This window comes from Bifidobacterium pseudolongum subsp. pseudolongum DSM 20099 (genome assembly GCF_000771225.1).
GTDB lineage: Bacteria > Actinomycetota > Actinomycetes > Actinomycetales > Bifidobacteriaceae > Bifidobacterium > Bifidobacterium pseudolongum.
Map to the genome: position 1 here is coordinate 115344 of NZ_JDTZ01000003.1, position 57526 is coordinate 172869.

Genomic DNA, 57526 nt, shown 5'->3' on the forward strand with positions numbered 1-57526 from the left:
CCGCGCTCAACAAGCTGCCCGAGGAACGCCGGCAGGTGTTCATCGACGCCGCGATCGACGGCAAATCGTACCAACAGGTGGCCGATGAGCAGGGCATCAAGATCGGCACGGTGATGAGCCGCCTCAACCGCGCGCGCAACCAGCTCAAGCAGGAGCTCGCGGAGTACGCCGCAGCCCGCGGGTATGGCAAAACGGCACGTGGAAATAAAACCACCGGCAAATCCGTTGAATCTCATAGTGACCGTGAATTGGTCGGTGCTTCGGGAAAGGCGGCGCAATGAGCACGCAACAGCATGGGTTCCCGGACGGCGACATGGATACCGAAAGCGAAGAGATGACCACTGCAAACCATGAGGCGGAAGACGCACAGGATCAGGAGTGTTTCGACCCGCGCACATGTTGCGATGAGCGTGAGAGGCTCATGATCGAGGCGATGCGCGCGTACCTGCGCCCGCAGCAGGCCCCTGAATGCCTGTATGAACGGCTGCGCGTGACGCTTGACGAATGCTGTGGGTCGGCGATCATCCACCATACGGTGATCCACCGCCACAGCGACGCGTGAGCACACCGCGCCGAAGCATGCGAGCAATGTGAAGGCCCCGCAATCATCCGATGATTGCGGGGCCTTCACATTGCTCGCGGCAAGGCGTTGCCGCCCACGGATCAGGCGTTTGGACGCTTGCCGTGATTCGCAGCCTTTTTACGACGAGCCTTACGCTTACGTCCGCGCATACCCATAATGGACTCCTTTTGTAGAACGGTTCTAGCCAATATGCCTACAGGATTATCGCATAGCGCCCAGACGTGCCGCCACGCGCGTTCAGCGCACGACCCCGATGAGCATGTTGGTCGTGGACGATTCGCCCGGCGCGATCGCGATCAGATCGATGCCCGTGTTGAAGGCGTTCGCATACGCCGTCTGCGGTTCAATCGCCACGCCGCACGGGTGGATCGGCTCGGGGAAGCCGCTCGCGTCGCACACTTGGTACGACGTGATCGATTCGTCACCGGTGATGCGCACGCGGATGCCGTCGATACGGGTGAACACGGCGGTGACCGTGCCGCCGGCGTCATGTTCCAGATCGGTCCACGCGTCGTCGATCGGCTGTGCGCTGAGGGCCTTGGGTTCGCGGTAGTCGTATGCGGTGCCGTCCACCGGTTCGGTGCCGGTGGGGATCAGGTTCTGGTTGATCGTCACATGCGTGCGTGCGGGCAGTTCGAGCGTGCACTGCGCGTTGAGCTCGTCGATCGCGTCTCCGTACGCGTCGCCTCCGTTGGCGACCCACGGGTGGATCGCCAACGCCCACGGCGCGTCCTCGCCGCCATGGTTCTGCGCATGCACCTGCACATGCAGGCCGTCCTCATCGAGTTCGTAGGTCACGTGCACAAGCACGTCGAACGGGTAGCCCGCGAGGTTCGGCGTGCGCCAGCAGAGCGTCACGGCCGACGTGGTGAGCCGCTCGAGGGTCCAGAAGTGGCGGTAGCCGTAGCCGTGGATCGCGTTGTTGCGTTCGTGCTCGTCGATCGGCAGCTCGTAGGTCTGCCCTTCGAAGGTGTATTCGCCGCCTTCGATGCGGTTGGGGAACGGCACGAGCAGCTGGCCGCGCATGCAGGTGGGCACGTCGTCGGCGTCGAAAGGCACCACCACGTCGTTGCCTTGCCACGTCAGGCGGCGCAATCCTGCGCCCTGCTGGGTGATGACGGCGGTGTAATCACCGAAAGCGATGGTATATTGTTGGCCCGTGCGGGGGGGAAGCTGGGTGACAGCCATAGATGCATACTCCATTGTCGGTAAGGTGTGTGTGCCGGTGCTGCGCGCCACAACAATGCGCACAGCGCACATCTCCCTATCTTAGCCGCTCATGTGACCGTTCACATGCGATGCGTGTAGGTGGACGGGTCTGTGCGCAACATCACAGGGCACCGCTGGCGCATGACGAGCGCCGTGGTCTACTATTGGGTGCGAACTGCGAAAGGACATCATGACGAAACGCATTGTGTTGGCGAATCCACGCGGATTCTGCGCCGGCGTGGACCGCGCCATCCAGACGGTCGACACGATTCTGCGCACTGCCGGGCCCCGTGCGGATGGCCTGCCGCCGGTGTATGTGCGCCGGCAGATCGTGCACAACAAGCATGTCGTCGAACAGCTCGCCGGCCGTGGCGCTGTGTTCGTCGAGGAGCTCGCCGAGATTCCGGACGCCGCCGCCGAAGCCGGCATTCCGGTCGTGTTCTCCGCGCACGGCGTGTCCCCCGCGGTGCAGCGTGAGGCCGACGCACGCGGATTGAGCATCGTGGACGCGACATGCCCGCTGGTGGGCAAAGTGCACCGCGAAGTATTGCGTTTTGTGCGCGAAGGGTACGAAATCGTCTACATCGGGCACAACGGCCACGACGAGGCCGTCGGCGTGGTGGGGGAGTCACCCGAGCATGTGCACCTGATCGAACACGCCGCCGACGTCGAGCGGCTCGATTTTTCCACAGATACCAAGCTCGTGCTGCTGTCGCAGACGACGCTCAGCGTCGATGAGACGGCGGATGTGATCGCCGCGCTGCAGCGGCGGTTCCCATGGATCGAACTGCCGCCGAGCTCGGACATCTGCTATGCCACGTCGAACCGGCAGGAAGCCGTCAAACTCGTCGCGCAGCAGGCGGATTGCATGGTCGTCGTCGGTTCGGCGAACTCGTCGAACTCGGTGCGCCTGATGGAAGTCGCGAACGAGGCGCTCGGCGCGCGCGGCGAGGCGCACCGCGTCGACGACGCAGCCGAAATGGACCCGGCATGGTTCGCCGGCGTGAGCACGGTGGGCGTGTCTTCGGGCGCCTCCGTGCCCGACGAACTCGTCGCCGGCGTCGTCGAACGGCTGCGGGGACTCGGATTCCACGACGTCAGCACAGTCGAGACGATTCAGGAGAACATGCACTTCGTACTGCCGAAGTCGTTGCGCTCAGTATGATTTCTTCGTCGTGCCGATTGGTGCGACGACTGCGTCGAGCACCTGCACCAGATCGCGCGGATTGACGCCGAGGCTCAGGCCGCGTTTGCCGCCCGACACGAGGATCTCGCTGAACTCCATCGCCGACTCGTCGAGCACGGTCTTATGCTTGGTGCGCTGCCCGAGCGGGGAGATGCCGCCGACGACATAGCCGCTTTCGCGCATCGCGACCTTCGGGTCGGCCATCTCCGCCTTCTTCGCGCCCGCGGCGTGCGCGAGCTCCTTGAGGCTCATATGCCCGTTGACCGGCACGACGCCGATGACGCGTTCGTCGCCGGTGTCCGCCATCAGGGTCTTGAACACCTGCCGCTCGTCATAGCCGAGCTTGCGCGCGGCTTCGAGGCCGTACCCTTCCGTGTCGTCGTTGCTGTGTTCGTATTCGTGGATGATGAACGTGACGCCCGCCTGCTCAAGCTGTGCGATGGCCGGTGTGGCGGCGGCCCTCTGTTTCTTTTTGCCCATGTGTACCAGTGTAGGGCTGCCGTATGGCAACAAAACAGGGCTTCCGCGTGAGCGAAAGCCCTGAAGGGTCAGTGATGGCGCGCGCTAGGCGCGGTCAATCACTCGGAGATCTCGGCGAAGTACTCGAGCGTGCGCACCATGTTCGAGGTGAAGCCGTACTCGTTGTCGTAGAAGGCAACGGTGCGGACCATGGTCACGCCGTCCACTTCGTTGACGTCGGTCTGCGTCGGATCGAAGACGCCACCGTGGGTGTCGCCGACGATGTCGCCGGAGACGATCTCGTCATCGTTGTAGCCGTAGTAGGCGCAATCCTCGAAGGCATCCTTGAACGCGGCGTTGATCTCGTCGACAGTCGCTTCCTTGTCGAGCACGGTGAAGAGCTCGGTGATCGATCCGTCCGGAACCTGCACGCGCTGGGCGTGGCCCTGCAGCTTGCCGTTGACTTCCGGCACGACCTTGCCGATGGCCTTGGCGGCACCGGTCGAATGTGGGATCGTGTTGACGGCAGCGGCGCGCAGTGCACGGCCGCTCTTGTTGCCACGCGGGCCGTCCAGGATCATCTGGGTGCCGGTGTAGGCGTGGATCGTGGTCATGAAGCCGGCCTTGATGCCCCACTTGTCGTTGAGCAGCTTGACCATGGCGGCCATCGAGTTGGTGGTGCAGGAGCCTGCGGAGACGATGTTGTCGGCCTTCTTCAGGATGTCGTGGTTCACGCCGAACACGACGGTCGGGGTGGTCTCGTCCTTGGCCGGGGCGGAGATGAGGACCTTCTTGGCGCCGGCGTCCAGATGGGCCTGGGACTTCTCGGCGGAGGTGTAGAAGCCGGTGCACTCGAGCACGAACTCAACGCCGTCGTTCGCAACCCACTTGAGGTCACGGGCGTCACGCTCGGCGTAGACCGGGTATTCCTTGCCGTCAACGACGATGGCGGAATCGGTGGCCTTGACATCGACCGGGGTGCCGTCGACGTGCTTGAAGACGCCGTGCGTGCTGTCGTACTTGAGCAGGTATGCAAGCGCCTGCGGGGAGGTCAGGTCGTTGATCGCGGTGACCTCGATGTCAGCAGCTTCGCCGCCCTTTTCCTGCAGCTCGAAAATACGACGGAATGCGAGACGACCGATACGACCGAAGCCGTTGATACCAATCTTCACTGTCATGTAATTACTCCCTTGGGGAACAGCCGACGGCCAATGAACGCCCGCCGGCATGGTTAACCAACGTGCCCCATTCTAGTGGCGTTGCTTGACCAAGGCAGCCTCCCTGCGCGTCGAAAAACCGTTGGAATTGGCTGCGAACGGTTGCATTGGATGGTCCGCGTCCCACGCCGTCGGCGGTCATGCGCTGTGAGCGCAACTATCCGCGGGCTGCGAGCGCCGCACTCACGTGGGTGGAGGGCGCGCCGAGCGTATCCGCGGCGGGGGGCGCGCCCACGAGTGTGGGCAGCGGTGCGGCCGCGTCGAACACGACGGTAAGGAGTCCCTCGCGCACACGTATTTCGGCGCTGAGCCCGTCCACGAATTCATTGCTCAGGCCATTGACCTGCAGGTTCGTCATCGTCGCGTCGCGCAGTTCATACGCGAGCCCGCGCTCATCCACGCCGCGCGCCTCGTCGCTGTGTGCGAACACGGAGATGTATTGCGTGCCGTGCACCGGGTGCGCGGGGAACGCGAGCGCGGCGTCGCATACGGCGGTCACGATCTGCTCCGCGCCATGCAGGAACGCGATGCCACCGTGCGCGGCGACGAACGCGAGCTGCTGGACGTTGGATATCGTGTGGTCGATACGGCCGCCCAATCCGCCGTAAATGTGGAACGTGCGTCCGCCGTGCGCCCACCCGATCTTCAGCGCGCTCAGCAGGTCGGGGTCGTCCTTCTGCGGCGGCAGCGCCACGGTCTCGGCGCCGATCGCGCTGCGCGCGCTGTGCACCGAGTCGAAGTCGCCGACCACGGCGTCCACCTGCACGTCGAGCTCGCGCGCGTGGTCGTAGCCGCCGTCCGCGGCGACGACGAATGCGCCGGGCGGCACGTCGATCGGCTCGTGGTAGTACTCGCCGGCCGCGAATACCACGCAGGTGGGCAGGGGTGTGCGCGCCGTCCGTATCGGTGCCATGGCCGCTCCTTAGGGTTGTGTGTTGGCTTGCGCGGTGCATGCTGTGTATTGCGTAAGCCACCGTACCGTATATCCATCTCCATATGGTGCGACGGCGCGCGGCATGTGTGATGACACGCGGCCGGCTGTTGTCGGGGGCTGTGCTATACTCAACAAGGCTTGAGCAATCAAGAAAGTGGGAAACCCACCTGGAAGCCCATTGTGGTTTCGGGTTCAAGGCAACGCCTCCAGCGTGCATGAGGCACGCACCGCATACGGTTCCAGCCGCTGTGCATACGGGCGTCATGCCGTCGCGTGTTGAGCATGCGCACGGTTGCTTGTTGAATCCGATCACGGTGTGCGCCAAGGGAACCGCGCATACAACCATATGAGGATTGGAGTCATCATTAGCGACGAACCACGCATTAACGACGAGATTCGCGTCTCACAGGTGCGTCTTATTGGACCGAACGGCGAACAGGTCGGCGTCATCGCCACCTCGGTGGCCTTGAACCTGGCGAAGGAAGCGAACCTCGATCTCGTCGAGGTGGCACCGAACGCAAAACCTCCGGTCGCCAAGCTCATCGATTACGGTAAGTTCAAGTACAACGAAAAGGTCAAGCAGCGTGAGGCGCGCCGCAACCAAAGCACGGCCGAGATCAAGGAGATCCGCTTCCGCCTGAAGATCGACGACCATGACTTCGAGGTCAAGAAGGGCCATGTGGAGCGCTTCCTCAACGGCGGAGACAAGGTCAAGGTCACGATCATGCTGCGCGGCCGCGAACAATCCCGCCCGATCGGCGGCGTGGAGCTCCTGCAGCGACTCGCCGACGAGGTCGCTCAGTCGGGTTCGATCGAATCCGCGCCGAAGCAAGAGGGGCGCAACATCATCATGACGTTGGCGCCGAAGGGAAAGAAGGTCCACACGCAGTCCGAGCAGCGCCGCCGCGGTGCGGAATCCCGCGCCGAACGCCAGGCGCGTCAGGCCGCCCGCCTCGCCGCGAAGCAAGAGGCCAAGGCACAGGAGGCCGAAGCGGCGAAGGCCGTGGTCGCCGAAGCCACCGAGACTTCCGAAACGAAGAAATAACAAGGAGGGCAGCAATGCCGAAGATGAAGACAAAGACCGCAGCAGCCAAGCGTGTGCGCATCACCGGTTCCGGCAAGGTGATGCATGCCGGCAGCGCCATGCGCCACAACCTCGAGCACAAGTCTGCTCGCAAGCGTCGTGCGCTCAAGCATGACGACGTCCTGTCGACGCCACAGGCAAAGAAGATGAAGGGCCTGCTGGGTCGCTGAACCGCACCGCAGACATTGGTAATACGTTAGAAAGCTGAGGAAATCAAATGGCACGTGTCAAGCGCGCAGTGAACGCACACAAGAAGCGTCGTACCGTACTCGAAAGGGCTTCGGGCTACCGCGGCCAGCGCTCCCGCCTGTACCGCAAGGCGAAGGAACAGCTGCTCCACTCGTTCAACTACAACTACCGCGACCGCAAGGCCCGCAAGGGTGACTTCCGCAAGCTGTGGATCCAGCGCATCAACATCGCCGTCCGCAACGAAGGCATCACCTACAACCGCTTCATCCAGGGCCTGCGCCTCGCCGGCATCGAACTGGACCGCCGCGCCCTCGCCGAGCTGGCCGTGTCCGATCCCGACACGTTCAAGGCCATCGTCGAGCAGGCCAAGGCCGCGCTGCCTGAGGACGTCAACGCTCCGGTTGCCGCCTGAGTCGACTGCACAACACTGATCGCAACGAGCCGAACCCAGCCATGCGCGGGTTCGGCTCTTGCTATTGACGGCCGCACATTGAACACAGCAAAAGGAGCGCGGATGGCACACGGACTGCAGGCGGTGGAATCGCGGTTCCTCACCTACGTCGACGTGGAACGGGGGCTCGCCCATGCGACGGTCGACGCCTATCGGCGCGACCTCGACCGCTACATCAGGTGGCTCGGTGACCATGGCATCGACGACGCGCAACAGATCACCACGCTCCATGTGGAAGCGTTCATGCAGGCTCTGGCCCTCGCGGGGCAAAGCGGTACAAGCCGCGCCCGGCATCTCGCGAGCGTGCACATGTTCCACCGCTTCATGCTGGGCGAGCGCGTGGTGCCGGACGATGTCTCGCAACAGGTGCGCGCCCCGAAGACCGGGTCCAAGTTGCCCGATGTGCTCGACGTGGACGAGGTGACCGCCCTGCTGCAGGCCGCGCAGACCTCCGATCCGCAGGATGCCGCGGGATTGCGCGACAGCGCGCTGTTGGAGTTCATGTACGCCACGGGGTGCCGTGTGAGCGAGGCTGTGGCGGTGAATCTCGACGACGTCGATTTTGACGAATGCGTGGTGCGCCTCATGGGCAAGGGCGGCAAACAGCGGCTTGTGCCGTTTGGTGATTACGCGCGCCGTGCACTGGGGGAGTATCTGCACCACGGCCGGCCGGCCCTTGCGGCCAAGGCGAAAGACGAGCGGGAGATGCGCGCCATGTTCCTCAATTTGCGTGGCAAGCGCCTGTCGCGCCAATCGGTGTGGGAGGTGATCCGTCGCGCCGGCGAACGCGCGCACATCGACCGCCCGCTCCACCCGCACACCTTGCGCCATTCGTTCGCCACGCACCTGATCCAGGGGGGCGCCGATGTGCGCACGGTGCAGGAGCTGTTGGGGCATGCCTCGGTCAAGACGACGCAGATCTACACGCATATCAGCCCCGACAAGCTCATCGAGACCTATATCACCGCTCACCCACGCGCCAAATAGGCGACGCGCTGTGCGGATGAAGCGGTACACTGGAGAACCAATAAGGAAACGGCGCCCCCTCGGTCATCCCGCGGTGCGCATCCGGCGCGCGGCGCGGGTGGGGGCGCCTCAAGGATGTGCACGGACTGATCAAAGAGAGCTGTATGCCTACGGATTTGCTTGGACGAGAATACGAGACCTTTCCGGTGCCTGAGCCTTTGCGGCAGCATGGGCCGGCGCGGGTCATCGCCATGTGCAACCAAAAGGGCGGCGTAGGCAAGACGACGAGCTCGATCAACATAGCAGGCGCGTTGGCCCAATATGGCCGCCGTGTGCTCATCGTGGACTTCGACCCGCAGGGCGCCGCGACCGTGGGGCTCGGCATCAACGCGAACGCGCTCGAGAACACGATCTACACCGCGCTGTTCAACCCCCGCATCGACGTGCATGAGATCATCCAGCACACCAAATTCGACGGGCTCGACATCATCCCCGCGAACATCGACCTGTCCGCGGCGGAAGTGCAGCTCGTCACGGAAGTGGGGCGCGAACAGATCCTCGCAAGCGTGCTGCGGCCGATCATCAACGAATACGACGCGATTTTCATCGACTGCCAGCCGTCCCTTGGCCTGCTCACAGTGAACGCGCTCGCCGCGGCCGATGGCGTGGTCATTCCCGTGGCCGCGGAGTTCTTCGCGTTGCGTGGCGTGGCATTGCTCATGCAGTCCATCGAAAAGGTGCAGTCGCGCATCAACCCCAGCCTTGAGGTGTACGGCGTGCTCGTGACGATGTACACGCACACGCTGCACTGTGACGAAGTGATGCAGCGCATCTACGAGGCGTTCGGAGATAAGGTGTTCCACTCGGTGATCTCGCGTTCGATCAAACTGCCCGACGCCAATGTGGCGGCCGCGCCGATCACGTACTATGCGCACAACCACAAGACCGCGCGCGAATACCGCGAGGTCGCGCGCGAACTCATCGCGAAGGGCATCGTCGCCTGAGCCATCGCGAGCCTGCGCCACCGCATTTCACTATGCGTCCACAATGCGGCCATGACTTATAGTCATATTGACTATAATTGATAGGCTCGCTGTGGAAGCAAGAGTTCAGCATATGTCAAGGAGCCATCATGAACCGGGGCAACGTCAGCGAACGGCGGTGCGATCCGCCGCAAGTAGGCGTGACCTCGGTCATCCTGGCGTTGGAACCGGCGCGCGGGCATGGGCGGCGGCGCCTATGGCTGCCGCTCGTGCGCCGCGTGCGCGAGCCGTTCCTCGGGCAGTGGGCGCTTCCGGGTGGTCCGTTGCGCGCCGACCGGTCGCTCGAACAGTCGGCATACGAGACGCTCGCCTCGACGACCGACCTGCGCCCGCGCTATCTGGAACAGCTGTACACTTTCGGCGACCCCGTGCGCTCGCGTGGGGGAGTGCCGATGGTCTCGGTGTGCTACTGGGCGCTCGTGGGCCAGGCGGATGTGGCGCAGCTTGAACCGCGGCACAACGTGCAGTGGTTCGCCGACGACGACCTGCCGCCGCTCGCGTTCGACCACCGCACGATTGTGGACTATGCGCTGTGGCGCCTGCGCCACCGCATGGACAGCCCACGCGTGGTGCGACAGCTCGTCGGTGAACCGTTCACACTGCGCCAGTTGCACGCGCTGACCGAGGCGATCCGCGGCGAGCGCATCGACGTGGCGAACTACCGGCGCCGCATGCTCGCGTCCGGTTTGCTCGAAGAGACCGGGGGAGTGTCGCGTGAAGGGCGGCAGCGCCCGGCCGCGCTCTACCGGTTCCGGCAGGGCACGCTGGACGATGACGGCACGTCGTGGGTCCCCGCAGGCTGTGAGGGCGAGCGGCTCGAGCGCATAAGCGCCGCGCCCGCAAACGCTCCTGCCGATGATGCGCTCAGCTCACTGACCACCGCTCTGCTTCACGACTGACATTCACCCGCCGTTTCCCCTTGGAGGTTATGATGACGACTGCCGAAATCCCCGCCGGAACCGTTGCCGGCGCACCGTCCCCACGTGTAGAACCGGAAACCTGTGACCGGGAGGGAGCCCCGCTCACACGCAACGAGCGTCTGGACCGCCTGCCCTTCAACAAAGCGCACCGCCGCCTGCTTGTCGCCTCCGGTGTGGGCTGGGCGTTCGACGCGATGGATGTGGGCCTTGTCTCGTTTGTGGTGACGGCGATCGCCGCCGACCCGCATTTCAATCTGAACGCCACGCAGAAGTCGTGGGTGCTGTCGATCGGCTTCATCGGCATGGCGGTCGGCGCCGCGCTTGGCGGCTGGTTCGCCGACCGTTGGGGACGCAAGACCGTGTTCACCGCGACGATGATCATCTTCGGCATCGCCAATGGCGCGATGGCGTTCTCGTGGACCCTAGGCATGCTGCTCGCCGCGCGCTTCGTCATCGGCCTGGGCCTCGGCGCCGAACTGCCGGTGGCTTCCACGCTCGTCTCGGAGTTCTCTCCGACCAAACAGCGCGGCCGCATGACGGTCCTGCTCGAATCCTTCTGGGCCATCGGCTGGATCCTGGCCGCCATGATCGGCTATTTCGTGATTCCCACGACCGGTGATTGGGGTTGGCGTTGGGCGCTGCTGATCGGCGCGCTGCCGTTGCTCTACGCGATCGTCGTGCGCCGTGAACTGCCCGAATCGGTGCGGTTCCTCGAATCGCGCGGTGATGACGAAGGCGCCGAACGGTCGGTGCGCTACTTCGAATCGGCCAGCGGCGTGCGCCCGGTGGCGAGCGCCAAGGCGGTCAAGCTCCCCAAAATCCGTACGCGCGAGCTCTTTGGCCGCAGGTACCTGCCGGTCACGTTGGCGATCTGGGCCACATGGTTCTTTGTGAACTTCTCCTACTATGGTGCCTTCACATGGATGCCGAGCCTGCTCGCCGACCAGTTCGGCTCGCTCACCAAATCCTTCGGCTACACGCTGGCCATCTCGCTCGCGCAGCTGCCCGGCTACTTCCTGGCGGCGTGGCTCGTGGAGCGTTGGGGCAGGCGCATCACATTGAGTGTATTCCTTGCGGTGTCCGCCGTGGCGGCGTTCCTGTTCTCGCAATCCTCCACGGTCACCGCCGTGCTGTGCTTCGGCATGCTGCTGTCGGCGTCGAACCTGGGCGCATGGGGTGTGCTGTACGCGGTCACGCCGGAGATCTACCCCACGCGTCTGCGCGGTGCGGCCGCCGGCGCCGCAGCCGCATGCGGGCGTGTCGCGGCGATTGTGGCGCCGTTGCTTGTGCCGTGGTTCCTCACGCTTTCGGGCGGCAACAAGTCGATTGCGTTCATCGTGTTCGCGGCCTCTTTCGTGTTCGCCTGCGTCGCGGCGCTGTTCCTGCCCGAGTGCACAGGAGCGTCGCTCGACGACTGAATGACATCCTCTGTTCTTTTCTGGGCGTTCGGCCTCTTGCATTGGTCGAAGGGCCGAACGCCCAAGACGATGATTGCGTGTGGTGTTGCCGCGCTTTGCGGGAAGGCCACACGCGATCGTCGTGTCAGCATGTGCGCGTAGTATTGTGCCGGTTTGTGTACGAATGGTGAATGCCTAGGTCATGCCACCGGTTACACGAGAACATCAATACTTTTTAGGAGAAAACAGCAATGGCGGTTCGCGGCGATATTCGTAATGTGGCAATTGTGGCTCACGTTGACCACGGCAAGACCACATTGGTCAACGCAATGCTTCAGCAGTCCCACGTGTTCAACGAGCGTGAGGAAGTGCCAGACCGCGTCATGGACTCGAACGATCTCGAGCGCGAGAAGGGCATCACGATCCTCGCGAAGAACACGGCCGTGGAATACACCGGTCCACTCGCTGAGAAATATGGGCATCCCGAAGGCATCACGATCAACGTGATTGACACCCCGGGCCACGCCGATTTCGGTGGTGAAGTGGAGCGCGGCATCTCGATGGTCGACGGCGTGGTGCTGCTCGTCGACGCTTCCGAAGGCCCGCTGCCGCAGACCCGTTTCGTGCTGCGCAAGGCGCTGGAAGCCAAGCTCCCGGTCATCCTGTGCGTGAACAAGGTGGACCGCCCCGACGCGCGTATCGAGGAAGTGGTCGGCGAAGCCTCCGACCTGCTGCTCGGTCTGGCCCAAGACGTGATCGAGGAAGGCGTGGACCTCGACCTCGATTCGTTGCTTGACCTGCCGGTCATCTACTGCGCCGCCAAAGTGGGCTATGCCTCGACCGACCAGCCCGCGAATGGCGAGCTGCCCGACAATGACAACCTCGAGCCGCTGTTCGACTCGATCATCAAGAACATCCCGGCTCCGGAATACGACCCGGACGCCCCGCTGCAGGCGCATGTGGCTAATATCGACTCCTCCGACTTCCTCGGCCGTCTGGGCTTGGTGCGCATCTACAACGGCAACCTAGAGAAGGGCAAGACCTACGGGCTTTCCCGTGTGGACGGGTCGATCGAGAACTTCCGCGTCTCCGAGCTGCTGCGCACGCAGGGCCTCGACCGTCTGCCGGTGGAATCCGCCGGCCCCGGCGACATCGTGGCCGTGGCCGGTGTGAACGACATCATGATCGGCGAAACGATCGTCGACCCCAACGACCCGCGCCCGCTGCCGCTCATCCATGTGGACGACCCGGCCATCTCCATGACCTTCGGCACGAACGATTCCCCGCTCGCCGGCACCGAAGGCAAGGACCACAAGCTCACCGCCCGCATGATCAAGGACCGTCTGGACCGCGAGCTCATCGGCAACGTCTCGATCAAGGTCATCCCGACCGACCGGCCGGACGCATGGGAGGTGCAGGGCCGCGGCGAACTCGCGCTCGCCGTGCTCGCCGAGCAGATGCGCCGCGAAGGCTACGAACTGACGGTCGGCCGCCCGCAGGTCGTGACGAAGACGATCGACGGCACGCTGTGCGAGCCGATGGAATCCACCACAATCGACGTGCCCGAGGAATACATGGGCACCGTCACGCAGCTCATGGCGGACCGCAAGGGCCGCATGGAATCGATGTCGAACCACGGCTCCGGCTGGGTGCGCCTGCAGTTCACCGTGCCGTCGCGCGGCCTGATCGGCTTCCGCACCGCACTGCTTTCCGCGACGCGCGGCACCGGTATCTCGTCGTCGCTCTCCGCCGGATATGCGCCATGGGCCGGCCAGATCGTGACCCGCCAGAACGGCTCGATGGTCTCCGACCGTCAAGGCACCGCGACACCGTACGCGATGCAGCGCCTGCAGGCGCGCGGCAACTTCTTCGTGGAGCCGCAGTCGCAGGTCTACGAAGGCCAGGTCGTGGGCGTCAACAACAAGCCGGAAGAGCTCGATGTGAACATCACGCTCGCCAAGCACATGACGAACATGCGTTCCGCAACCGCCGACGTGCTCGAAACACTCACGCCGCCGATCAAGATGAGCCTCGAGGAGTCGCTCGACTTCGCGAACGAGGACGAGTGCGTGGAAGTCACGCCGGAATCGATCCGCATCCGCAAGATCATCCTCAACCGTGAGGATTGGTACAAGTGGCGCGCCAAGCAGCGCCGCGCCAACAACAACGCGGCCAAGTAAGCGGCAAACACCACGGACGGTGGATGAGGGGCGGGGCCCGCACGGCGATTGTGCGGGCCCCGCCCCTGCATATCCGCCAGATTTGATGCGGCCCCGGGCGAAGTTGCACGGTCGGCTTACACTGGGCAGATATGAGCAACCCACAGCAGCAGGCCACCAGCCAACCGTGGTCACACCGCCGCAGTGCGCCGGTGCGCACCCTCATCACCGTGCTTTCGGCGCTGGGATCGGCCCTTGTCGCCACGTTCGCCTCGCGCATTGGTGCCGCATACAACATGCCGGTCGGTTTGGTGATCGCGTTCGCCCTGCTCGGCATGTCGGCGTGGTGCGCGCGCTCGCGCGGTGGGATCACCGGATTCGCCGTGCATATGCTGTGCTCCACACTGCTGATCTATCTGATCGCCCAAGGCTGGCCCAATGGCGATGCGGTGATCGTGGGCTTCCACAACACCGAACTGCCATGGCTCAGCCTATATTGCGGTGTGATCTGGCTGTACGGCTCGATTCTGCTGCAGGTGATCATGCTGTTCCTGCCCGCACGTTGGTTCACGATTCCTGAAAGGCGAGCCGATGACTGATGTGTATTACCTGGGCCCCGAAGGCACATTCACCCATCAGGCGGCGATCGCCGCGGCCGAAGGACTTGCGGGCCAAGGCGGGCATGGCGCACGGTTGCATGCCTGTGCCGATGTGCCGCAGATTCTGCGCCATGTGGCCGCCGGCGAAGGACTGGGTGTGATCGCCTGGGAAAACAATGTGGAAGGCTACGTGGTGCCGAACCTTGACATGATGATCGACGCCACCGACGTGGCTGCGTTCATGCGCGTCGGCGTGGACGTGACGTTCGACGCATTCGTGACCGCCACGACCGCGCAGAAAGCACAGGATCGCGAACATATCCTCCAATCCTGCTCCGTCGTGACCGCCCACCCGCACGGTTTGGCGCAATGCCGTGCCTTCGCGGACCGCTACGGCCTGCGCGCCGTGCCCGCGTCGTCGAACGCTGCCGCCTGCCGCGATCTGCGCGAAGGCGAAGTGGGGCTCGGGCCGTCCATCTGCGGCGGATTGTACGGATTGGAACATGTGGCCTCGCACGTCGAGGACTTCACCGGCGCCCGCACCGAATTCCTCGTCGTCGCGCCCCGCGCCCGCGTGCAACGCCTGCTCGCCGATGCACGGGAGCGCGGTGTGCGCGAATTCGAATCGATCCTCGCGTTCATTCCGCTCGCCACCGGCCCGGGAGTGCTCGCCGATGTGCTCGACGTGGTGCGCGACGCCGGTCTCAACATGACGAGTTTCATCTCCCGGCCGATCAAGGGGCACGATGGCACCTACAGTTTCATCGCCACCCTCGATGCGGCGCCATGGGAACCGCGTTTCCGGGAAACGCTCATCGAAATCGCTGAACACGGCGACTGGCTCAAGACACTCGCCGTCTATCCGCGCCACGAGCGGCCGCATCCGCCCGTGGATGAATGGATGCTCCCACAAGGGGGCGTACGATGCAATGCAGGAACCTTGCAGGAGGCGTGGCAAGGCGATGCGTCCATGAGAAAGGAACTGCTGTGGTAGAAGCACACACCCCCGCGCCAACGGCGGCGACCCCGATTGAAGTCACATCCACCTTGCCGGCGATCACCTCCGACGGCATCGAATGCCCACAGCATGTAGGCATCGTCGGTCTCGGACTCATCGGCGGTTCGCTCGCGGTGCGTCTGCGCGCCGCAGGCTGCAAGGTCAGCGCATGGAACCACCGCGCACACCCGTACGAGACCGCGGCTCGCGCCGGCATCGATTGCAAAGACACCCTCGAAGAACTTGTGGAGGCCCAGCCGGATGTGCTCGTGCTGTGCAATCCGCTTGTAGCGATGCCCAAGATCCTGCAGACCATCAAGCCGATCATCGACCCGTCTCATACCACGCTGACCGATGTGGGCAGTGTGAAGGGTCTGGTGCGCGAGCAGGTGCACGCCGCGGGCATCATCGACTGTTATGTGGGCGCGCACCCGATGACCGGCAATGAGCATTCCGGCTGGACCGCCGCCGACCCAGGCATCTTCGACAATGCGCTATGGGCCCTGACCTACGACGAGCATACCGAATACCGGCGCATCGTGCAGATTGCCGGCATGATCACGCGCGGCCTGCAGAATTCGCTGATCGTCATCGACGACGATACGCATGACCGCGCCGCCTCGCTGATTTCGCACATGCCGCACGTCGTCTCCACCGCGCTCATCAACCAGATGACGGCCGACCCCGACCGCAACATCGCCGCCGAACTGTCTGCCGGGTCATGGCGCGACATGACGCGTGTCGCACTCACCGACCCGGACCGCACATGCGCGATGGTCGTGGAGAACAGCCAGAACGTGGAAGGCCTGCTGCGCCAGATGGCCGCGCGGCTCACCGAATTCGCCGACGCACTGCGTGACGACGATGTGGCTACCATCCACCGGTTCTTCACGGAAGGCCAGCCATACCGTGACTTCAAGCAGCATATGGCGAACCGCAACAGCGGTGAGACCGAAACGGTGTTCACCACGCTACGCATCCACCCCGAGCATTGGCGCGATGACTTCCTCGATTCGGCCAAGCGTGGCGAATACATTGTGCGCTTCACCTCCGGGCACCATGCGCTCGCCGAGCGCCATATCACCATCTGAATGGCCGTCACCGGCGCCGTGGCCGTTCGGGCACGGGTTTGAGGATGGCGATGCTCGCGGCATCGATGCGCACTTCCTGCGCGGGGCGCGAGCCGTTCGCGGCCGCATCGCGCGTCATGTGCAGCGTTGTGCCGTCCCACGAGCGCACATGGCCCACGACATCGCGGTATTGCCGCCTGCCTGTGCGCTCGTCCACGCCGGCATAGGTGCGTACGACGATGCGCGCCCCTGCGGGGATGGTCTGGGGAAGTCTCACCATGGTGTTCTCCTTGTCTGTCGTCATGCTTCCGGGGCCTTGTCATAGGCGTGGGTGAAGCGCAGATAATCATACAGCCGGAACGCGGTGTCGAGCACGCTGTAGTCCTGCAGCGTACGGGGGTTGTACCCGGTATCGTCCGCGATGCCGTTGAGGTGGTTCTGCATCGTGTTCTTGTGGATGTGCAGCGCTTCCGCGGCGTGCGTGATGCTGCCGTTGAAGCGCGTATAGGCGTCGAAGGTGCGCTGGTGCGCACGGATGCGCGCGTCGTCGATTTCCCCGAAGACATGGTCCACGAACTGGACCATGTAGGCATGGTCCATCGAGGGCACCAGCAGTCCGAAGTCGAGGTCGCTGACATGCACGATCTGCACCGTGCGCGTGAACTGCTGCCAGTCCAGCGCCATCCGCGCCTGCCGGTAGCGGTCGGGGATGAGGCGCAGGTCAGCCGTGGGTTCGCTCACACCGAACCCGATCGCCACCCCGTCCGTGGACAACGCCTCATGGAGGTCACGCAGCGCCGCCGTGGAGTCCGGTGTCGATTCGACCACAAGGCAGCAGCCGTTGGCGTTCGCGGTGAAGATCGATCCGGGCAGGCGCTGCAGATGCCGTACGGGCAGGATGACGGGATCTGGTGTGGATGCGAGGGAAGGGGAGCAAGGCGCCATATGTCCGACGGCCACATAGTGCGGGGCATGCACATCCCAGTCAAGCACGGACGCAAGGTAGCGGATGAGCTCGGTATCCTGGTGTTCGCCGATGAGCTGATTGATCAGATTCGTCTCGGAGATGCGCCGGTTGTATCGGGCTGTCTGCTCGATGTTCTCCCGCAGGAAGATCTCCGTCATCCTGCGGATGACGTTGCCGAAGGATTCGACGGCGTCGCGTTCGCCGGTCACGCCGATCACCGCCGCTACCTCCCCCTCGATGATCACCGGGGTGTTGATGCCGTTGCGGGCGCCTTCATACCGGTGGTCGTCATCGACGTACACGGTGCGTTGGGTCTGCGCGGCGAGCAGGGCGGCCGCATGGTGGTGGCCGATGCGGGACCTGTTTGTACTCGCGATGATCACGCCATGCGTGTCGAACAGGTTGATCTCGTGGCGCAACACGTCCTTGATGTTGGACACGATCGTCTCGGCGATATGCTGGTCAATCTCCATGTGGTTGCCTCTTCACTGGTGTGTTTTTGGTACATGTACCATTTTCGCCACAGGCACCCATCCTGTTTCCTGTAGTGTGGAACACTGCCGAAAATCCCTGAAATGGTAAGATATAACTACCAAAGCAGCGGACAGGGGTGTCCGTGGAAATACCATTCTAGCGCTGTCATATCAGACGGCGAATTAGTCCGGAGCATATATGGCTGGCGATCCAAAGACGAAATGCCGCCGGCTTCGGGAACAACGGGACGGAAGTGATGGGCGTGGACGGAACATTGCATTGGTGGGCGGCGCTGATCGGACTTGCGCTCGCCACGATGCTCATCTGCGAGATCGGCGTGTTCACCCCGGTTGCGGTGCTCATCGTCGCGCCGCTCGCGATCGAAATGGGGTCAAAGCTGCATATCTCGAAGCTCGCGTTGCTGACCGCGTTGTCCGGCGGCGGCAAGGCCGGCAACATCATCTCACCGAACCCAAACGCGATCGCCGCCGCGTCGGGTTTCCACGTCGACCTCGCCGAATCCGACCTGCCGAGCCTGTGGAGCGCGCTGGTGGCCCCAGTGACCGCCGTCGTGCTGCTCATGCTCGGCCCAATCGGCTCGGTGACGCATATCGCGTGGCTTGAGCACCTGCAGATCGACGCGCTGTACATCCTGCCCTTCGCCGTGATCGTGGGCATGCTCGCGATGCGCAAAGGCCGGTATGTGCTCGAATACACGAAGTCCGGCATGGGGCGCATGGTCGACGTCGTGATGATCGTGATCGCCCCCGCCGCGGCGGCAATCACGATGCAGGCGGGCGCGACCGTCATCGACGGGCTGCCACAAGGCAACTATTTCCATGTTCATCGCCAAGGCGATGAACATGACGATCGGAGAACGCATGAAAGTCGTGCCATTCGAAGCGGCGGTCGTCCTGACCATGACGATCATGGCCACATTGCTCACCATCGTGTGGCGAGCGGATGGCGCCGGCACCATACGAAGACGGACACACACAGGAAGGAAACATCATGAAGATCATCATCGCGCCGGACTCCTTCAAGGGGTGCATGAGCGCGGAACAGGCGGCCAAAGCGATGGAACGGGGTATACGGCGCGCGCTGCCCCAAGCCGAATGTGTCCTTGTGCCGATGGCCGACGGCGGCGAGGGCACTGTGCAGTCGCTCGTCGACGCGACCGGCGGCGAACTGCTCGAGACGACCGTGACCGGACCATTGGGCACGCCCGTGCGCGCGCAGTACGGCATGCTCGGCGACGGGAGGACGGCCGTGATCGAGATGGCCGCGGCAAGCGGCATCGCCTATGTGGATGAGCGGACCCGCGACCCACGCATCACGACGACCTACGGCACCGGCGAACTCGTCCGCGATGCGCTTGACCACGGCGTCACCTCATTCATCATCGGGCTCGGCGGATCGGCCACGAATGACGGCGGTGCCGGGATGGCGCAGGCGCTCGGCGTGCGCCTGCTCGACGCGCAGGGCGGCGAGCTGCCCTTCGGCGGGGCGGCGCTCGCCGATCTCGCCGCCATCGACGTCTCGGGCATCGACCCGCGCCTTGGCACGGCGGACATCCGCCTCGCCTCCGATGTGACGAATCCGCTGACCGGCGCACAGGGCGCTTCGGCGGTCTTCGGCCCGCAGAAAGGCGCCGACGACGCCACGGTGGCGCAGCTCGACGCGGCATTGCGCCATTATGCGGCGGTCATCAGAAGCGAGCTCGGGCGTGACGTGGAATCGATCCCGGGCGCTGGTGCGGCGGGAGGCCTTGGAGCAGGCTTCCTCGCCTTCACGGGCGCGCACATGCAGTCGGGGGTCTCGCTCGTCGTGGAGGCGACAGGTCTCATCCAGCAGGCGGCCGGCGCGGATTGGTGTTTCACCGGGGAAGGTGGCATCGACAGCCAGACGCAGTACGGCAAGACCCCAATCGGAGTGGCCCAGGCCGTGAAGTCCTCATCCCCGCGGTGCTGCGTCGTCGCCCTCGCCGGAACGGTGGGGAGTGGCATCGAGGAGCTGTACGGGAAAGGCATCGACGCTGTATTCGGCATCATTCCCAGAGCGGGGAGCCTGGAGCAGGTGCTCGCCGCCGGGGAGTGGAACCTCGAGCGGTGCGCCGAGAACGTGTCCCGGTTGATTGCCTGCACGGCCGGCATGCAGGCGTGACATGCGCCCATACGGAACAAAGGGTGTGCCCGGCCATCACCCGCCGGGCACACCCCTTGTTCCGTTTTGCCGCTACTCGCTCGCCACGGCGTCGAGCACCGGCTGCTTGAGCGCACGGCGCGCCGGCGAGATGCTCGCGACGAGGCCGACGATGACCGCGACGACGAGGAACAGCACAAGCTGGCCCCATGGAATCGTCAACGTCGTCATGCCCTGAGACTCGTACGCGACGCGAATCACGACACCGGCCGCCACGCCGACGATGATGCCGACGATCGTGCCGAACACCGAGAGGATGACCGCCTCGATCGCGAGCATGCCGCGCACCTGGCCGTTCGATGTGCCGATCGCGCGGAGCAGGCCGATCTCCTTGGTGCGTTCCGACACGTTGAGCGCCAAGGTGTTGACGATGCCGAAGATCGCGATGACGATCGACAGCGCGAGCAACGCGTAGATGATCGCGAGCATCGAATTGATCATCGAGCTCATCGACGACTTGAACTCGTCGCGCGTGAGGACCGAGACCGTATAGAACGGCTTCACGGTCTTCTTGAGGTCCTTGCCGAGCTGCTCGACGTTTGCACCGGGCTCCGCCTGCACGTACATCTGCGTGACCATCATCATGTCTTTACTTGTGATCTTTTCCGCCGTCGGCACCGAGATGAAGATGCTGTCCGCATACAACGAGTCGTTGATGATCGCACCGATCCTGACCTGTTCCGTCTTCGTCTCGGTCTTCATCTTGACGAACTGCTTCGGATCGACGTTCTGTGCCTGCTTGACGACGCTCTCGGCCTCCTTCGCCTTGGCCTGTGCCCTGGAGACGTCTCCGGAGGCGGCCAACTGCTGCGCTTCCTGCTGCAATGTCATGGCCTGTGCCTCGACCTGCTTCTGGTACGCTTCGGACGCCTGCTTCGTGGCTTCCTCGTCGACAGACGTGTTCTCCGATTCGAGGTCGATCACGTCGCCGACCTTCCAGTGCTCGTCGTCAGCGATTGTGCGTCCGACCGCGGCCTCGCCGTCGTCGATCGCCTTCGCGGCGTCGCCGTCCTGCTGTCCGACCGGGGCGAGTTCCGTGAGCAGGTCGGTCTTGATGGCGGCGGTCATGACGTCTTTTTCGGCGTTCGTCGCCTTCACCGTGGGCAGCATGTAGACGGCTGAGGAGGCGCCCACGCCCTTGGTGTCCTCGATCGCGTCGACGGCCTTCGTGGAGATCGGCTGCGTCATACTCGCCGTCATCGCCACATAATCGGCGTTCACATTGTTGTCGACGAGGTTGTTCACCGAGGTCTTCATCGACGACGCGACGACGCCGAGGCAGCTGACGATCGCGACACCGATGAACAGCGCGGCCGCCGTGTTCGCGGTGCGCCGCTTCGCGCGCCCGATGTTGCGCGTCGCGAGTTTGCCGGTGACCGGGAACATCTTCGACGGAATCCAGCCGAGCACCTTTGCGGCCGGTGCGACGAACGCCGGCGCGCACACGATCGCGCCGATGACGACGAACGCCGCGCCGAGGCCGAGTGTCCAACCGGATCCAAGGTCCTTGAGCCACTGCCAATCCACGCGCTTGGCGGCGCCGAGATAGCACAGCACCCAGAAAGCCGCGCCGAGCGCAACCATCACGATGCCGATCCAGCCACGGGCCTTGACCGGCTTCTCCGGATTGACCGTCTCGTTCATCGCCTGGATCGGGGGAGCGGTCGCCGCGGTCTTCGCCGGCAGCGTCGCACCGATGATCGTGACGACGACACCGACGATGACGCCGATGATGACGTCGGTCACCGATGGTGCGGGCGAGCCAGATAACGGCAAGCCACCGCTGCTCATACCCTTGGCGATCGCTTCGAGCAGGCCCCAGCCGAGCAATACGCCGATGCCGGAGCCGGCGATGCCGAGGATGACGGCCTGGATGAGCACACTCGCGAACACCTGGGTCGGCGAGGCGCCGACTGAGCGCAGCAACGCGTAGCCGCGCATCGACTCGCGCACGATCATCGTGAACGTGTTCGCGATGATGAACGCGCCGACGAACAATGCGATCGCCGCGAAGATGAGGATGAGCGGCTGGATGAAGCCAAGCTGGTCCTGGATGCTCTTCGTTGCGTCGTCACGCACCGAGTCGCCGGTCACGGCGTGCGCGTCCGCACTCTTCGGCAGTGCTTTGTTGATGCGGTCGGCGAGTTGCTGCTGGGCCTCCTCGTCGAGCGGCGTCGTCTTGCTGCCGTACACGCCGATGAACTGGATGCTCGAGGTGTCCTCTCCCTCCTCCTGCAGCACATGCTGGACGAAACTCGGGCGGGCGAGAATGAGGATTGCGCCGAGCTGTGTCGACGGCGAAGTGAAGACACCGGAGACGGTCATCTCACGTGCCTCGCCGTCAACGATGAGTTTCGCCGTGTCGCCGGTCTTGAGCCCGGCTTTGTCGGCCGTGTCTTCAAGCAGCGCGATCTCATCGTCCGTCTGCGGGTATTCGCCCGAGACGAAATGCACCGAACGCCATGGGGCGTCCTGATCGACGCCGATGACGAGCGTCGGTGCACCGACCGTCGTCAGCGCGTCGCCGTTGTGGTCGAGCAGCACGGCGTTGCCCAGCTGCATCGTCGCATCGGCGCTCGCGACGCCGTCGACATTCTCAATGTCTGGGATGATGCTTGTGCTGATTTCGTTGTATGTGCTGTTGTAGCTGGTGACACTGCCACCCGGCTCCTGCTTCTCCTCGGTCGCGCCGCGCACATAGACGTCGGCGTCCGAATTCGATCCCATCATCTGCGCGACCTGGTCGTTGAGCATCTCGCGGAAACAGAACGAGCCGACGACGAACGCGACGCCGAGCGCGATTGCGATGATCGACATGATGAAGCGGCGGAAGTGTGCCTTGGTATCCCTTAATCCGATACGGAACATCGTTGGCTCAGGCCTCCTTGGCGTCTGCGGATTCGACCGAGACCGGCCCGTTGTCCGGGTCGTCATGCTCGGCGAAGACAGCGAGGATGTCGTCATACGTCGGGTGGTTCATGTCCTGCGTGATCGAACCGTCGGCGAGCACGAGCACACGGTCGGCGAAGCTCGCCGCGCGCGGGTCGTGCGTGACCATGACGATCGACTGGCCATAGTCACGCACGGATGTGCGCAGGAACTCGAGCACTTCGCGGCTCGAACGCGAATCGAGGTTGCCGGTCGGTTCGTCGGCGAAGATGACCGACGGGCGTTCCATTAGGGCGCGTGCGCACGCGACGCGCTGCTGCTGGCCGCCCGAAAGCTGGCTGGGACGGTGGTCGAGGCGGTTCTCGAGCCCCACGACGCCCACGACTTTCCTGAACCATTCGCGGTCGACCGGGCGGTGCGCAATCTGCAATGGCAGCAGGATGTTCTCTTCGGCCGTCAGTGTGGGCACGAGGTTGAAGGACTGGAAGATGAAGCCGATTTCCTTGCGGCGCAGTTGGGTGAGCCGCTTCTGGTTCATCGACGAGACTTCGAGGTCCTCGACGAACACCTGGCCGCTCGACGGCACGTCGAGGCCCGCCATGCAGTGCATCAGCGTCGATTTGCCGGAGCCGGACGGACCCATGATCGCGGTGAGTTCGCCGCGGCGGAAGTCGACACTTACGTGGTTGAGTGCCGTCACTTGGCTGTCGGTGTCTCCGTAGGTCTTGACCAGATCGACCGCTTTCGCCACGATGGGGCTGGTTGCGTTGGCGCCCGTGCGCTTGCTCATGAGTTTCCTTTCTGCTGTGGTCTCATGTTCGTTTCGATGACATATCGAAAAACGATAAAAACATATTGAGAAACAATAAATATTTCGCCATGTGGATATGCCGGTGGAAAACCGGCGTGAAGATGGCATGTATGCGGACATGCCAGGAACCCTTGCTGTTACTCGCTGCGCACAAGCCTACATGATGCTGCGGCTATCATGGGATTGTGTTCGGTATGTGGAGGTGTCATGGACAGTGATGAGCGCGGCGTGGGGCCGGTGATTGACGCGTTCATCACATATCTGCGTGCCAACGAGGGGTTGAGTGAACACACATGCCGGTCGTACCATTCCGACGTCGAACAGTGCATGGACGTGCTCGGCATACGCACGCAGGCCCAACTCGAGGCGGTGCAGTTGGACGACCTGCGCGCATGGATGGCGAACGAACTGCAGCAGGTGAGCAAAACAAGCCTGGCGCGCAAGACGATCGCGGTGCGCCGGTTGTTCGCGTGGTGCTTCGCCCACGGTGTGACGCACCATGACCCGGCGGCTGCGCTCAAGACGCCGAAACTCGGCAAGACGCTGCCGGCGGTGCTCAACGAGAAGCAGGCGCAAGAGCTCATGGAGTCGGCCGACGCCGCCTGTGGTCCGCAAGATGGGGCATCGCGCGGTGGGGTGTCGCCGCATGCCCGCGCAATCGAACTGCGCGATTGCGCGATGCTCGAGCTGCTGTATGCCACCGGCATTCGCGTGGCCGAGCTTGTGGGGCTCGACATGCGTTCGGTCAACCACGCGGACCGTACCATAACCGTGACGGGCAAAGGCGACAAGCAGCGTGTCGTGCCGTTCGGCGCGCCCGCGCAACGCGCGCTTGACGCGTGGCTGCGCGACGGGCGTGCGGTGCTCGCGACTGGCGATGCCGGCGGCGCGCTGTTCCTCGGCGCGCGGGGCGCGCGCATCGACCAGCGCGTGGTCCGGTCTGTCGTGCACCGCGAGGCGGCGCGCGCCGGTGTGCCCGACATCTCGCCGCACGCGCTGCGGCACAGCGCGGCGACGCATATGCTCGACGGGGGAGCGGACCTGCGCGAGGTGCAGGAGATGCTGGGGCATTCCTCGCTGCAGACGACGCAGCGCTACACGCATGTGTCGATCGAGCAGCTCAAATCGCGCTACAGGCAGGCGTTTCCGCGCGCGTGAGCGCCGCCGGATGGCCGTGCCCAGCATGCGCGTGCACGGATTGTTTTTCTCAAATGGAAAACGCCGGTTATATGGGTGTGGCACAATAAGGTGTTAATCGGCGATGGGGCTGGAACCCGCAAGTGGTTTCGGCCCCATCGCGTATCGGCGGGCATGCCCCGCCGGCCGATCAAAGAAAAGGAGTAATCACATGAAGAAGAAGAAGAAGGCTATCGCCGTCGTCGCAGGTGCCTGCGCGCTCGGCATGCTTCTCAGCGGCTGCGGCGGATCCGGTGACGCATCCAACAACGCCAGCGGTGGGAACATCATCACCGCTTACAACTCGGAGCCGCAGAACGCGCTCATCCCGGGCGACACGAACGAGACGGGCGGCGGCAAGGTTGGCCAGCTGCTCTTCGCGAACCTTGTGCGCTACGACTCGAAGGGCGACACGAAGATGGAGGTCGCCGAGTCAATCGAACCGAACAAGGACGCGACACAGTACACGGTCAAGCTCAAGGACGGCTGGAAGTTCACCGATGGCACGCCGGTGACCGCCGAATCGTTCACAAAGTCGTGGAGCTACACGGCGAACGCGAAGAACGCGCAGAAGTGCTCGTCGTTCTTCAGCTCGATCAAGGGCTATGACGACCTGCAGAAGGACGGCCTCAAGGGCGATGAGCAGCTCGTGGGCCTCAAGGTCGTCGACGACAAGACCTTCACCATTGACCTGAACGCCCCGGATTCGGTCTTCCCGGTCAAGATCGGCTATCTCGCGTTCGCGCCGCTTCCGGAATCCTTCTACAAGGACCCGAAGGCCTTCGGTGAGAAGCCGGTTGGCAATGGCATGTACAAGCTCGACAAGTGGGACCACAACTCGCAGATCGTGCTGACGAAGAACGCCGACTACAAGGGTGAGGAGAAGCCAAAGAACGACGGCGTCACGTTCAAGATCTACACGTCCCCGGATTCCGCGTACGCGGATGTGCAGGCGGGCAACCTCGACGTCATGGACACCGTCCCGGCCGCGAACACGAAGACCTTCGAAAAGGATTCGTCCGTCGAGGCCTACAACAAGGCCGGCTCGGTCATCCAGACCTTCACGATGCCCGCTGGCATGAAGCATTGGGAGACGAGCACGAAGGAAGGCCAGCTGCGTCGCCAGGCGCTTTCGATGGCGATCGACCGCGAGCAGATCGTCAGCAAGGTCCTCAACGGCGTCGGCACGCCGGCGACCGATTTCACGGCGCCGGTCATCCCGGGCTATTCGAAGGACCTCAAGAACGCGAAGTACCTCAAGGCCAACCCGGCCGAGGCCAAGAAGCTGTGGGCCGAGGCCGAGGCGATCTCGAAGTGGGACGGCACGCTCACGTTCGCCTTCAACGCCGACGGCGGCGCGCAGCCGATCTACGATGCGATCGTCAACCAGGTGAAGAACAACCTCGGCATCAAGGCCGCGACGAGCCCGATGCCGACGTTCCAGGAGTTCCGCAACGCCGTCTCCGACCGCAAGATCGAAGGCGCGTTCCGCACCGGCTGGCAGCCTGACTACCCGTCGGCCGAGAACTACCTGTACCAGCTCTACGATTCGGCGGCGGCCGATGGCCACGGCGCGAACGACGGCGACTACAAGAACGCCGAAGTCGACGCGCTGCTCGCGAAGGCGGCTTCGGCGACGAACGACGACGAGCAGATCGACCTCTACCACCAGGCCGAGGAGATCCTGCTCGAGCAGCTTCCTGCTGTCCCGCTGTACTACTCGAACGCCGACGGCGTCGCCGCGAAGGGCGTCAAGGGCTTCGAGATGGATTGGCAGAACCAGCCGATCTACGAGAACATGACGAAGTGAGGCATCCGACAACGGTTCCCGTTCCGTGACGGGCGGCGAGCGCAGGCAGGGCCCCGGAACCCCGGATGGGTTCCGGGGCCCTGCCATTGGCAACGGGCGGCATTCCGGAATATGAGCAGAACGGCCCATATACGCCAAAAGCATGCCGTAAGTCAGGTCATGCGGTAGACTTGCTGGATACCGCGACCGCGAGCGGCGTAATCGATTATGCCCTGAGCGCGGTCTGTAAGACAACAAGGAGCAACCAATGGGCAAATATCTTCTGCGCCGCATTCTGCAGATGATCCCCGTGGTTCTCGGTACGACACTGTTGGTGTATGCGCTCGTCTTCGCTCTTCCGGGTGACCCGGTCAAGGCGATGTTCGGAGACAAGCCCGTCAATGAAGCCGTCGCTGCCCAGATCCGCGCCGAATACAATTTGGACAAGCCGTTCATCGTACAGTATTTCCTGTTCCTGAAGAACGCGCTGACCCTCAATTTCGGTGAGACCTTCGCCGGCCAGCCCGTCATCGCGGAGATCGGCCGTGCGTTCCCCGTCACAATCAAGCTCGCATTGATGGCATTCTGTTTCGAAGCCATCTTCGGCTGTGTCTTCGGTGTCATCTCCGGCCTCAAAAAAGGCAAGTGGTATGACTCGGTGATTCTCATCGTCTCGCTGCTGCTCATTTCGGTGCCGACCTTCGTCACCGGTTTCGTCGGCCAATACTTCCTCGGCGTCAAATGGCGCATCCTGCCGGTGACGGCCGGAGCGAACCCGGGGTTCTTCGACCTGTTGATGCCGGCGATGGTGCTGGGATCGGTCTCGATGGCCTACATCATCCGCTTGGCTCGTTCCGAGGTCTCGTCGAACATCGCGCTCGACTATGTGCGCACGGCACGCGCCAAGGGCATGAGCAACACATCGGTCACTTTCCGGCATATCCTGCGCAATTCGATGATTCCGGTCGTCACCTATCTCGGACAGGATCTCGGTGCGCTGATGGGCGGCGCGATGATCACCGAACAGATCTTCAACATTCACGGCATCGGCTTTCTGACCTACCAGAGCATCCTCAAAGGCGAGGCGAACATGGTCGTGTCCGTCGTCACGTTGCTCACCCTCGTCTTCGTGATCTGCAACCTGTTGGTCGATATGCTGTACGCGGCGCTTGACCCGCGTATCCGCTACGCGTGAGGAGGGCACAAGCAATGACAGACATCACAAAACCATTGCCGGGGCAGGAGCGCTACGTCGCCCCGCTCGAAGAGACGCCTCTGCAGACGGTCGACACGGTAGACGAATCCGCCACGGCCACGAGCATGTGGTCTGACGCGTGGCGCGCGCTGCGCAGGAACCCGCTGTTCATCATCTCCAGCATCCTCATCGTGTTCATCATCTTCGTGGCGCTCTTCCCGGGCGTCTTCACAAAGAACGACCCGAACTACTGCACGCTCGACAATTCGCTTGAGCCCGCGCGCCCGGGCCACCCCTTCGGGTTCGACCTGCAGGGCTGCGACGTCTATTCGCGCGTCATCTACGGCACCCGCACATCGCTGAGCGTCGGCATCCTCTCCACGCTCATCGTCGTGGCGGTTGGCACGCTCATCGGTGCCATCGCCGGTTTCTGCGGCGGCTGGATCGACGCGGTGCTCAGTCGCATCGTCGACATCTTCATGGCCATCCCGATGCTGCTCGGCGCGATTGTGGTGCTGCAGATGTTCCGCACCATCACCTCGATCTGGAAGGTCGTGCTCGTGCTCGCGCTTTTCGGCTGGGTCTCCACCGCGCGTATCGCCCGCGGCGCCGTGCTTTCGTCGAAGAACCTCGAGTTCAACACGGCATCGACCGCATTGGGCTCCACCCCGATGCGCAACCTGTTCCGCCATATCCTGCCCAACTCGCTGGCGCCGATCATCGTCATCGCCACCACGTCACTCGGTTCGTACATTGTCTCCGAAGCCACGCTGAGCTTCCTTGGCATCGGTCTGCCGTCCACGACGGTCAGCTGGGGCGGCGACATCTCGAACGCGCAGTCGATCCTGCGCACCGACCCGATGGTGCTGTTCTACCCGTCGGTGGCATTGGCGGTCACCGTGTTGGCGTTCATCATGATGGGAGACGCCGTCAAAGACGCCCTTGATCCCAAGAGCCGTACGGCGTGAGCTTCGCGAGGTTAAGCAAATGAGTGAGCAAACGAATATCGACGACAAACTCGGCCAGCTGCAGCGTGCGGAAGTCCCGCTGCTCGAGGTCAAGGACCTGCAGGTGGACTTCACGACCGACGACGGACGTGCCGTGCATGCGGTGCGCGACTCCTCGTTCAGCGTGTATCCGGGCCAGTGGGTGGCCATCGTGGGTGAATCCGGTTCGGGCAAGTCCACGTCCGCCATGGCGTGCCTGGGACTGCTGCCGGGTACCGGCAAGGTCGTGGGCGGCTCCATCAAGCTCAACGGCAACGAGATCTCGCACTACACGCAAAAAGAATTCGTGAACGTGCGCGGCTCCAAGATGGGCCTTGTGCCGCAGGACCCGATGAGCAACCTCAACCCGGTGTGGCGCATCGGCACACAGGTCAAAGAGGCGCTTGTGGCCAACAACATGGACGTTTCGCACGAAAAGCGCTCCGATTTGGCCAAGGCGCTCGCCAAAGCGGACATCGAGATCAAAAGCGAAGGCGACGAGACGTTCCTCGGCTCCAAGCAGCTGCCGGAATTGCTCGAAGCCGCCGAACAGGCGCTTGTGGCCATCGGGGTGGAAGGCGACGCCTTCGCGAAGAAGATGGAGTACTTCCGCGCCGAATGGGTTCCGGGGTCCGAGACCCGCTGGCGTGTGGCCGACGACCTGGTCAAGGCCGGGGTCAAGGCAGACGACGCGTGGTACATCGCCAAGAAATACGTCACCGGTTCGTCGATGGAGGACCGCATCGCCGGCCTGCTCGACGAGGCCGGCCTGCCCGACGCCGCCACACGTGCACGCCAGTACCCGCACGAGTTCTCCGGTGGCATGCGCCAGCGTGCACTGATCGCGATCGGTCTGGCCTGCCGGCCGGAACTGCTCATCGCCGACGAGCCGACGAGCGCGCTCGACGTGACGGTGCAGAAGAAGATCCTCGACCATCTGCAGGACCTGACCGATTCGTTGGGCACCGCCGTGCTGTTCATCACCCATGACCTTGGTCTGGCCGCCGAACGCGCCCAGCACATCGTGGTCATGTACAAGGGGCAGGTCGTGGAGTCGGGCCCGTCGCTTGAAGTGCTGCAGCACCCGCAGCACCCGTACACGAAACGCCTTGTAGCCGCGGCACCATCGCTCGCTTCGCAGCGCATCGTCTCGGTCGAGGAGCGTGGCCAGGACGCTTCGGCGATCATGGAGCATAAGGTCAACGAGGAGTCGCTCGAAAAGGCGGACACGATCATCGAAGTGAGCCACCTGACGCGCGAGTTCAAGTTGCCGCGCACCAAAGACATGTTTAAGGCCGTCGACGACGTGAGTTTCAAGCTCAAGCGCGGCACCACGCTGGCGATCGTCGGCGAATCGGGTTCGGGCAAATCCACCGTGGCGAACATGGTGCTCAAACTGCTCGAGCCCACGAGCGGCACCGTCACCTACAACGGCAGCGACATCGCGCAATTCAAGGGCGAGAGCCTGCTCGACTTCCGGCGCCATGTGCAGCCGGTGTTCCAGAACCCCTACGGTTCGCTTGACCCGATGTATTCGATCTTCCGTTCCATCGAAGAGCCGCTGCGCATCCACAAGGTCGGAGACAAGAAGAGCCGTGCCGCCCGCGTGCGCGAGCTGCTCGACATGGTGGAGCTGCCGGAGTCGGTCATGCGCCGGTACCCGAACGAGCTTTCGGGCGGTCAACGCCAGCGCATCGCGATCGCGCGCGCGATGGCGCTCAATCCGGACGTCATCGTCTGTGATGAGGCCGTGTCCGCGCTCGACGTGCTCGTGCAAGACCAGGTGCTCCATCTGCTCAACGACCTGCAGGCCAAGAACGGGCTGAGCTACCTGTTCATCACCCACGATCTCGCGGTTGTGCGCCAGATCGCCGACGACGTGGTCGTCATGCAACACGGCAAGCTCGTCGAGCATGGCACCACCGACGAGGTGTTCCTGCACCCGCAGCAGCAGTACACGCGGGATCTGCTCGACGCGATCCCGGGCGGCAAGCTCGAGCTCGGTCTCAATCTGGACTGATGGGCGGGGCGGGTCTCGTGGAAGGTCCTCCTTCCACGAGACCCGCCCCACCATTGTCAGTGCGTTCACCACGCACGAACGGGGCAATGGATCCGGCGCACTGGTAGGCTCTAAAGCATGACACTCACGATTACCACCGCGAATCTCAACGGCATCCGCGCCGCCAAACGCAAAGGCGTCAGCAAATGGCTCGCCCGCAACACGCCCGACATCTGGTGCATGCAGGAGACGCGTGCGCCGCAGGAGATCCTCGACGAGATGTTCCAGGACTTCGGTGCGACCTATGTGGAGCAGGGGCGCATCGCCACTCCCGACGACCTGGCCACCGTCGACGACGTGTGCCGGATCAAGGGGCGCGCTGGCGTCGGGCTCCTGACCGACCGTCCTGTGGAACGCACGCGCATCGGACTGCCCGGGCTCAGCGAAGACGTGGATTCGGGACGCTGGGTCGAAGCTGATGTGCACACCCCGCAGGGGTACGAAATCACCGTGGTGTGCGTGTACGTGCACGCGGGCGGTGACGGAGACGACATCAAGGAAGTGCAGAAATACCGGTTCCTTGACGCGATGACCGAGCGCATGCGCGAACTGCAGGGCATCGCCGCGTCCGGCGGCAACCAGGCGGTGATTTGCGGCGACTTCAACATCGCGCACACGCCGATCGACCTGAAGAACGCGAAGGCCAACATCACCACGCACGGCTTCCTGCCCGAGGAGCGCGCCTACATGGACCGCTGGATCGGGCAGATGGAGTATGTGGACGTGATGCGCGACCTTGCCGGCGACATCCAAGGGCCGTATACGTGGTGGAGCCAGCGTGGCCGCGCGTTCGACAACGACGCCGGCTGGCGCCTCGACTACCAGTTCGCCACACCCGAGCTTGCGCTCACCGCACGGGGATTCCGTGTGGATCGCGCCGAGGAATGGTTCAAGCGGTGGTCCGACCATGCGCCGCTGACCATCACGTACGACGTCTGACGCACAAGACCGCGCATGCAGGCCATGGATGTTTGGTGCAATAACCGGGCGCCGCATTCCGCGCAATCACTCATGCGCCCTATACTGAACTGGAAGTAGTGATTGACTATTGCCAATGGGCTGCCGGTGGCCATGCGCGCCGCCGGCGGCCCGCAACGAAATGAGGATATATGGGACTGTTCGGGTTCGGCAGGAAAAAGAAAAACCGTGAGGCCGGGGCCATCGCTTCGCAGACCGAAGACATGGCGAAGGAAGACGCCCAGCTCGACGACGAATCCCAGCAGGGCGACGATGCCGCGGCTGGCGAGCGCATGACGGGGCAGATCCCCGAAGAGACGAGCATGACATACGAGGGCCGCGGCGAAGAGTACGGCCCATGGGACATCGACGAGGACAACGCCCCTGATTTCGACGAATACATGTCGCTCGGCGCGTTCTACATCCCGTTCGTGCGTGGCATCCAGCTGCGCATCAAGGCGAGCCGCGCGGACAACACGCTGCTTGGCGCCACGGTGACGATCGGGAAGTCGAGCCTCGAACTGGAGGCCTTCGCCGCACCGAAGACGCTCGGCCTGTGGGATGACGTGCGCGAGGACCTGCTCGAAGGCAATGCCAACGCCAAGGAAGTGCCCGGCGTGTTCGGCGCCGAGATCGAACTGCCCGTCAAGCTCGACAACGGCAAGGTGCACACCACGCGTATCGTGGGGGTGGATGGCCCGCGCTGGATGCTGCGCGGCATCTTCTCCGGCCCCGCGGCCGAAGACCCCAAGTCGCCGGAAGCGGAAATCCTCAACCGCTTCTTCTCCGACATCGTCGTGGACCGCGGCGAGGAGCCGCTCGCCCCGCGCGACCTGATCCCGATGGCGCCGCCACTGACGCCGAACGAGCGCCGCGAACGCGACGCCGCACAGCAGGATGGCGAGGACGCGCAGCTGCCCGGCAAGCCGCAGGGCCCGTTCAACTCCGATCAGGAGACGGAGACGAAGACGACGCTGTCGCGCGGACCGATGTTCTCGGAACTGCGTTGATGGGCAACGACCGCAAACGCACCGGGTTCGGCGCGCTCGCACAGGCCGGCGACGACGATTTCTCGGTCATCACGGCCATCGGCGGCCCGCGCGGCGTGGTGGAGTCCATGCTGCCGGGCTTCCTCTTCGTTGTCATGTTCGTTGCCACGTCGAACCTGCAGCTCACGATTCTCGTGTCCGCTGCGCTCGCCGTGCTGCAGGTGGTCGTACGCCTATGCCAACGCCAGTCGGTCATGGGCGCCCTCAGTGGCTTGGCAGCGGTCGCGATCTGCCTGATCTGGGCATGGCGCACCGGCGAGGCGCGCGATTACTACATGTATGGGTTCCTGACGAACGCCGCATACATCGTGCTGCTGCTTGTCTCGCTTGCAGTCCATGTGCCGGCACTTGGTTTCCTCATCGAATTCATCCGCTCGCTGCCCACCGAACACTTCAGACAATGGCTCAACGGCTGGCGTTCCGACAAAGAGCTCGTGAAGGCCTACACCATTGCCACGTGGCTGTGGCTCGGTGTGTTCGCACTGCGCCTTGTGGTGCAGGTGCCGCTGTACGTGACGAACCACGTGGGCTGGCTCGGCACCGCACGCCTGCTGATGGGCCTGCCGTTCTGGGCACTAGCCATCTGGGTCACCTATCTGATTGTGGCGACGCCGATGCACCGCCACAAGATGCGTGAACGCGCGCAACTCGAAGAGAGCGCCGAACATCCCCACGCGTCAAACAGCACGCAATGAGCAGATGAGCAAAGGCATAAGATACACCATGGGCAACGGAATCCTTCTCAAGCTGGCGGTGGGCGTGTGCTGCGCGCTCGCCGTGTTCGGCCTCGCCGCATGCACACCGCGCGGCGCAGCCGTCGGCGACACACAGCAGGAGCAGGCGCCGGCGCATGACAACGTGCCGGGTGCACGCACGACGATCGCGCTGATCGGATCGCCGCACGCATCCAATGCGGACACACTTGCAGTGAATGCGCTGGATGCGGACGATGACTTCGACGTCGTCTACACGGCCACGGCAGGCCTCGACGACCCGGGCGCCACGGCGCGCCAAGCGGTGCTCGACGCGGTGGCACGACGCGTCAACCTCATCATGATCAGTGATTTCACTGATGGGGAAGAAGGCGCGTGGAGCCAGACGCTCGGCAAGGCGCGTGAAAGCGGCATTCCGGTCGTGTTGCTCAATCCGGAGGGCGAGCCCCACGACCCACTGCTGTATGCCGCGGTGTTCCGCATCAACGACCGCATGATGGATGCGGTGCCGCTCGCCAAGGCCGCCGACACGGTGATCCGCGACGAGCCGCACGACCGCGAGATGATGGTCACGACGATCACCGCCACCGAATAGACACACGACAACAGACAGGAACGGGTATGGAAGCCACGGTACAGATCGAACGATACGCGGATCAGGGCAGGTGCGTCGCACACATCGACGGGCGCGTCGTCTTTGTGCGGTTCGCACTGCCGGGCGAGCGCGTGAGGATCGTGCTCGACGAGCCGACCGACAGGAACGACCGGTTCTGGACCGGTGAAGTCGTCGAGGTGCTCGAGGCGAGCCCGGACCGTGTGGCGCCGAGCTGGCCGCTCGCCGGACCGCTCGCGATGGGCGGCGGCGTCGGTGGCGCCGACCTCATCCATGTGTCGCTCGAAGGTCAGGAACGGTGGAAGGAAGCCGCGGTCATGGACGTGATGCGCCGGCTCGGCCATGTGGAGCTCGACGAGATCCCCGTCTATGCCATGCCCGGCGATGAGGAGGCGCAAGGCCTCCAGTGGCGCACGCGCATCGAGATGATCACCGACGATGAGGGACGGCCGTCGATGCACCGCCGTGGCAGCCACGTACGCGTACCGATCGACACGATGCCGCTCGCGACGCGCGCCGTGCTCGAAGCGGCCGCGATGAACGACGTGTGGGGCGGCGCGCTACCCGCCAACGCGCAGGTGCGCATCGCCGTTCCCGAGCCGCGCGTGGACGCCGCGGACATCGCGGATGGGGCTGCGCTGCGCCGTGCCATCGGCAGGAACTACGCCATCATCGTCGACGGCAAGGTGCGCCACGGCAGCCGCAGCCTGACCGAGCGGATCACCGTGGACGGACACACCTTCGACTACACGGTGGACGCCGCCGGCTTCTGGCAGATGCACCGCGAGGCACCGCAGGTGCTGCCGCAGTATGTCATCGACCAGATCCGCGAAGTCCTTGGCGACCGCGCGCCCCGCAACGGCCGCAATCTGGTGATCTGGGACCTGTATGCGGGATCCGGCCTGTTCACGCTGCCGCTCGCGACCCTGATCGACGAGCATGCGAAGCTCGTCAGCGTCGAAGGTGCGAAGACGGCGGTCGCGAACGCCCGCAGGAACCTCAAGAGCGCGGGCATCCACACGGTGCAGGCGTTGTGCGGCGACGTGCTCAAGACGCTCGAGAAAGACATCGATCCGCAGCGCGCGCACCCCGACATCGTCGTCCTCGACCCGCCGCGCGCGGGCGCGAAGGCGAAGGTGTGCACGAAGATCGCGAACTCCGGCGCGCCGATCGTCGTGTACATCGCGTGCGACCCGGCGTCGCTCGCGCGTGACACGGCGACGCTCACCCAGCATGGATATGCGCTCCATTCGATCGCCGCGTTCGACATCTACCCGATGACGCACCATGTTGAGACGGTAGCATTGATGTCAAGAGTCAGAGGCTAAGGGGTGAGAAAAGCCTTATTTTAAGCCATTCCTGCACACCTGACCTTTTTGCAAAAGGATGGTCCAACTAAGAAAAAACTCTCTGGGGGAACTTATCGAACGGGCTATTTTATAGGGTCGAGACTCGTGATTGGATATTTAATAGGTTGAGGTGGTGCCGATTTCTTGGACTCTTTGGTGGGAAAGGAGTCCACTGATGGTGAAGTACACGAGGGAGCAGAGGCTTCGTGCGGTGAGGTTGTACGAGCAGTACGATCGCAGCGCGGCGTCGGTGACCGACGAGCTGGGGTATCCGTCCCGGCAGATGCTGGTGCGCTGGCATCGGGCATGGGTCGAGGCCGGCCGCGACGACGGCGGCTCGCTTGGTGACGGGCGCGGGGAACGCTACACGCCCGGGCAGAAACGCGCGGCGGTCGATCATTACCTGCGGCACGGGAGGTGCGCGGCGCGCACGATCCGCGCGCTGGGCTATCCGTGCAAGGCGCTGTTGGCGCGCTGGGTCGACGAGCTGGAGCCGGGCCAACGGCCGGATCAGGCGGGCTCCCGTGGATGCGAGGACGCGTCGCAAGGCGGTGGTCGAATATGCCTCGGGCTCCAGGACGAGTCGGCAGGTCGGCGAGGAGCTGGGGGTCAGTGCCGATGTCGTGCGAAACCGGAAGCACAAGATGCTTGCGGGCGACGACAAGGAGCGTGCGATGGGCGACGACGCGGACAAGGGCGGAACGCCGAAGTCCCGCGAGGACCGGCACCGCGATGACGGTGGCAGATCCCTTGAGGACATGCGGCGGGAACGCGACGAGATACGTTCGCAGCTGACGCGGATGCGCGCCGAGCGCGACGAGCTGGAGATCGAGCTGGAGATCATCCGCTACACGAAGGAGCTGTTGGGAAAAGGGCGGGGCGCAGACCCCGACAACCTGACCAACGCCGGGAGGACCCGTCTGGTATTGCATCTGGCCGACAGGTTCGCCATGAAGCCACGCGACCTGCTGGGAAGGTGCGGCCTGTCGCGCAGCACATTCTACGACAACAGGAAGCGTCTGGGCCGGCCCGAGCGGGACGAGTGGCTGCTCGATCCCGTCCGGCGGGCGTTCGAGCAAAGCCTGGAACGATACGGATACCGGCGTATATGGCGCATGCTGCGCGACCAGGGCATACGCGTGTGCGCCCGGCGCGTCATGAAGCTCATGACCCGGCACGGCATCGCCCCCAAGCTACGGAGTCGCAGGCGCTACAACTCCTATTCGGGCGAGCACAGCCCGGCGCCCGCCAACCTTGTCAATCGCCGTTTCCACGCCAAAGCGCCCAACCGGCTGTGGGTCACCGACATCACCGAGTTCCGCATCGGCGAAGGAAAGATATACCTCAGCCCGGTCATCGACTGCTACGACGGCATGCCCGTGGCATGGAGCATCGGCACCAGCCCGACGGCCGAACTGGCCGACACCATGCTCGAGCAGGCATGCGCCACCCTCAAGGACGGCGAGCATCCCGTCATCCACTCGGACCGGGGCTGTCATTACCGCTGGCCCGGATGGATCCGCATCTGCGAACGCCACGGGCTGACGCGTTCCATGAGCGCCAAGGCTGCTCGCCGGACAACGCCGCCGCCGAGGGCTTCTTCGGCCGATTGAAGCAGGAGTTCTACTACAACCAGAACCATCAGGACGACAGCATCGACGAATTCATCGACGCCCTGGAAGCCTATCTGGTCTGGTATCGCGACGAACGCATCAAGACCGAATACGGCATGAGCATCCGCCGACACCGACAAGCACTAGGGTTCATGGCATAATCAAGAACAGCGACAACGCAGTCCAAGATTTATGCACCACCCCCAATCAACCGCGTCGACTAAAACTAAGCCATTCAGAGGATCAAATTCCCCTGGATGGCTTTTTTCGTAAAAAAAATTTTTGCAAAAATCCCGATCTTGATAGAAATCAATGGAGGAATTCTGCTTTCTCGGTATGTTAAAAGCATCAAAGCAAGGAGGTCAAAAGATCAATGCAAAAATGGTTAATGAAAAATCGCAACCGGCTGACGGCCGCTACGGGCATCTTAATCGTCCTGGCCTTTGCCGCAAAATGGTTATTTAAAAGTGAAGCAGCAGAGTCCGGCCTGCTCCTGGCCGCCTCCCTCATCGGCGGCTTCCCGATCGCCGCATCCGCTTGGCAGGCCCTGAAAGTCAAAGTCATCAGTATCGACTTGCTGGTGACCCTGGCCATCTTAGGTGCCTTCGTCATCCAGGAATTCGAAGAATCCGCCATCGTGGCCTTCCTCTTCTTGTTTGGGGCTTACCTTGAACAAAAGACCCTGGCCAAGACCCGGTCAGCCATCAAGGAACTGGTGGAGATGGTGCCAGAAACCGCCCTCCGGCAGACGGCAGACGGCGACTTTGAAGAAGTTGACTTAGACGACCTGGACGAAGGGGACATCGTTTTGGTCAAGACCGGCGGCAAGATCCCGGTTGACGGGGAAGTCGTCTCCGGTTCCGGGACGGCCAACGAAGCCAGCATTACCGGTGAATCCATGCCTTTAGACAAAAAGCCCGGCGACCCGGTCTATGCCGGTACTATTTTGGAAAACGGGACCATCCGGATCGAGGCGGAAAAAGTCGGGGATGAGACGACTTTTGGCAAGATCATCGAACTGGTCGAAGAAGCCCAGGACTCCAAGTCCCAGGCTGAGCGTCTAATTGACCGCTTCTCCAAGTACTACACCCCAGTCGTCCTGCTCCTGGCCATTATTGTTGGCCTCATCAGCCAAGACCTGGAACTGGCTGTAACCATCCTGGTTCTCGGCTGCCCGGGTGCCTTGGTTATCGGGGTTCCGGTCTCCAACGTGGCCGGAATCGGCAATGGGGCCAAGCAGGGGATCCTTTTTAAAGGCAGTGAAGTCATCACCAAGTTCAGCAAGGTCGACACGATCATGTTCGACAAGACCGGGACCTTGACTTACGGCGACCCCCGGGTCAGCCAGGTGAAAAAGTACGGCCAGGGCCAGCTGGCTGAACAGCTTTTGGTTAGCGTGGAAAAAGAATCTGCCCACCCTTTGGCGAAAGCCATCACTGGCTACTATGAAGACCTGGAAGCTAAAGAAGTTGAAGCTTCCCAGGTCCTCCAGGGCGGCGGGATCGTTGCTCAAGTAGCTGGCCAGCAGGTCCTGGTCGGCAACCACTACCTGCTTGACCAGTACCATGTCCCAGTCGCAAAACAAATGGAAAGGGACATGGAAGAGCTGGCGAGTGCTGGTAATTCCCTGGTTCTGGTGGCCGTTAACGGGCAGCTGGAACTTGCTTTAGGCTTAAAGGATGAGATCCGGGCCGGGGTCAAGGAAGACCTGGCTGCTTTAAAGAAGCTGGGCGTCAAGAACCTGCTCCTCTTGTCCGGTGACAACCAGAAGACGGTTGACCTGGTAGCGGAAGAACTGGGCCTCACTGAGGCATATGGCCAGCTTTTGCCAGAAGACAAGGCCGAATTTGTCAAAAAGCGGCAGGCGGCCGGTGAAATCGTGGCCTTTGTCGGCGACGGGATCAACGACAGTCCGTCACTGGCCCGGGCAGACATCGGGATTGCCATGGGCAGCGGGACTGACGTGGCAATTGAGACTTCAAACGTGGTCCTCATGAACGGCAGCTTTGACCGGATTCCGCGGGCCCTGGCCCTGGCTAAGGCCACCCGGCGGAACATGATTGAGAACATCACCATCGCCCTGGCTGTCGTAGCCGTCCTGCTGGTCAGCGTGTTAGCCAGCTCATGGATGAACATGGCCATCGGGATGTTTGTTCACGAAGGCAGTATCCTGATTGTAATCTTAAACGCCATGCGCCTTCTGGCCTACCGGTCAAAATTGCAAAAATCGCGAAAGTTGATAGAAAACAATTTTTCGCAAGCAGCAGGCCCGTATACTAAGGGCATCGAAAGTATCCAATAGAAAAAGAAAGGACAAGAAATCATGCAAAAAGCAATTTTACAACTTGAAACATTAGCCTGCCCGACCTGCATGCAGAAGATCGCGGGGGCCATCGCCAATGTCGACGGGGTTGAAAAGACCAGCGTTAAGGTCCTCTTCAACGCAAGCAAGGCCAAGGCCAACTTCGACCCGGAAAAAACCAATTTGGACACGATTGCTCAATCCGTGAAGAATATCGGCTATGACGTCTTGAAGGCCAGCGCTAAATAAGAGAAAAAGCAAAAACAAGAAAAACGACTAATCAAGAAAAAAGGAGAAAAATGATGATCAAGGAATTTTTTACCAAGAACGATGAAATGTTAGACTTATATACGAAGGCAATTACCAAGGCCCACGGCGCCCACCACCCGGAAGTCTTTGAAGTCCGCAAGGTTTATGAAGACATCCAAAAGAAAGTGAAGGCCGGCCAGGAAGACTTGACTGCCGACTTCAGCAGGCTGCGGTCCTTGACCGCGGATTACGCCATTCCGGCCGACGCCTGCGGGGCGATGACTAAGACCTATCAGACCCTGGAAGAATTCGACCACTTGGTCCAGGGCTAATTTTTACCAGCAGAGGAGGGCAAAATGCAGCATATATGTGTCAGCCTTGTTCCCTTATTCATGGACCTGCCAGGAAAAGACCAGCTTAAGATCAATTCCCTGGCCATCCACCGGCGCTATCAAAAGGGTGAGACGATTTTTCAGCCAGGGGATGAAAAGCTGCAGATCGTGGCCCGGGGAAGCATGAAGGTTTACCAGCTGTCCGCCAGCGGCCGCGAGCAGCTGCTCCGGGTTGCCCAGCCGGGTGACTATGAAGGGGAAAAGCAGCTTTTTGGCCTGGAAAACGACAGCTTCTTCGGTGAGGCCATGGAGAATACGGAAATCTGCAGCTTGGGCAAGGCCGACTTCAACCGGGTCCTCCTAGGAAATCCCCAGCTCTCCCTCAAACTGCTGGAACTCAGCACCCAGAAGCTGCTGGCCACGGAAAGACAGACCCAGTTCCTGGCCATGGAGCGGGTCGAAGAAAGGCTGGCCAGCTACCTGCTCGACTTGGCTAAAGTGGCTGGAAGCGACCAGGTCCAGCTGTCCATGAAGATGAAAGATATCGCCTTCTACTTGGGAACTACTCCCGAAACCCTCTCCCGCAAATTCAAACTCCTCGAAAAAATGGGCTATCTGAAAAGGACAGGCAAGCAGGTGAAAATCCTTGATGAAGATGGCCTGCTGGACTTGTAATAGACAAGAAAAATCTCCCTCTAGATTACTAGGAGGAGATTTTTTACTATCGAAAAAGAAAGATGAAGACGGCTTAGTGCAAGGCAGTTACAAAAGTGATCAGGCCGAAGATAATGCCAGGGACATTGGCAATAAAGACCGGCCAGTCCTTGTACTTCTGCAAAAGGGCGTAGCTGCACCAAAAGGAGCTGTCGATGGAGGCAACCAGCGGCTGTATGGGATTGCCATATTGGCCGTGCAAGTTGTTGATGATCAGCGGAATATATGAGACGTACATCAGAATTGACATGATGCTGGCAATCCGGCCGACAAGCATGGCTTTCATGCGATTCCTGACTTCAGTAAGCAAAGCATCGCAGACCGGGCTGAGATCTATCTGAGAATGGCAAGTGACATCTGGAATCCAGACGCCATTAAGGAAATCGTTGGTGGATGGGCCGATGACGATGAGAAGGACTTCTTCAAGAACGAGAAGGGCCGTGAATTTACAGTCGGCTATGCAGAAAGAAGCTGGCCAGACGCTCTGGAATACGGATTCCTGTCTGCGAACCTTGGCGGCAGCGGGAAATCTATTTATAACGTTCAGGTCGGAGATACGGTTTATTGCCATATCGCTGGATATGGCTTTGTAGGTATTGGCGAATGCACATCAACCGCTGTGCCGATGAAGAACTTCAAAGTGATGGTCGACGGCGCTTCAACTCCTGTAGCAGACGCGCCGTGGAAATCCGAGGAATCCAAGGAGAAACTTGATCCCAACAAGGAAGTATTTATCGAAGTTGCATGGAAGAAATATGTGACGGATATTAATGACGGCTACTGGGAGAAAGGAATGACGACAGTCTCGCTTGTAGCCTACATGCTTAATGACAAGACGACGCATCAGAAGGTCAGAGACCATTTCGGATACACCGACAGCGCCGATTAAATCTTTCATCGGTGGCCATACTTTTTAACGATTGCAGATTGGAGGTGTCGCGGAGCCAGTAGCAGAATGCCAGTCGAGAATCTGCGACGGTAGAAAACCGGACATTGAAAAGCAAAACCGGACATTCAAATAGAAAACCGGACATTGGAGTCATGACGGAACCGGTTCAAGAAGAAACGACTTGATCGGTGACCGACCAAGATAAGCGACCAAGATACCGACCAAGTTAGCGGCAGACAGGGTTGAGACCGTAATGATGAAGTAGCCAGCTGCAATGGAGCAGGTCGAGACGGTGGCCTCCCTCCTGCCTGCCGTATAAATATGGTAGAGAAAGCGCATGGACAAGTTTCCGCAAACGGAGAGCACCTGTAAAAACGCCGATTTTCGGCTTTGGGCAGTTCCCGCGTACGGACGGAAAATGTAGACATTCAGGTGCTTGTTTCAAGCCATGTGGAGACGGTCGCCGTCTTCACGAAGTGAGCGCAGCCACTGGCTGGCGGAGCATACAACGGCGGGTGCACACGGTCGAGTAGACTGGCGCGCATGAGCGAAACGACGAATGCGGCAACGACCGTGCAACCGAAGATGCCGGATGTGTCCGAACGGGGATTGACGGCGGCGCAAGTCGAGGACCGCATCGAACGCGGACAGACGAACGCCGTCAAATCGTCGACGTCGCGCTCGCTCGCCGACATCGTGCGCGCGAACGTGTTCACCCTGTTCAACGGCATCATCCTCACGGCGATGGTCATGGTACTGATCGCCGGATCGTGGAAAGACGCCGTCTTCGGGCTCGTCATCATCATCAACACGGGCATCGGCATCGTCACCGAGCTGCGCGCGAAGCACACGCTCGACAAACTATCGATCCTCGTCGCATCGGATTACCTCGTGCGCCGTGACGGCAAGGATGTGGACGTCTCGCACAATGATATCGTGCTCGGGGACCTCATGTGGCTGCGCTCGGGGGAGCAGGTGCCCGCGGACGCCACGATCGTGCAGACATGGGGGCTTGAACTTGACGAGTCGATGATCACCGGCGAATCGCGCACTGTGCGCAAGAACGAAGGCGACACTGTCTATTCCGGTTCGACAGCCGTATCCGGCATGGCGCTCGTGCATGTGACCGCGGTAGGCGCGCACAGTTACGCGGCCACGCTCACCGCGCAGGCGAAGGTCTACAAGAAGAACGTCTCCGACCTCAACAAGGGCATCAACACGATCCTCAAGTTCATGACGTTCCTTGTGGTGCCGTTGTGCATCCTGCTCATCATCACGCAGATAAGGACCGTCGGCGGCTGGTCCGCGGCGATCTCGAGCGGCGCATGGCGCCACGCGGTCGTCTCGTCGGTGGCCGGCGTCGTGGGCATGGTGCCGGAAGGACTTGTGCTGCTCACCTCGCTCAACTTCGCGCTTGCCGCGATCAGGCTCGCGCGCAAGAACACGCTCGTCCAGGACCTCGACTCGGTGGAGACGCTTGCACGCGTCGACTGCCTCAATCTCGACAAGACCGGCACAATCACCGACGGCGGCATCGTCTACGATGACTTCATCGCCCTGCCCGCCTGCGCCGACAAGCGGCAGTCGATGCAGGCGCTCTACGATCTGGCGAACGAGGAAAGCCCGAACGGCACCGGCCGTGCCGTGCTCGCCGGGCTTGGCAAGCAGGGCTTCACCGGCAGCGCGCAGCTCGAACGCGTGCCGTTCTCGAGCGCGCGCAAATGGAGCGCGATCGCGTTCCACGGCGGCGGCGTATGGTACATGGGCGCACCGGAAGTGCTGCTCGCCGGATTCGCGAACCAATACCCGGATGTGCTCGCCCAAGTCAACGACTACGCGAACAACGGCATGCGTGTGCTGCTCATTGCGCACGCCGCCGGCGCGGTTCCCGCTGATTTCGAAACCGACCCAAAACTCGAAGGGACCGCGCAGCCCGTCGCGATTGTGCTGTGTTCGGAGCATATCCGTGACGACGCCGAGCCGACGCTCGCATGGTTCCGCGAACAGGGCGTGCGCTGCCGCGTCATCTCCGGCGACAACCCGGTCACGGTCGGCGCGATCGCCAGCAAAGTCAAGCTCACCGGCGACCGCAAGCCGGTCGCGATGGACGCGCGCGAACTGCCAGCGGACGTGGACGAACTCGCGCGCGTGCTCGAGAACGTCGACGTGCTCGGCCGCGTGCTGCCCGAACAGAAGAAGGCGATCGTGCAGGCGCTGCACACGCAGCAGCACGTCGTGGCGATGACCGGCGACGGCGTCAACGACGCGCTCGCGATCAAAGAGGCCGATCTGGGCATCGCGATGGGCAATGCCGCGCCGGCGACGAAAGCCGTGGCCGAAGTTGTGCTCGTCGATTCGAAATTCTCGCATCTGCCCGATGTCGTTGCGCGCGGACGGCAGGTCATGGCGAACATGGAGCGTGTCGCGAGTCTGTTCCTGACGAAGACCGTCTATTCGGCGCTCATCTCGTTCGGCGTCGTGCTCAGCATGATCCCGTTCCCGTACCTGCCGAGGCACATCAGCTACATCGGCGCACTGACGATCGGCGCCCCGGCGTTCCTGCTCGCGCTCGCACCGAACACGCGCCGGTACATTCCCGGATTCCTGCGCCGCGTCTTCGCGTTCTCGCTGCCGTGCGGCATCGCGACGGCGCTTTCGGTGCTGCTGTCCGCCTGGTTTGTGCCGAAGCTCATGGGGTGGAACGTCGACGGCACGGCGCACGACCAGCTGCTGTGGCGGTCGATGTGCGCCACGGTGCTCTTCGTGATGGGCATCTATGTGCTCGCGCGCGTCGCGACACCGCTCAATTCGTGGCGCGGCTGGCTCGTCGCGGCGTTCGCGGCCGCGGGCGTGATTGGCATGTTCATACCGTTCGTCGCGCATTTCTTCGCGTTCCAGCTGCCCGGCGGCAAGGGATTGCTCGCGCTCGGCGTGCAGATCGTCATCGCGACGCTGCTGTTCGCGCTCAGTGTGTGGCTGTTCCCCAAGTTCCTGCCCAAGGCCATGCGTTCGATCATCTCACAATACAAGCGCATCTCGAAGCGCTGAAACATCCACACGGTATCGTGTGAGCCAATCACCAGTTCCACAACACGTTCGGAGGAAACCCATGTCCATGCGCGACGACCAGCTGGACGTCCTCAATGTCGGGGAGCAGTCGTACGACTACTACCGCATCGCCGACCTTGAGGGCATTGACCACCTTCCTTACTCACTCAAGGTGCTCGTCGAGAACCTTGTGCGCAACGAGGACGGCGCCAATATCACCGACGAGCACGTGAAGGCGCTGCTCGATTGGGACCCCGCAGCGGATCCAAGCCACGAAATCCAGTTCACGCCGTCGCGAGTCGTCATGCAGGACTTCACTGGCGTGCCGTGCGTCGTTGACCTGGCCACGATGCGCGACGCCGTCAAGGAGCTCGGCGGCAACCCCGAAGTGATCAATCCGCAGGTGCAGTCCGACATGATTATCGACCACTCGGTGCAGATTGACGCCTACGGTGTGGACGACGCCGTGCAGATCAACATGGACATCGAATACGAGCGCAATGGCGAGCGCTACCAGTTCCTGCGCTGGGGGCAGCAGGCCTTTGAGAACTTCCGCGTGGTGCCGCCGGGAACCGGCATCATCCATCAGGTCAACATCGAATACCTCGCCCAGGTCGTCATGCGCAAGGTCGCCGGCGATGGCAAGACGCTCGCGTACCTCGATTCGTGCGTCGGCACCGACTCGCACACCACGACCGTCAACGGCCTCGGTGTGCTTGGCTGGGGCGTCGGCGGCATCGAGGCCGAGGCCGCCATGCTTGGCCAGCCGATTTCGATGCTCGTGCCGCGCGTCGTCGGCTTCAAGCTCAAGGGGTCGATCCCCGAAGGCGTGACCGCGACCGACGTGGTGCTCACGATTACCGACATGCTGCGCCAGCACGGCGTGGTGGGCAAGTTCGTGGAGTTCTACGGCGAGGGCATCGCATCCGTCCCGCTCGCCAACCGCGCGACGATCGGCAACATGAGCCCGGAGTTCGGCTCGACGTGCGGCATCTTCCCGATTGACGGCGTCACGCTCGACTACCTGCGCTTGACGGGCCGTTCCGAAGAGCAGGTGGCGCTCGTCGAGGCGTATGCGAAGGCGAACAAGCTGTGGCACGACGTCAACGACCCGCAGTATGTGGAGCCGCAGTACTCCGAATACCTCGAGCTGGATCTGTCGACGGTCGTGCCGTCGATCGCCGGTCCGAAGCGCCCGCAGGACCGCATCGAGCTCAACCGCGCGAAGACGACGTTCGAAGAGACACTGCCGGGGTATGTGACCGAGAATACGAACGGCAACCCCGTGCATGTCTCGACCGACTTCCGTGGTGATTTCGACATCCGGAACGGCGATGTCGCGATCGCGTCCATCACCTCGTGCACGAACACCTCGAACCCCTCGGTCATGATCGCGGCCGGCCTCCTCGCACGCAACGCCGTCGCGAAGGGCCTGAGCCCCAAGCCGTGGGTCAAGACATCGCTCGCGCCGGGCTCGCAGGTCGTCGCCGACTACCTCAAGCAGGCCGGCCTGCAGGAGGACCTCGACCGTCTGGGCTACCAGCTCGTCGGTTTCGGCTGCGCGACGTGCATCGGCAACTCCGGACCGCTGCTGCCGGAAATCTCCGAAGCGATCAATGCGAACGATCTGACCGTGACCGCCGTGCTGTCGGGCAACCGCAACTTCGAAGGCCGCATCAGCCCGGACGTCAAGATGAACTACCTCGCCTCTCCACCGCTCGTCATCGCCTACGCGCTCGCCGGCACGATGGACTTCGACTTCGAGACGGAGCCGCTCGGCAGCGACCCGGAAGGCAAGCCGGTGTTCCTCAACGACATCTGGCCCACGAACGAAGAGGTCGAGCAGGTGGTGGGCGGCAATGTGAGCCGTGAGATGTTCCTCAACGACTACGCGTCCGTGTTCGAAGGCGACGCGCGCTGGAAGGGCCTTGATGTTCCCGAAGGCGAGCTGTTCGCATGGGATCCCGAGTCGACGTATGTGCGCAAGCAGACGTTCTTCGACGGCATGACGGCCACGCCCGCGCCGGTGGAGGACATCCGCGACGCCCGCGTGCTCGCGTTCCTGGGCGATTCGGTCACGACCGACCACATCTCGCCGGCCGGCGCGTTCAAGGCGACGAGCCCTGCGGGCGAATACCTCGTGGAGCATGGCGTGCAGCCGAAGAACTTCAACTCGTATGGTTCTCGCCGTGGCAACCATGAGGTCATGGTCCGCGGCACCTTCGGCAACATCCGCCTGCGCAACATGCTGCTCGCGTCGGTGGGTGAGGAGATCAAGCCGGGCGGCTACACCTACGACTTCCTGGCGATGAAACCGACGACGATCTATGAGGCCTCGCGCGACTACATCGAGAACGGCACGCCGCTCGTCGTCATCGGCGGCAAGGAATACGGCACCGGTTCCTCGCGCGACTGGGCGGCGAAGGGCACCGCGATGCTCGGCGTCAAGGCCGTCATCGTCGAAAGCTTCGAGCGCATCCACCGTTCCAACCTCATCGGCATGGGTGTGCTGCCGCTGCAGTTCCCCGAAGGTGAATCGGCGGAATCGCTCGGGCTGGACGGCGCCGAGGTCTACTCGATCACCGGGATCGACGCGCTCAATCAGGGCGTGACGCCGAAGACCGTGCATGTCGAGGCGACGCACAAGGACGGTTCGAAGACCGAGTTCGAAGCCGTGGTGCGCATCGACACGCCTGGCGAAGCCGATTATTACCGCAATGGCGGCATCCTGCAGTACGTGCTGCGCAATCTGATGAGCGAGTGACGCATCGCGCACATCAAAGCGCAAACGCAAGAGGGAGGGCCCATCCACAGTCGTGTGGAAGGGCCCTCCCTCTTGGTATGTTGTGAGCCTTGAGCCTACTTGCCCTGCTCCTTGGCGGCCTTCGCCGCCTGCTTGCGCTGCTCGTCGGCTACGATCGCGCGCACACGTTCCTCCTGGAGCGCCTCGCGCTGCTCCTGCAGCTTGTCGTCCTTCGTGACGGGCGTCTTGATCCTGCCCATTTCACGCTCGGCGTCGATGATCCCGGCGCGCACGGCGGCACGAATCACGTAATACAGCACCCAGATGCTGATGGCGACGATGATGATGGCGAACAGGCTCGCATATAGTCCGGTCATGGTCCACACTCCTTAGTTGCTCTTTCCTCGGGTGATGCCATCGTTGGCAAGCACTGACGCCATTATAGGGCCGTGCGTCGGGCGTCCTGTTCTCTCGCCGCGCAGCGCAACGCTGCTGGGATCCTGCGCCAACTGCACATGCCAGCACCATGTCTGATAAGCGAAAGCCGCGGAATACCACGCATGGAAAGGCATGTAGCACGAGTTTGGCACGCACGCGGCATGCATTGCGCCGCGTGCTATAAAATGTGCACGTGGGAACGAACAACACAGCACTGATCATCGTCGACGTACAGCCAACATTCACGGAGGGCGGCGAACTCGCCGTTGAGGGCGGCAACGCGGTCGCCGAACGCATCCGTGGTTTTGTCGAGCGCAACCGCGGCCGGTATGCGCTCATAGCGACGACGCAGGACTGGCATATCGAACCCGGCGGCCACTGGTCGGACCATCCGGATTTTGTCGATACCTGGCCGGTGCATGGTGTCGCAGGCACGCCGAGCGCGCAGCTGCATCCGGCGATCGCGGCGCTCCGCGTGGCCCACCACATCAAGAAGGGGCAGTACAGTGCCGCCTACTCCGGGTTCGAAGGCGTCGAAGACAACGGCGAGGCCATCCCCACGCGCGCAGACGTCGATGAGGCGCTCGCCGCGGGGCGTACGCTTGACGCGCTGCTCACCGGCGCGGGCGTCACGCGCGTCGACATCGTGGGCATCGCACTGTCGCATTGCGTGCGCGACACCGCGCTCGACGCCACGTCACGCGGCTACACCGTGCGGGTATACGAAGACCTGAGCGTGCCGGTGAGCGAAGCGCTCGGCGCGCAGGCGGTCGACCGGATGAAGCGCGCCGGAATCACCATTGTTGAGGGGGATGAGTATGTCGATTAGTGCGAGCGAAAAACCGCTGTCCAAGGTATTCACGTCCGATTACCGCTTTGCCATACCGGCATTCCAACGGTCGTACAGTTGGCACAACGCGCAGATGAAGCAGCTCATCGAAGACGTCATGGACGCGTGCGCGGTGCACGACGGGCCATACTTCCTGGGCTCGCTCATCCTGGTGCACGACGAGCACGGCATGCACCAAGTGATCGATGGGCAGCAACGGCTCGTGTCGCTGTCCATCATCTTCTCGGTGCTGCTCACGCTTGAAGACGATCCGCAGCTGAACGCGAGCCTTGCGGGTCTGCTCACCGAGGCGGGGGACAAGCTGCGCGGCATCGAGACCGAGCCGCGGCTCCGTCTGCGCGAGCAGGACGAGGAGTTCTTCCGCGAATATGTGCAGCACGGCGACCTGGAGGCGCTGTTCGACCTGCGCGACACGGACATCGCCACACAGGCGCAGCGCAACATCCAGGTGAATACGCGATGCGCATACGACATCCTCGCGTCGATGGCCGACGACGAGCGCCGGCAGTTCGCATCCTATCTGGTCAACGATGTCATGTTCGTCATTGTCACCACAGACGACATCTCGGGGGCCTACCGCATCTTCGACGTCATGAACATGCGCGGGATGCCGCTCACGCCTTCCGACGTGTTCAAGGCGAAGGTCGTCTCGGGCATCTCGAGCGCCGCACGCACCGTCTACGCGCGCTACTGGGACGACATCATGGAGCCGATGGGCGATGAGAACGCGCGCATCGAGCGGTTTTTCGCCGACCTCGACCTCATCTTCACGCGCACGCCGATCTGCGAGTCGCTCATCGTCGATTTCACCGACCATGTGTTGGACAAGTATATCCGCAAAGGGCAGTGCATCGAATTCATCGACGATGTGCTGCGGCCGTACGCGATCTGTGATGAGATCCTGCGCCGGCCGGGCGAAAGCCTGCTGCCGCGCGAGGTCATCGACCTGCTTGCCGGGCTCGCCGATTACCCCTACGATGACTGGAAGCCGGTCGCGTTGTGGTCGCTCGTGCATACGCTCAACAACCTCAACGACCCGGACACCGTGGTGTTCGCACGCAGTGGCCGTGGGGGAGCCCGCGTTTCGCTCCATGACAGCGACCGTCTGGTGCAGATCCTGACGGCGCTCGACCGCGTGACCGGCATCGACTGCCTCAACGGGAAGTCGGAACTGGACCGGCGCACCCGGGCGGCGACGATCGTGCGCGACCTGAACAAGGGGATGCCGCTGCAGCGGATCGCCGGATTCAGCGTGAGCGGCGACGAACAGCGGCTTGCGATGCTGCATCTGCGTGGCGAGCTTTCGATTGACGCCGGCATGCGGCGGCTATTGCTCATCCGCGCGAACGAACAGCTCGCCGGCGAACGCATCACACGCCCGCGCAGTCTCAACGCCGTGCCGATCATCCCCGAACGGGTCTCCCCGGGTTCGCAGTTCGCCTCGTGGCCGGCGGGCGCATGCGATTACTGGGCGCAGCGGATCGGCAACTTCGTGCTCACACAGAAGGCGCCGCGGTACCTCGATGGCGTCGACGACTTCGATGCACGCCGCAACCTCATCGTGCACAATGTCAGTTCGCAGCGGTTCCCGCTGACGCGCACACTGCGCGATCTGGAGACGATCACCCCGCAGTTCCTGCAGCTGCGCCAAAAACAGATCATCGACCTCATCGCGCAGGCATGGCACATCGATTATGAGGATGTCATCATCGCCGAGCAGCAGGCGATGGTCGAGGCGCGTGCGGTGGGCGCCGACCACCGGTCCAAGCGCACGTCGAAACGTGTATCCGTGGCCGAGGTCGTGCGTGCGGGCCTGCTCAAGCCGGGGGAACGGTTTGTCTGGAACCGCCCGCGCAAACATGAGACATGGACCATCACCGTTGCCGAAACTGGGTTCCTTGGCGAAGACGGCACCGAGTATGCGACGCCGACGGCCGCGGCGCGCGCGGTGGGAGGCGCGAGCGTGAGCCTCAACGTCTGGAAGCGCGAGTCGGACGGCCGCGCACTGAGTGACATTTGGAAGGCGTACCGCGCGATGATGTAACGCCACATACCCAATGTGCGGAGGGTGGCCACCGTGTACACGGTGGCCACCCTCCGTGGATGTGAGGCTGTTTGCGGACCTTTTACGCTTCGGCGAGCTGGGTCGCGCCCGGGGTCGCCAGTTCGGGGCGTGCGCGGCGTATCTTCGAGAATGCGAGTCCCAGACAGATGAACGCCACACCAAAGAGCAGCACGAGCCCGTTGTTGGCAAGCCAGGCGCCCACGTCGATGTGGCCGTCCACGCCGTTGACCGCGTCGATGGATTGGCAGAACCACCAGCCTGGCAGCAGTTTGCCGATGATGATCATCACGTTGGGCATCATGTCGATCGGGAACGCCATGCCCGACGTGAACATGACGAGCAGGCCGAACACGTTCGCGACGGCGTTGACGGCGACGGCGTTCGCCGAAAGCATGCTGAGCATGAAGCCGCACGCCACCCCGACGAATGCATAGATCACAAGCGAGGCTCCGGAGTAGAGGATCGTCGGCATGGGGATGCCGTTGACAGACAGCCCCGCGGCCACGGGCAGCGCCATGGACACGACCCAATACAGCAGGCTGACGATGACGCCGAAGAGCGCGCAGGCGGCAAATTGCTGCATCACCAGATTGCCGGTGCGTTGTGGTGAGGCGTACAGCCTGCGCCGCACGTTCGACTCGGAGAACGAGTTCATCGCGAGCGCCGTGCACACGAGCATCGCCGCGAGCAGTGGGTACACGCCCATTTTCGCCGTGGTGACATAGGCGGTGCGCGCGGATTCCTGCTTGTCGGTGGCGGCATGCGGGTCACTTGCCACGCTGATGCTCGGATAGGTGTTGGCGGACGCGTCCATTGTCGTGGTGACTGTGCCGGCGGCGGTGTTGAGCGATGCCGCGGTCACGGCCTCGCCAGTCTGAGTATGCTGCGCGAGGGCCTCGATGCGGGTGAGCCGCAGGAAGTCGTCCACCTGGAGTTTGGCGAGCGAACCATAGGCGCCGGTGAAACTCACCACAACGTCGAGTTTCGGTTCCGTCCCTCCGCTGGCGAGCGCGTCGGCGAGGCGCTGCGTGTAACCGTCGGGGACGATCACAATCAGGTCCGCGTAGTTCGAGGCCACGGCCGTCTGCAGTTCCTCGCTCGTCGTGCCAACATCGACGAGGTCGCAGTCCTTGGCGAGGAACTCGCGCATCGCATCGGCCAGTTCGCCGCCGTGCGCGTCGCGGTTGACCACGGCCACGTCCGCTTTGGCGGACTCATAGTGGACGGAGCTGTCGGATTTGGCCAGATTGGAGATGATGCTCCAGCTCAGGCCGAACATCATCAGGCACAGCCACACCACGTAGATGAGGATCATGAGTTTCTGTGCGAGCAGGACCTTCAGTGTGGTTTTAAAGGTGTGCATAACGCTGCCTCCTGAGGAACACGGTCGCGAGCGCGAGCGCGAGGACGGCCATCGTCAGCAGGATGCCGACCGTCCGGAAGAATGGGGTATACGAGTCGTAGTAGAGGATGTCATAGAACAGGTTGGTCACCTGCTGGGTGGGGTTGATCATCGCCACAATCGGCGCGTTGCGTTGGATCCAGTCGCTCAACGCCATCGCGCCGGAGCCATACAGGCCGCTCAGGAGCGAAAGCACGCACGAGATGGCGGTTGTCAGGCCGATTTTGGTTCCGGCGGTCAGCTTCGGCAACGAGCCGAGCAGTGTGCCGAGCGCATTCGACGCGAACGACGCGACGACGATCGCGAGCATGGTGGCCGCCCAACGGCCGCCGAACGAGATGCGGCAGACGAAGTGGATGTACAGCAGCGCCACGAGCAGTGAACAGAATGTGCACAGCCAGCTCGCGAGGAAGCCTCCCATGAGCTGCCTCAAGCGGGTCAGTGGCGCCATCGAGCGGCGCATACCGAGCGCGGAGAGGTTCGCCTGCGTGGCGCATACGGTCGTCACGGCGAAAGACATGGCCATCAGGGCGGTCATCGCGAGCAACGCGTAGTAGTAGCGCGCGCTTTCGTCCGGCTTGAAGTTCGTTAGACGCACCTGATGTGTGAAGTCCGGCGTCTCTTGCACGGCGGCCGTAAAGTCGGCGTCGTGCAGCACGGCGGGATCGGCGCCCATGATCTGCGCCACGGTGAGCATCTGCCTGTTGAACATGCCTATCGCGCCGTTGAGGATGCTCAGGGAGATGGGCAGCCCCGGCGATCCCATCGCATCGTTCGCGTTCGATACGGTCGCGCGGCTGATCGTCATATGCACCATGCCATCGCCATCCACGGTCAGGAATCCACGCACATCATGGTCGTCATTGATCAGGTCGCTGGCATCGCCCACGGTATCCACCGCTGTCACGTCGAGCAGGTCGCGCAGATCCGTGTCGCCCGCATCCACGTCCATCGTGGCCGGTGCCGTCCCGCATGCCTGCGGCGCGACCGGCGTGCGCTGCATCGCGGCGATCAGTTGTTGCGCGCCTTCGGCCTTGCAATAGTCATCATTCGCCACCACGGCGAACCGCATCGTGGTGATCTCATAGGTCGCGCCGAGGTTGCCGAACATGCCCAGAAACATCGTCGAGAGCAGGATCGGAAAGCAGAACAGCCAGAACAGCGACGATTTTTCACGCAGATTGATGCGCAATGTGGTCAGGAATGTGCTCCACATCGTTTTCTCTCCCTTCGAAAACCTTCCCCTTAGTCGCGCAGTTCCGTGCCGGTGAACGCCAGGAACACGTCATTGAGCGTCGGTGTACGCGACGTGACATGCCCCACGGGAACGCCCGCCTGTTGCAGGGTCTGCAACACGTCGATCAGATTATGCGCGCCTTGTGCGCACGAGACGTCCAGCATGTCGTGCGCATACTCCACGTCGTGCACCGCAGGCAGTGCGCGCAGTGCGGCAATGGTGCGCTCGCGCGCGTTCGCATCCGCCGCGAGCGACGGCGCCTCGATGCTGATGCGCTCGCCCACGTCGATCATGCGCTTGAGCTCGTCGGCGGTGCCGAGCGCGATCTGCCGACCGTGGTCGATGATCTGGATGCGGTCGCAGATCTGCTCGACCTCCTCCATGTAGTGGCTCGTGTACACAATCGTCGAGCCTTGCGCGTTGAGCTGCTCGATGCCTTCGAGGATCGCGTTGCGGCTCTGCGGATCGACGGCCACGGTGGGCTCGTCGAAGAAGATGAGCTCGGGCTTGTGCACAATGCCGCACGCGATGTTCAGGCGGCGCAGCAGGCCGCCCGAGAGTTTGCGCGGGCGGTACGTGCGGTAGTCGTTGAGCCCCACGAAGGCGATCGCCTCGTCGACGAGCCCCTTGCGGCGCGCGCGGTCCGCGACATAGAGCGAACAGAAGTATGCGATGTTCTCCTCGACCGTCAGTTCATTGAACACGGCGATGTCCTGCGGCACGACGCCGATCCGCCGTTTGAGGTCGTAACTCGTCGGCCCCATCGGTTCACCGAAGATGCGGATCTCGCCCGAATCATAGGTGAGCAGGCCGAGGATGCAGTTGATCGCGGTCGTCTTACCCGAGCCGTTCGGACCGAGCAGGCCGTAGATCTCGCCACGGCGAACCTCCATGGTGAGGTAGTCGAGGGCCAGGTTGTCTCCATAGTGCTTGACCAGTTCGGTCACCCGGATGGCCGGGGTGGGGTGAGCGGTGCGCTGCGCGGCATGCGCCGGGGTTGGTGCTGTAGTGTTCATGCCAACCATTCTTCCAAGCGGGCGCATGCAGACACCGTGCCTGCCATCACCAGTTTCGTGAAACAGTGGTGACAAATGTCACGCTGCGCGTTGCCGAAGGGCCGGCATACCCGATAATGGAACCTGTACTATACACGCGCACGGCACGGAAAGGGGCGCAGCATGGCGGACATCGCAATCCATGTACTCATGGCCGTCATCTGCACGGTGCTTGCCCTGCTGTCCAGCTCCGACATCACCATGGCCACCGTGGTGGGGCTGCTTGTGGCGGTCTGTCTGGCGGCGCTTGCCACGCTTATCGAGGAGAAGACATGGCTCGCCTTGGGCATGGGGTTCTGCGCCGCCGCAATCGCCATGCCCACATGGTCCATGTTCCTGCCGCTCATGGCCTGCGATCTGGCCTACCGACTCGTCTTCTGCGCCACACCGCGCGCACGCCGCGCCAAATATGCGCTCGCCGCCGTGCCTTGCGCGGCTGCATGCGCGGTGACGGGCGGGGCGTTGATGAGCATCGGCGGCGTGTGGCCGCACGACGCGCGTGCGCTCGCCTGCATGCTGTTGGTGCCGCTCACTGTGCTGGCCGCCGTGGCGGGTTGGCTGCGTGCCGATGGCCTGCGCTCGCAGATGCGCTACCGTGCGCTTGCCGATGCACGGCGTGAACGGCTGCGCCTGTCGCATGCGCGCATCGCCGATGTCGAGGCGCAGCGCACCGCCGACATGCGGCAGGCCCGGCTCAACGAACGCACGCGCATCGCCCGTGAGATCCACGACAACGTGGGCCACGTCCTCACACGTGCGATTATGATGGCGCAGGCCGACCATGTCGTGGCCGCAACGGTGGGCGACGCCGAGCATGCCGCGCAGTTCAGCCAGATCGGCGCCACGCTCGACGAGGCGATGACGTTGATCCGCGCGTCGGTGCACGACCTGAAAGACGAGGGAACCGATTTCCACAGCATGGTCGAAGACGCCGCATCGGTCGACGAGGGTGTTCCGCTGGTGGTACATCTGGCCGATGGCATCAAGCACGCCCCGGCCGCGGTCGCGCGCTGTTTCGCCGCGGTCATCCGCGAGGCGCTCACCAATGCGGTGCGGCATGGCACGGCGAGCGAGGCCACGGTGAAGCTCATCGACCTGCCGGGACTTTGGCAGCTCATCGTGCAGGACAACGGCGGCAAGCCCATAAGCGCGGGCGCCACGCGCTCGGCGGGCATCGGGCTTGCCGACATCGAGGAACGCGCCCGCGCGCTCGGTGGCAACGCCACATGCGGGCCATACGGTGAAGGCTGGCGCGTGTTCGTCTCCATTCCCAAACAGGACCCGGCACAACAGACCACACAAGGAGCATGATGATTTCAGTGGCCATTGTCGACGACGACCCGATTGTGTGCTCGTCGATCGGCACGATACTCACTGCCACCGGCACCGCGCAGGTGCTGTGGAGCGCGCATGACGGCGAGACCGCCGTGGCGAACTACCGTCGGCACGCGCCCGACGTGTTGCTCATCGACGTGCAGATGCCGGGCACCGACGGCCTCGAGGCGGCGGCGCGCATCCTGCGGGGCGACCCCGATGCGCGCATCCTGATCCTCACCACATTCGCCGACCCCGACTATATCCGCCGTGCCATCGACCTGCACACCAAGGGCTATCTGATCAAACAGGACGTCGCCTCCGTGGTTCCGGCAGTGCAGGCGGTCATGGCGGGCCAGGTGGTGCTCGGCGCCGAAGTCCTAGGCCAACTGCCGTTGCATGTGGCGCCACGCGAAGGCGGGGCGCCGGGCGAAAGCGTGGGGGAGGACCCGCGGTTCGCGGTGCTTACTGACCGTGAACGGGGCATCGCAGCCCTCGTGGCCGAAGGATTGGACAACCGCGAGATCGCGGGGCGTTTGTATCTGAGCGAAGGCACGGTGCGCAACCGCATCAGCGACATCCTGGCCAAGACGAACATCTCGAACCGCACCAAACTCGCCGTCGAATGGCTCGCATGCCACTGATGAGCATCCGCCTTCACCGTGGGTGAGGTGGAATAGCGCTTTGCACGGCGGTGTTGAATGCAGTGGAGCAACCGTATTGGACCGTTCCCATCGTATTGTCAGAAGACTTTCAGATTGTAGGCGAATTCTTCGCGTACAATAGGGGCAGCCAAAACAGATAAGGAACAACGGATTATGACATATGGACAGCAGCCCTATGGGGGCTATCCCAATGGTCCGCAGTCGCAATACACCATGCGGCAGCAGGCGGGCCAAACCACAATCGACGCCACGCCCGCGTACGCGTACGAGCGTGCCGAGCATGTGTCGATCACACGCGCCTATGGCGAGATGACGATCGGCCTGCTCATCACCGCGGCAGTGGCCATCTTCACACAGATGAGCGGGTTCTATGTGTCGTTCCTGCGCGCCACCGGTGCGCTGGGCGTCTGGCTGCCGGCGATCGTGCAGATCGGCATGGCGGTCTACCTTGGCGTGCGCGTCATGAAGATGTCGCCGGCCGCCGCGCGCGTGTGCTTCTACATCTTCGCGGCGCTGATGGGCGTGACGATGAGCACGATCTTCGGGGCATACAACCTCGGCATGATCGGCTTCGCGTTCCTGATCAGCGCGGGCTTCTACTTCGCGCTCACGATGTTCGGCCTGACGACCAAGGCGAACATGCTCAAAGCCGGCCCGGTACTGATGATCGCGCTCATCGTGCTGATCGTGGCGCAGGTGATCCTCATGTTCGTGGCGCCCACCGACACGATGCTCAAGGTCATCTCGGCGATCGGCATCATCCTGTTCGCCGGCATGACGATCTACGACGCGCAGTTCACACGCGCCGCGTTCGCGCAGTACGCCGCGCAGGGCCCCGAGATGATCAAGCGCATCTCGATCCTGTGCGCGCTCAATCTCTACCTCGACTTCATCAACATGTTCCTCTACGTGTTGCAG

The 57526-nt window shown here is 62.8% G+C and carries 54 protein-coding genes (2 of these 54 only partly in view); 40 read left to right on the top strand and 14 right to left on the bottom strand.

Annotated elements, in window-relative coordinates:
- Both OU02_RS02720 and OU02_RS02725 read left to right on the top strand, forming a co-directional pair.
- On the top strand, positions 1-281 hold the 3' portion of the coding sequence (locus OU02_RS02720; RefSeq protein WP_022857994.1) for a sigma-70 family RNA polymerase sigma factor. The gene continues 409 nt to the left of window position 1, outside the view; 281 of the gene's 690 nt are visible here — the last part of the coding sequence; the start codon falls outside the window, past its left edge; it ends in the stop codon at positions 279-281.
- Positions 282-334: 53 nt separating this feature from the next.
- Positions 335-562 (top strand): hypothetical protein, encoded by a 228-nt coding sequence (locus OU02_RS02725; protein ID WP_225532123.1) that lies wholly within the window; start codon positions 335-337, stop codon positions 560-562.
- Positions 563-663: 101 nt separating this feature from the next.
- Here OU02_RS02725 and OU02_RS09200 read toward each other — a convergent pair whose 3' ends face one another.
- Together OU02_RS09200 and OU02_RS02730 are read right to left on the bottom strand one after the other, a co-directional pair.
- Positions 664-738, bottom strand: coding sequence for a 50S ribosomal protein bL37 (locus OU02_RS09200; protein WP_369803150.1), 75 nt, complete (start codon positions 736-738; stop codon positions 664-666).
- Positions 739-820: 82 nt separating this feature from the next.
- Positions 821-1771 carry an aldose 1-epimerase family protein gene (locus tag OU02_RS02730; RefSeq protein WP_033488670.1) on the bottom strand — a complete coding sequence of 317 codons (951 nt, stop codon included), beginning with the start codon at positions 1769-1771 and terminating at the stop codon, positions 821-823.
- Between the two features lie 211 nt (positions 1772-1982).
- Here OU02_RS02730 and OU02_RS02735 point away from each other — a divergent pair, with 211 nt between their 5' ends.
- Entirely contained in the window at positions 1983-2957 is a 975-nt protein-coding gene (locus OU02_RS02735) for a 4-hydroxy-3-methylbut-2-enyl diphosphate reductase (protein WP_033488671.1), read from the top strand.
- Here the strand turns inward: OU02_RS02735 and ybaK are convergent.
- The 3 genes from ybaK to OU02_RS02750 form a co-directional block, all read right to left on the bottom strand.
- Entirely contained in the window at positions 2949-3458 is a 510-nt protein-coding gene (gene ybaK / locus OU02_RS02740) for a Cys-tRNA(Pro) deacylase (protein ID WP_033488672.1), read from the bottom strand. The genes OU02_RS02735 and ybaK overlap by 9 nt on opposite strands.
- A gap of 98 nt (positions 3459-3556) precedes the next feature.
- Positions 3557-4615 carry a type I glyceraldehyde-3-phosphate dehydrogenase gene (gene gap / locus OU02_RS02745; RefSeq protein ID WP_033488673.1) on the bottom strand — a complete coding sequence of 353 codons (1059 nt, stop codon included), beginning with the start codon at positions 4613-4615 and terminating at the stop codon, positions 3557-3559.
- Between the two features lie 196 nt (positions 4616-4811).
- Positions 4812-5567, bottom strand: a complete 756-nt coding sequence (locus OU02_RS02750) for a thiamine diphosphokinase (RefSeq protein ID WP_051918243.1) — start codon at positions 5565-5567, stop codon at positions 4812-4814.
- Positions 5568-5934: 367 nt separating this feature from the next.
- Between OU02_RS02750 and infC the strand changes: the two genes are divergently transcribed.
- From infC to OU02_RS02805, 11 genes are all read left to right on the top strand, one after another.
- Positions 5935-6633 carry a translation initiation factor IF-3 gene (infC, locus tag OU02_RS02755; protein WP_033488896.1) on the top strand — a complete coding sequence of 233 codons (699 nt, stop codon included), beginning with the start codon at positions 5935-5937 and terminating at the stop codon, positions 6631-6633.
- Between the two features lie 14 nt (positions 6634-6647).
- On the top strand, positions 6648-6842 hold the full coding sequence (rpmI, locus tag OU02_RS02760) for a 50S ribosomal protein L35 (protein WP_033488674.1): 195 nt from the start codon (positions 6648-6650) through the stop codon (positions 6840-6842).
- 47 nt (positions 6843-6889) lie between these two features.
- The gene (rplT, locus tag OU02_RS02765; RefSeq protein ID WP_022857986.1) at positions 6890-7273 is read left to right on the top strand and encodes a 50S ribosomal protein L20; all 384 of its coding nucleotides are present in this window, start codon (positions 6890-6892) and stop codon (positions 7271-7273) included.
- Positions 7274-7375: 102 nt separating this feature from the next.
- Positions 7376-8299: a site-specific tyrosine recombinase XerD gene (gene xerD, locus OU02_RS02770; protein ID WP_033488675.1), complete on the top strand. Its 924-nt coding sequence runs from the start codon at positions 7376-7378 to the stop codon at positions 8297-8299.
- Between the two features lie 143 nt (positions 8300-8442).
- Positions 8443-9282 carry a ParA family protein gene (locus OU02_RS02775; RefSeq protein ID WP_033488676.1) on the top strand — a complete coding sequence of 280 codons (840 nt, stop codon included), beginning with the start codon at positions 8443-8445 and terminating at the stop codon, positions 9280-9282.
- A 128-nt stretch (positions 9283-9410) separates the two neighbouring features.
- Entirely contained in the window at positions 9411-10220 is an 810-nt protein-coding gene (locus tag OU02_RS02780; protein WP_033488677.1) for an NUDIX hydrolase, read from the top strand.
- A gap of 32 nt (positions 10221-10252) precedes the next feature.
- Positions 10253-11659 (top strand): MFS transporter, encoded by a 1407-nt coding sequence (locus OU02_RS02785; RefSeq protein ID WP_033488898.1) that lies wholly within the window; start codon positions 10253-10255, stop codon positions 11657-11659.
- Positions 11660-11889: 230 nt separating this feature from the next.
- Complete coding sequence (typA, locus tag OU02_RS02790; RefSeq protein WP_033488678.1) at positions 11890-13818, top strand: translational GTPase TypA; 1929 nt, start codon at positions 11890-11892, stop codon at positions 13816-13818.
- Between the two features lie 131 nt (positions 13819-13949).
- On the top strand, positions 13950-14396 hold the full coding sequence (locus OU02_RS02795) for a hypothetical protein (RefSeq protein ID WP_033488679.1): 447 nt from the start codon (positions 13950-13952) through the stop codon (positions 14394-14396).
- Complete coding sequence (locus OU02_RS02800; RefSeq protein ID WP_033488680.1) at positions 14389-15390, top strand: prephenate dehydratase; 1002 nt, start codon at positions 14389-14391, stop codon at positions 15388-15390. The genes OU02_RS02795 and OU02_RS02800 overlap by 8 nt, the downstream gene beginning before the upstream one ends.
- 53 nt (positions 15391-15443) lie before the next feature.
- Positions 15444-16484, top strand: coding sequence for a prephenate dehydrogenase (locus tag OU02_RS02805; protein ID WP_051918277.1), 1041 nt, complete (start codon positions 15444-15446; stop codon positions 16482-16484).
- Positions 16485-16491: 7 nt separating this feature from the next.
- On the opposite strand, the gene OU02_RS02810 is transcribed toward OU02_RS02805, so the two are convergent.
- Together OU02_RS02810 and OU02_RS02815 are read right to left on the bottom strand one after the other, a co-directional pair.
- The gene (locus OU02_RS02810; RefSeq protein WP_033488901.1) at positions 16492-16740 is read right to left on the bottom strand and encodes a DUF6725 family protein; all 249 of its coding nucleotides are present in this window, start codon (positions 16738-16740) and stop codon (positions 16492-16494) included.
- A gap of 23 nt (positions 16741-16763) precedes the next feature.
- Entirely contained in the window at positions 16764-17903 is a 1140-nt protein-coding gene (locus OU02_RS02815; protein ID WP_051918242.1) for a CdaR family transcriptional regulator, read from the bottom strand.
- Between the two features lie 263 nt (positions 17904-18166).
- On the opposite strand from OU02_RS02815, the gene OU02_RS08030 reads away from it, so the two are divergent.
- Together OU02_RS08030 and OU02_RS02825 are read left to right on the top strand one after the other, a co-directional pair.
- Complete coding sequence (locus OU02_RS08030) at positions 18167-18919, top strand: hypothetical protein (RefSeq protein ID WP_238551936.1); 753 nt, start codon at positions 18167-18169, stop codon at positions 18917-18919.
- Positions 18916-20067, top strand: a complete 1152-nt coding sequence (locus tag OU02_RS02825) for a glycerate kinase (RefSeq protein ID WP_033488681.1) — start codon at positions 18916-18918, stop codon at positions 20065-20067. Before OU02_RS08030 ends, OU02_RS02825 begins: the two co-directional genes overlap by 4 nt.
- Before the next feature lie 72 nt (positions 20068-20139).
- On the opposite strand, the gene OU02_RS02830 is transcribed toward OU02_RS02825, so the two are convergent.
- Entirely contained in the window at positions 20140-22974 is a 2835-nt protein-coding gene (locus OU02_RS02830) for an ABC transporter permease (RefSeq protein WP_033488682.1), read from the bottom strand.
- A gap of 7 nt (positions 22975-22981) precedes the next feature.
- Positions 22982-23785: an ABC transporter ATP-binding protein gene (locus OU02_RS02835; RefSeq protein WP_033488683.1), complete on the bottom strand. Its 804-nt coding sequence runs from the start codon at positions 23783-23785 to the stop codon at positions 22982-22984.
- Positions 23786-24013: 228 nt separating this feature from the next.
- On the opposite strand from OU02_RS02835, the gene OU02_RS02840 reads away from it, so the two are divergent.
- From OU02_RS02840 to OU02_RS02910, 16 genes are all read left to right on the top strand, one after another.
- Entirely contained in the window at positions 24014-24964 is a 951-nt protein-coding gene (locus OU02_RS02840) for a tyrosine recombinase XerC (protein ID WP_033488684.1), read from the top strand.
- Between the two features lie 190 nt (positions 24965-25154).
- Positions 25155-26792, top strand: a complete 1638-nt coding sequence (locus OU02_RS02845; protein ID WP_033488685.1) for a peptide ABC transporter substrate-binding protein — start codon at positions 25155-25157, stop codon at positions 26790-26792.
- Positions 26793-27039: 247 nt separating this feature from the next.
- Positions 27040-27966 (top strand): ABC transporter permease, encoded by a 927-nt coding sequence (locus OU02_RS02850; RefSeq protein WP_033488686.1) that lies wholly within the window; start codon positions 27040-27042, stop codon positions 27964-27966.
- Positions 27967-27980: 14 nt separating this feature from the next.
- Entirely contained in the window at positions 27981-28934 is a 954-nt protein-coding gene (locus OU02_RS02855) for an ABC transporter permease (protein ID WP_033488687.1), read from the top strand.
- Between the two features lie 19 nt (positions 28935-28953).
- Positions 28954-30972 (top strand): dipeptide ABC transporter ATP-binding protein, encoded by a 2019-nt coding sequence (locus tag OU02_RS02860; protein ID WP_033488688.1) that lies wholly within the window; start codon positions 28954-28956, stop codon positions 30970-30972.
- 117 nt (positions 30973-31089) lie between these two features.
- Complete coding sequence (locus OU02_RS02865) at positions 31090-31950, top strand: exodeoxyribonuclease III (protein WP_033488689.1); 861 nt, start codon at positions 31090-31092, stop codon at positions 31948-31950.
- Positions 31951-32120: 170 nt separating this feature from the next.
- Positions 32121-32978, top strand: coding sequence for a DUF3710 domain-containing protein (locus OU02_RS02870; protein ID WP_033488690.1), 858 nt, complete (start codon positions 32121-32123; stop codon positions 32976-32978).
- Complete coding sequence (locus OU02_RS02875; protein ID WP_033488691.1) at positions 32978-33712, top strand: DUF3159 domain-containing protein; 735 nt, start codon at positions 32978-32980, stop codon at positions 33710-33712. The genes OU02_RS02870 and OU02_RS02875 overlap by 1 nt, the downstream gene beginning before the upstream one ends.
- A gap of 28 nt (positions 33713-33740) precedes the next feature.
- Positions 33741-34325, top strand: a complete 585-nt coding sequence (locus tag OU02_RS02880; protein WP_051918240.1) for a hypothetical protein — start codon at positions 33741-33743, stop codon at positions 34323-34325.
- A 26-nt stretch (positions 34326-34351) separates the two neighbouring features.
- Positions 34352-35671 carry a class I SAM-dependent RNA methyltransferase gene (locus tag OU02_RS02885; RefSeq protein WP_033488692.1) on the top strand — a complete coding sequence of 440 codons (1320 nt, stop codon included), beginning with the start codon at positions 34352-34354 and terminating at the stop codon, positions 35669-35671.
- Positions 35672-36243: 572 nt separating this feature from the next.
- Positions 36244-37305 carry an IS3 family transposase gene (locus tag OU02_RS08505; RefSeq protein WP_241434869.1) on the top strand — a complete coding sequence of 354 codons (1062 nt, stop codon included), beginning with the start codon at positions 36244-36246 and terminating at the stop codon, positions 37303-37305.
- Positions 37302-37466 carry an integrase gene (locus tag OU02_RS09005; RefSeq protein ID WP_241434870.1) on the top strand — a complete coding sequence of 55 codons (165 nt, stop codon included), beginning with the start codon at positions 37302-37304 and terminating at the stop codon, positions 37464-37466. Before OU02_RS08505 ends, OU02_RS09005 begins: the two co-directional genes overlap by 4 nt.
- 212 nt (positions 37467-37678) lie before the next feature.
- Positions 37679-39607 (top strand): heavy metal translocating P-type ATPase, encoded by a 1929-nt coding sequence (locus OU02_RS02895; protein WP_033488693.1) that lies wholly within the window; start codon positions 37679-37681, stop codon positions 39605-39607.
- 21 nt (positions 39608-39628) lie between these two features.
- Positions 39629-39856 carry a heavy-metal-associated domain-containing protein gene (locus tag OU02_RS02900; protein WP_033488694.1) on the top strand — a complete coding sequence of 76 codons (228 nt, stop codon included), beginning with the start codon at positions 39629-39631 and terminating at the stop codon, positions 39854-39856.
- 50 nt (positions 39857-39906) lie between these two features.
- Positions 39907-40188, top strand: a complete 282-nt coding sequence (locus tag OU02_RS02905) for a hypothetical protein (RefSeq protein ID WP_033488695.1) — start codon at positions 39907-39909, stop codon at positions 40186-40188.
- 24 nt (positions 40189-40212) lie between these two features.
- Positions 40213-40863: a Crp/Fnr family transcriptional regulator gene (locus tag OU02_RS02910; protein WP_022858724.1), complete on the top strand. Its 651-nt coding sequence runs from the start codon at positions 40213-40215 to the stop codon at positions 40861-40863.
- A 73-nt stretch (positions 40864-40936) separates the two neighbouring features.
- Here OU02_RS02910 and OU02_RS02915 read toward each other — a convergent pair whose 3' ends face one another.
- A complete protein-coding gene (locus OU02_RS02915) occupies positions 40937-41188 on the bottom strand; it encodes a membrane protein (RefSeq protein ID WP_022858725.1) in 252 nt (83 codons plus the stop codon).
- Positions 41189-41245: 57 nt separating this feature from the next.
- Here OU02_RS02915 and OU02_RS02920 point away from each other — a divergent pair, with 57 nt between their 5' ends.
- From OU02_RS02920 to acnA, 3 genes are all read left to right on the top strand, one after another.
- Positions 41246-41791: a hypothetical protein gene (locus OU02_RS02920; protein WP_033488696.1), complete on the top strand. Its 546-nt coding sequence runs from the start codon at positions 41246-41248 to the stop codon at positions 41789-41791.
- A gap of 543 nt (positions 41792-42334) precedes the next feature.
- Positions 42335-44839, top strand: a complete 2505-nt coding sequence (locus tag OU02_RS02925) for a cation-translocating P-type ATPase (protein ID WP_051918238.1) — start codon at positions 42335-42337, stop codon at positions 44837-44839.
- A 61-nt stretch (positions 44840-44900) separates the two neighbouring features.
- Positions 44901-47603: an aconitate hydratase AcnA gene (acnA, locus tag OU02_RS02930; RefSeq protein WP_033488697.1), complete on the top strand. Its 2703-nt coding sequence runs from the start codon at positions 44901-44903 to the stop codon at positions 47601-47603.
- Between the two features lie 95 nt (positions 47604-47698).
- Here the strand turns inward: acnA and OU02_RS02935 are convergent, their stop codons facing one another.
- Positions 47699-47959 carry a hypothetical protein gene (locus OU02_RS02935; RefSeq protein WP_033488698.1) on the bottom strand — a complete coding sequence of 87 codons (261 nt, stop codon included), beginning with the start codon at positions 47957-47959 and terminating at the stop codon, positions 47699-47701.
- 254 nt (positions 47960-48213) lie between these two features.
- Here OU02_RS02935 and OU02_RS02940 point away from each other — a divergent pair, with 254 nt between their 5' ends.
- Positions 48214-48849, top strand: a complete 636-nt coding sequence (locus OU02_RS02940) for an isochorismatase family protein (protein ID WP_033488699.1) — start codon at positions 48214-48216, stop codon at positions 48847-48849.
- Positions 48839-50914, top strand: coding sequence for a GmrSD restriction endonuclease domain-containing protein (locus OU02_RS02945; protein WP_033488700.1), 2076 nt, complete (start codon positions 48839-48841; stop codon positions 50912-50914). Before OU02_RS02940 ends, OU02_RS02945 begins: the two co-directional genes overlap by 11 nt.
- An 82-nt stretch (positions 50915-50996) precedes the next feature.
- On the opposite strand, the gene OU02_RS02950 is transcribed toward OU02_RS02945, so the two are convergent.
- From OU02_RS02950 to OU02_RS02960, 3 genes are read right to left on the bottom strand one after another with little or no spacing between them, the layout of a single operon-like run.
- A complete protein-coding gene (locus OU02_RS02950; RefSeq protein WP_033488701.1) occupies positions 50997-52298 on the bottom strand; it encodes an ABC transporter permease in 1302 nt (433 codons plus the stop codon).
- Entirely contained in the window at positions 52285-53553 is a 1269-nt protein-coding gene (locus OU02_RS02955) for an ABC transporter permease (protein WP_033488702.1), read from the bottom strand. The genes OU02_RS02950 and OU02_RS02955 overlap by 14 nt, the downstream gene beginning before the upstream one ends.
- Positions 53554-53582: 29 nt before the next feature.
- Entirely contained in the window at positions 53583-54590 is a 1008-nt protein-coding gene (locus OU02_RS02960) for an ABC transporter ATP-binding protein (protein ID WP_033488907.1), read from the bottom strand.
- A 162-nt stretch (positions 54591-54752) separates the two neighbouring features.
- On the opposite strand from OU02_RS02960, the gene OU02_RS02965 reads away from it, so the two are divergent.
- The 3 genes from OU02_RS02965 to OU02_RS02975 form a co-directional block, all read left to right on the top strand.
- Positions 54753-55940, top strand: a complete 1188-nt coding sequence (locus OU02_RS02965) for a sensor histidine kinase (RefSeq protein ID WP_033488703.1) — start codon at positions 54753-54755, stop codon at positions 55938-55940.
- 2 nt (positions 55941-55942) lie between these two features.
- A complete protein-coding gene (locus OU02_RS02970) occupies positions 55943-56587 on the top strand; it encodes a response regulator transcription factor (protein WP_033488909.1) in 645 nt (214 codons plus the stop codon).
- Between the two features lie 174 nt (positions 56588-56761).
- Positions 56762-57526, top strand: partial view of a Bax inhibitor-1/YccA family protein gene (locus tag OU02_RS02975; RefSeq protein WP_033488704.1) — the 5' portion only. Its footprint extends 24 nt past the window's final position; only the first 765 of its 789 coding nucleotides appear in the window; its start codon is at positions 56762-56764; its stop codon lies beyond the right edge, outside the window.

Coding starts and splice junctions, on each gene's coding strand:
- rpmI (WP_033488674.1), top strand. CDS start 6,648: ATGCCGAAGATGAAGACAAAGACCGCAGCAGCCAAGCGTGTGCGCATC.
- xerD (WP_033488675.1), top strand. CDS start 7,376: ATGGCACACGGACTGCAGGCGGTGGAATCGCGGTTCCTCACCTACGTC.
- OU02_RS02850 (WP_033488686.1), top strand. CDS start 27,040: ATGGGCAAATATCTTCTGCGCCGCATTCTGCAGATGATCCCCGTGGTT.
- OU02_RS02920 (WP_033488696.1), top strand. CDS start 41,246: ATGGCAAGTGACATCTGGAATCCAGACGCCATTAAGGAAATCGTTGGT.
- OU02_RS02840 (WP_033488684.1), top strand. CDS start 24,014: ATGGACAGTGATGAGCGCGGCGTGGGGCCGGTGATTGACGCGTTCATC.
- OU02_RS02785 (WP_033488898.1), top strand. CDS start 10,253: ATGACGACTGCCGAAATCCCCGCCGGAACCGTTGCCGGCGCACCGTCC.
- OU02_RS02855 (WP_033488687.1), top strand. CDS start 27,981: ATGACAGACATCACAAAACCATTGCCGGGGCAGGAGCGCTACGTCGCC.
- OU02_RS02830 (WP_033488682.1), bottom strand. CDS start 22,974: ATGTTCCGTATCGGATTAAGGGATACCAAGGCACACTTCCGCCGCTTC.
- rplT (WP_022857986.1), top strand. CDS start 6,890: ATGGCACGTGTCAAGCGCGCAGTGAACGCACACAAGAAGCGTCGTACC.
- OU02_RS02815 (WP_051918242.1), bottom strand. CDS start 17,903: ATGGAGATTGACCAGCATATCGCCGAGACGATCGTGTCCAACATCAAG.
- OU02_RS02750 (WP_051918243.1), bottom strand. CDS start 5,567: ATGGCACCGATACGGACGGCGCGCACACCCCTGCCCACCTGCGTGGTA.
- OU02_RS02845 (WP_033488685.1), top strand. CDS start 25,155: ATGAAGAAGAAGAAGAAGGCTATCGCCGTCGTCGCAGGTGCCTGCGCG.
- OU02_RS02795 (WP_033488679.1), top strand. CDS start 13,950: ATGAGCAACCCACAGCAGCAGGCCACCAGCCAACCGTGGTCACACCGC.
- OU02_RS02925 (WP_051918238.1), top strand. CDS start 42,335: ATGAGCGAAACGACGAATGCGGCAACGACCGTGCAACCGAAGATGCCG.
- OU02_RS02800 (WP_033488680.1), top strand. CDS start 14,389: ATGACTGATGTGTATTACCTGGGCCCCGAAGGCACATTCACCCATCAG.
- OU02_RS02885 (WP_033488692.1), top strand. CDS start 34,352: ATGGAAGCCACGGTACAGATCGAACGATACGCGGATCAGGGCAGGTGC.
- OU02_RS02955 (WP_033488702.1), bottom strand. CDS start 53,553: ATGTGGAGCACATTCCTGACCACATTGCGCATCAATCTGCGTGAAAAA.
- OU02_RS02780 (WP_033488677.1), top strand. CDS start 9,411: ATGAACCGGGGCAACGTCAGCGAACGGCGGTGCGATCCGCCGCAAGTA.
- ybaK (WP_033488672.1), bottom strand. CDS start 3,458: ATGGGCAAAAAGAAACAGAGGGCCGCCGCCACACCGGCCATCGCACAG.
- OU02_RS02880 (WP_051918240.1), top strand. CDS start 33,741: ATGGGCAACGGAATCCTTCTCAAGCTGGCGGTGGGCGTGTGCTGCGCG.
- OU02_RS02835 (WP_033488683.1), bottom strand. CDS start 23,785: ATGAGCAAGCGCACGGGCGCCAACGCAACCAGCCCCATCGTGGCGAAA.
- OU02_RS02875 (WP_033488691.1), top strand. CDS start 32,978: ATGGGCAACGACCGCAAACGCACCGGGTTCGGCGCGCTCGCACAGGCC.
- gap (WP_033488673.1), bottom strand. CDS start 4,615: ATGACAGTGAAGATTGGTATCAACGGCTTCGGTCGTATCGGTCGTCTC.
- OU02_RS02775 (WP_033488676.1), top strand. CDS start 8,443: ATGCCTACGGATTTGCTTGGACGAGAATACGAGACCTTTCCGGTGCCT.
- OU02_RS02870 (WP_033488690.1), top strand. CDS start 32,121: ATGGGACTGTTCGGGTTCGGCAGGAAAAAGAAAAACCGTGAGGCCGGG.
- infC (WP_033488896.1), top strand. CDS start 5,935: ATGAGGATTGGAGTCATCATTAGCGACGAACCACGCATTAACGACGAG.
- OU02_RS02900 (WP_033488694.1), top strand. CDS start 39,629: ATGCAAAAAGCAATTTTACAACTTGAAACATTAGCCTGCCCGACCTGC.
- OU02_RS02960 (WP_033488907.1), bottom strand. CDS start 54,590: ATGAACACTACAGCACCAACCCCGGCGCATGCCGCGCAGCGCACCGCT.
- OU02_RS02865 (WP_033488689.1), top strand. CDS start 31,090: ATGACACTCACGATTACCACCGCGAATCTCAACGGCATCCGCGCCGCC.
- OU02_RS02905 (WP_033488695.1), top strand. CDS start 39,907: ATGATGATCAAGGAATTTTTTACCAAGAACGATGAAATGTTAGACTTA.
- OU02_RS02730 (WP_033488670.1), bottom strand. CDS start 1,771: ATGGCTGTCACCCAGCTTCCCCCCCGCACGGGCCAACAATATACCATC.
- OU02_RS02895 (WP_033488693.1), top strand. CDS start 37,679: ATGCAAAAATGGTTAATGAAAAATCGCAACCGGCTGACGGCCGCTACG.
- OU02_RS02915 (WP_022858725.1), bottom strand. CDS start 41,188: ATGAAAGCCATGCTTGTCGGCCGGATTGCCAGCATCATGTCAATTCTG.
- typA (WP_033488678.1), top strand. CDS start 11,890: ATGGCGGTTCGCGGCGATATTCGTAATGTGGCAATTGTGGCTCACGTT.
- OU02_RS02860 (WP_033488688.1), top strand. CDS start 28,954: ATGAGTGAGCAAACGAATATCGACGACAAACTCGGCCAGCTGCAGCGT.
- OU02_RS02945 (WP_033488700.1), top strand. CDS start 48,839: ATGTCGATTAGTGCGAGCGAAAAACCGCTGTCCAAGGTATTCACGTCC.
- OU02_RS02825 (WP_033488681.1), top strand. CDS start 18,916: ATGAAGATCATCATCGCGCCGGACTCCTTCAAGGGGTGCATGAGCGCG.
- acnA (WP_033488697.1), top strand. CDS start 44,901: ATGTCCATGCGCGACGACCAGCTGGACGTCCTCAATGTCGGGGAGCAG.
- OU02_RS02725 (WP_225532123.1), top strand. CDS start 335: ATGACCACTGCAAACCATGAGGCGGAAGACGCACAGGATCAGGAGTGT.
- OU02_RS02965 (WP_033488703.1), top strand. CDS start 54,753: ATGGCGGACATCGCAATCCATGTACTCATGGCCGTCATCTGCACGGTG.
- OU02_RS02910 (WP_022858724.1), top strand. CDS start 40,213: ATGCAGCATATATGTGTCAGCCTTGTTCCCTTATTCATGGACCTGCCA.
- OU02_RS02735 (WP_033488671.1), top strand. CDS start 1,983: ATGACGAAACGCATTGTGTTGGCGAATCCACGCGGATTCTGCGCCGGC.
- OU02_RS02935 (WP_033488698.1), bottom strand. CDS start 47,959: ATGACCGGACTATATGCGAGCCTGTTCGCCATCATCATCGTCGCCATC.
- OU02_RS02950 (WP_033488701.1), bottom strand. CDS start 52,298: ATGCACACCTTTAAAACCACACTGAAGGTCCTGCTCGCACAGAAACTC.